The sequence below is a fragment of the Simiaoa sp. genome, from assembly GCF_051972595.1.
Lineage (GTDB): Bacteria > Bacillota > Clostridia > Lachnospirales > Lachnospiraceae > Acetatifactor > Acetatifactor hominis.
The window spans coordinates 1-57,671 of sequence record NZ_JBOKRY010000020.1 but is presented as its reverse complement, the minus strand read 5'-3'; the positions used below and the strand labels follow the sequence as shown (position 1 = coordinate 57,671).

The 57,671-nt window shown below is 48.1% G+C and carries 51 protein-coding genes and 8 tRNA genes (1 of these 59 running past the window's edge); 56 read left to right on the top strand and 3 right to left on the bottom strand.

Features of this window, described 5'->3' with window-relative positions; genetic code table 11:
* The 20 genes from ACTRDR_RS08915 to malQ all read left to right on the top strand — a co-directional run.
* Positions 1–1,172 carry the 3' portion of an MATE family efflux transporter gene (locus tag ACTRDR_RS08915; RefSeq protein ID WP_440527027.1) on the top strand. The gene continues 160 nt to the left of window position 1, outside the view, so 1,172 of the gene's 1,332 nt are visible here — the last part of the coding sequence; its start codon lies off the left edge, out of view; it ends in the stop codon at positions 1,170–1,172.
* A 205-nt stretch (positions 1,173–1,377) separates the two neighbouring features.
* Positions 1,378–3,771 (top strand): ribonucleoside triphosphate reductase, encoded by a 2,394-nt coding sequence (locus ACTRDR_RS08910; protein ID WP_440527026.1) that lies wholly within the window; start codon positions 1,378–1,380, stop codon positions 3,769–3,771.
* Positions 3,772–3,896: 125 nt separating this feature from the next.
* Positions 3,897–4,823, top strand: a complete 927-nt coding sequence (gene pyrF / locus ACTRDR_RS08905) for an orotidine-5'-phosphate decarboxylase (RefSeq protein WP_440527024.1) — start codon at positions 3,897–3,899, stop codon at positions 4,821–4,823.
* 110 nt (positions 4,824–4,933) lie between these two features.
* Entirely contained in the window at positions 4,934–5,224 is a 291-nt protein-coding gene (locus ACTRDR_RS08900; RefSeq protein ID WP_440527022.1) for a hypothetical protein, read from the top strand.
* A gap of 77 nt (positions 5,225–5,301) precedes the next feature.
* A tRNA-Arg gene (locus ACTRDR_RS08895) sits at positions 5,302–5,375 on the top strand.
* A 140-nt stretch (positions 5,376–5,515) separates the two neighbouring features.
* Positions 5,516–6,010: an HAAS signaling domain-containing protein gene (locus tag ACTRDR_RS08890; protein ID WP_176863627.1), complete on the top strand. Its 495-nt coding sequence runs from the start codon at positions 5,516–5,518 to the stop codon at positions 6,008–6,010.
* Between the two features lie 275 nt (positions 6,011–6,285).
* Positions 6,286–6,450: a hypothetical protein gene (locus ACTRDR_RS08885; RefSeq protein ID WP_176863625.1), complete on the top strand. Its 165-nt coding sequence runs from the start codon at positions 6,286–6,288 to the stop codon at positions 6,448–6,450.
* A gap of 106 nt (positions 6,451–6,556) precedes the next feature.
* The gene (locus ACTRDR_RS08880; protein ID WP_176863624.1) at positions 6,557–7,708 is read left to right on the top strand and encodes a THUMP domain-containing protein; all 1,152 of its coding nucleotides are present in this window, start codon (positions 6,557–6,559) and stop codon (positions 7,706–7,708) included.
* A gap of 6 nt (positions 7,709–7,714) precedes the next feature.
* Positions 7,715–8,785, top strand: coding sequence for an N-acetylmuramoyl-L-alanine amidase family protein (locus ACTRDR_RS08875; protein WP_440527020.1), 1,071 nt, complete (start codon positions 7,715–7,717; stop codon positions 8,783–8,785).
* A 22-nt stretch (positions 8,786–8,807) separates the two neighbouring features.
* Complete coding sequence (locus tag ACTRDR_RS08870; protein WP_440527019.1) at positions 8,808–9,419, top strand: XTP/dITP diphosphatase; 612 nt, start codon at positions 8,808–8,810, stop codon at positions 9,417–9,419.
* Positions 9,397–9,876: a metallophosphoesterase family protein gene (locus ACTRDR_RS08865; RefSeq protein WP_440527017.1), complete on the top strand. Its 480-nt coding sequence runs from the start codon at positions 9,397–9,399 to the stop codon at positions 9,874–9,876. The genes ACTRDR_RS08870 and ACTRDR_RS08865 overlap by 23 nt, the downstream gene beginning before the upstream one ends.
* A gap of 70 nt (positions 9,877–9,946) precedes the next feature.
* A tRNA-Pro gene (locus ACTRDR_RS08860) sits at positions 9,947–10,021 on the top strand.
* Between the two features lie 118 nt (positions 10,022–10,139).
* Positions 10,140–10,213 (top strand) — tRNA-Arg (locus tag ACTRDR_RS08855).
* Positions 10,214–10,254: 41 nt separating this feature from the next.
* Positions 10,255–10,328, top strand: a tRNA-His gene (locus tag ACTRDR_RS08850).
* 49 nt (positions 10,329–10,377) lie between these two features.
* A tRNA-Gln gene (locus ACTRDR_RS08845) sits at positions 10,378–10,449 on the top strand.
* Positions 10,450–10,458: 9 nt separating this feature from the next.
* Positions 10,459–10,531 (top strand) — tRNA-Lys (locus tag ACTRDR_RS08840).
* Positions 10,532–10,622: 91 nt separating this feature from the next.
* A complete protein-coding gene (locus ACTRDR_RS08835; RefSeq protein WP_440527015.1) occupies positions 10,623–11,993 on the top strand; it encodes an MATE family efflux transporter in 1,371 nt (456 codons plus the stop codon).
* 53 nt (positions 11,994–12,046) lie between these two features.
* Positions 12,047–12,126, top strand: a tRNA-Leu gene (locus ACTRDR_RS08830).
* 68 nt (positions 12,127–12,194) lie between these two features.
* Positions 12,195–12,268: transfer RNA gene (locus ACTRDR_RS08825), tRNA-Val, on the top strand.
* A gap of 77 nt (positions 12,269–12,345) precedes the next feature.
* Positions 12,346–13,842: a 4-alpha-glucanotransferase gene (malQ, locus tag ACTRDR_RS08820; protein ID WP_440527013.1), complete on the top strand. Its 1,497-nt coding sequence runs from the start codon at positions 12,346–12,348 to the stop codon at positions 13,840–13,842.
* 44 nt (positions 13,843–13,886) lie between these two features.
* Here malQ and ACTRDR_RS08815 read toward each other — a convergent pair whose 3' ends face one another.
* Positions 13,887–14,393: a CYTH domain-containing protein gene (locus ACTRDR_RS08815; RefSeq protein ID WP_176863598.1), complete on the bottom strand. Its 507-nt coding sequence runs from the start codon at positions 14,391–14,393 to the stop codon at positions 13,887–13,889.
* A 234-nt stretch (positions 14,394–14,627) separates the two neighbouring features.
* Here ACTRDR_RS08815 and ACTRDR_RS08810 point away from each other — a divergent pair, with 234 nt between their 5' ends.
* From ACTRDR_RS08810 to ACTRDR_RS08750, 13 genes are all read left to right on the top strand, one after another.
* Complete coding sequence (locus ACTRDR_RS08810; RefSeq protein ID WP_440527011.1) at positions 14,628–15,179, top strand: DJ-1 family glyoxalase III; 552 nt, start codon at positions 14,628–14,630, stop codon at positions 15,177–15,179.
* A gap of 23 nt (positions 15,180–15,202) precedes the next feature.
* Positions 15,203–16,252, top strand: a complete 1,050-nt coding sequence (gene gmd / locus ACTRDR_RS08805) for a GDP-mannose 4,6-dehydratase (protein WP_176863594.1) — start codon at positions 15,203–15,205, stop codon at positions 16,250–16,252.
* A gap of 23 nt (positions 16,253–16,275) precedes the next feature.
* The gene (locus ACTRDR_RS08800; RefSeq protein WP_440527009.1) at positions 16,276–17,217 is read left to right on the top strand and encodes a GDP-L-fucose synthase family protein; all 942 of its coding nucleotides are present in this window, start codon (positions 16,276–16,278) and stop codon (positions 17,215–17,217) included.
* 35 nt (positions 17,218–17,252) lie between these two features.
* Entirely contained in the window at positions 17,253–18,590 is a 1,338-nt protein-coding gene (locus tag ACTRDR_RS08795) for a M18 family aminopeptidase (RefSeq protein ID WP_440527008.1), read from the top strand.
* A 151-nt stretch (positions 18,591–18,741) separates the two neighbouring features.
* Positions 18,742–19,152 (top strand): bacteriohemerythrin, encoded by a 411-nt coding sequence (locus tag ACTRDR_RS08790; RefSeq protein ID WP_440527006.1) that lies wholly within the window; start codon positions 18,742–18,744, stop codon positions 19,150–19,152.
* Positions 19,153–19,242: 90 nt separating this feature from the next.
* The gene (locus tag ACTRDR_RS08785; protein ID WP_440527005.1) at positions 19,243–21,105 is read left to right on the top strand and encodes a S8 family peptidase; all 1,863 of its coding nucleotides are present in this window, start codon (positions 19,243–19,245) and stop codon (positions 21,103–21,105) included.
* 181 nt (positions 21,106–21,286) lie between these two features.
* Positions 21,287–22,303, top strand: a complete 1,017-nt coding sequence (locus ACTRDR_RS08780; protein WP_148448368.1) for a LacI family DNA-binding transcriptional regulator — start codon at positions 21,287–21,289, stop codon at positions 22,301–22,303.
* Positions 22,304–22,577: 274 nt separating this feature from the next.
* Positions 22,578–23,909, top strand: a complete 1,332-nt coding sequence (locus tag ACTRDR_RS08775; RefSeq protein WP_440527003.1) for an extracellular solute-binding protein — start codon at positions 22,578–22,580, stop codon at positions 23,907–23,909.
* A 265-nt stretch (positions 23,910–24,174) separates the two neighbouring features.
* Entirely contained in the window at positions 24,175–25,599 is a 1,425-nt protein-coding gene (locus ACTRDR_RS08770; RefSeq protein WP_118550438.1) for a carbohydrate ABC transporter permease, read from the top strand.
* Positions 25,599–26,441, top strand: a complete 843-nt coding sequence (locus ACTRDR_RS08765) for a sugar ABC transporter permease (protein ID WP_118550439.1) — start codon at positions 25,599–25,601, stop codon at positions 26,439–26,441. Before ACTRDR_RS08770 ends, ACTRDR_RS08765 begins: the two co-directional genes overlap by 1 nt.
* Before the next feature lie 83 nt (positions 26,442–26,524).
* Positions 26,525–27,634 carry a glycoside hydrolase family 53 protein gene (locus ACTRDR_RS08760; protein WP_440527001.1) on the top strand — a complete coding sequence of 370 codons (1,110 nt, stop codon included), beginning with the start codon at positions 26,525–26,527 and terminating at the stop codon, positions 27,632–27,634.
* A 33-nt stretch (positions 27,635–27,667) separates the two neighbouring features.
* Positions 27,668–29,506, top strand: coding sequence for a hypothetical protein (locus ACTRDR_RS08755; protein WP_440526999.1), 1,839 nt, complete (start codon positions 27,668–27,670; stop codon positions 29,504–29,506).
* Positions 29,479–29,697: a hypothetical protein gene (locus ACTRDR_RS08750; RefSeq protein WP_022153790.1), complete on the top strand. Its 219-nt coding sequence runs from the start codon at positions 29,479–29,481 to the stop codon at positions 29,695–29,697. Before ACTRDR_RS08755 ends, ACTRDR_RS08750 begins: the two co-directional genes overlap by 28 nt.
* A 62-nt stretch (positions 29,698–29,759) precedes the next feature.
* Here the strand turns inward: ACTRDR_RS08750 and ACTRDR_RS08745 are convergent, their stop codons facing one another.
* A complete protein-coding gene (locus ACTRDR_RS08745; RefSeq protein ID WP_440526997.1) occupies positions 29,760–30,164 on the bottom strand; it encodes a DUF2752 domain-containing protein in 405 nt (134 codons plus the stop codon).
* 90 nt (positions 30,165–30,254) lie between these two features.
* Positions 30,255–30,494, bottom strand: coding sequence for a TM2 domain-containing protein (locus ACTRDR_RS08740; protein WP_117465905.1), 240 nt, complete (start codon positions 30,492–30,494; stop codon positions 30,255–30,257).
* 565 nt (positions 30,495–31,059) lie between these two features.
* On the opposite strand from ACTRDR_RS08740, the gene ACTRDR_RS08735 reads away from it, so the two are divergent.
* The 23 genes from ACTRDR_RS08735 (at position 31,060) to coaW (ending at position 56,448) form a co-directional block, all read left to right on the top strand.
* The gene (locus ACTRDR_RS08735; RefSeq protein ID WP_440526995.1) at positions 31,060–31,338 is read left to right on the top strand and encodes a hypothetical protein; all 279 of its coding nucleotides are present in this window, start codon (positions 31,060–31,062) and stop codon (positions 31,336–31,338) included.
* Between the two features lie 148 nt (positions 31,339–31,486).
* A complete protein-coding gene (locus ACTRDR_RS08730) occupies positions 31,487–32,125 on the top strand; it encodes a TetR/AcrR family transcriptional regulator (protein WP_440526993.1) in 639 nt (212 codons plus the stop codon).
* 112 nt (positions 32,126–32,237) lie between these two features.
* Entirely contained in the window at positions 32,238–32,939 is a 702-nt protein-coding gene (locus ACTRDR_RS08725; RefSeq protein WP_440526991.1) for an ABC transporter ATP-binding protein, read from the top strand.
* Position 32,940: 1 nt separating this feature from the next.
* Entirely contained in the window at positions 32,941–36,318 is a 3,378-nt protein-coding gene (locus tag ACTRDR_RS08720; RefSeq protein WP_440526990.1) for an FtsX-like permease family protein, read from the top strand.
* A gap of 161 nt (positions 36,319–36,479) precedes the next feature.
* Positions 36,480–37,472 carry a transporter substrate-binding domain-containing protein gene (locus ACTRDR_RS08715; protein ID WP_440526988.1) on the top strand — a complete coding sequence of 331 codons (993 nt, stop codon included), beginning with the start codon at positions 36,480–36,482 and terminating at the stop codon, positions 37,470–37,472.
* Positions 37,473–37,501: 29 nt separating this feature from the next.
* Positions 37,502–38,263, top strand: a complete 762-nt coding sequence (locus tag ACTRDR_RS08710) for an ABC transporter permease subunit (RefSeq protein WP_176863559.1) — start codon at positions 37,502–37,504, stop codon at positions 38,261–38,263.
* Positions 38,263–39,021 (top strand): ATP-binding cassette domain-containing protein, encoded by a 759-nt coding sequence (locus ACTRDR_RS08705; protein WP_176863557.1) that lies wholly within the window; start codon positions 38,263–38,265, stop codon positions 39,019–39,021. Before ACTRDR_RS08710 ends, ACTRDR_RS08705 begins: the two co-directional genes overlap by 1 nt.
* A 36-nt stretch (positions 39,022–39,057) precedes the next feature.
* Positions 39,058–40,392, top strand: coding sequence for a lanthionine synthetase LanC family protein (locus ACTRDR_RS08700; RefSeq protein ID WP_440526987.1), 1,335 nt, complete (start codon positions 39,058–39,060; stop codon positions 40,390–40,392).
* Between the two features lie 6 nt (positions 40,393–40,398).
* Positions 40,399–41,661: an amidohydrolase family protein gene (locus ACTRDR_RS08695; protein WP_176863553.1), complete on the top strand. Its 1,263-nt coding sequence runs from the start codon at positions 40,399–40,401 to the stop codon at positions 41,659–41,661.
* 133 nt (positions 41,662–41,794) lie between these two features.
* On the top strand, positions 41,795–42,472 hold the full coding sequence (gene pyrE / locus ACTRDR_RS08690) for an orotate phosphoribosyltransferase (RefSeq protein ID WP_118547143.1): 678 nt from the start codon (positions 41,795–41,797) through the stop codon (positions 42,470–42,472).
* 32 nt (positions 42,473–42,504) lie between these two features.
* On the top strand, positions 42,505–42,657 hold the full coding sequence (locus ACTRDR_RS08685; RefSeq protein ID WP_176863551.1) for a hypothetical protein: 153 nt from the start codon (positions 42,505–42,507) through the stop codon (positions 42,655–42,657).
* 90 nt (positions 42,658–42,747) lie between these two features.
* Complete coding sequence (locus tag ACTRDR_RS08680; RefSeq protein ID WP_440526985.1) at positions 42,748–43,065, top strand: DUF6142 family protein; 318 nt, start codon at positions 42,748–42,750, stop codon at positions 43,063–43,065.
* A gap of 91 nt (positions 43,066–43,156) precedes the next feature.
* Positions 43,157–45,241: an aminopeptidase gene (locus ACTRDR_RS08675; protein ID WP_440526983.1), complete on the top strand. Its 2,085-nt coding sequence runs from the start codon at positions 43,157–43,159 to the stop codon at positions 45,239–45,241.
* Between the two features lie 100 nt (positions 45,242–45,341).
* A complete protein-coding gene (purE, locus tag ACTRDR_RS08670) occupies positions 45,342–45,878 on the top strand; it encodes a 5-(carboxyamino)imidazole ribonucleotide mutase (protein WP_440526981.1) in 537 nt (178 codons plus the stop codon).
* 87 nt (positions 45,879–45,965) lie between these two features.
* A complete protein-coding gene (purM, locus tag ACTRDR_RS08665) occupies positions 45,966–46,991 on the top strand; it encodes a phosphoribosylformylglycinamidine cyclo-ligase (RefSeq protein WP_440526979.1) in 1,026 nt (341 codons plus the stop codon).
* Positions 46,985–47,620 carry a phosphoribosylglycinamide formyltransferase gene (gene purN, locus ACTRDR_RS08660; RefSeq protein WP_440526977.1) on the top strand — a complete coding sequence of 212 codons (636 nt, stop codon included), beginning with the start codon at positions 46,985–46,987 and terminating at the stop codon, positions 47,618–47,620. The genes purM and purN overlap by 7 nt, the downstream gene beginning before the upstream one ends.
* A 20-nt stretch (positions 47,621–47,640) precedes the next feature.
* Positions 47,641–48,915: a phosphoribosylamine--glycine ligase gene (gene purD, locus ACTRDR_RS08655; protein WP_440527032.1), complete on the top strand. Its 1,275-nt coding sequence runs from the start codon at positions 47,641–47,643 to the stop codon at positions 48,913–48,915.
* A gap of 30 nt (positions 48,916–48,945) precedes the next feature.
* Positions 48,946–50,511 carry an SH3 domain-containing protein gene (locus tag ACTRDR_RS08650; RefSeq protein WP_440526976.1) on the top strand — a complete coding sequence of 522 codons (1,566 nt, stop codon included), beginning with the start codon at positions 48,946–48,948 and terminating at the stop codon, positions 50,509–50,511.
* A gap of 160 nt (positions 50,512–50,671) precedes the next feature.
* Positions 50,672–51,049, top strand: coding sequence for a GntR family transcriptional regulator (locus tag ACTRDR_RS08645; protein WP_022153773.1), 378 nt, complete (start codon positions 50,672–50,674; stop codon positions 51,047–51,049).
* Positions 51,049–53,493 (top strand): ATP-dependent Clp protease ATP-binding subunit, encoded by a 2,445-nt coding sequence (locus ACTRDR_RS08640; RefSeq protein WP_440526974.1) that lies wholly within the window; start codon positions 51,049–51,051, stop codon positions 53,491–53,493. The genes ACTRDR_RS08645 and ACTRDR_RS08640 overlap by 1 nt, the downstream gene beginning before the upstream one ends.
* 115 nt (positions 53,494–53,608) lie before the next feature.
* Complete coding sequence (locus tag ACTRDR_RS08635) at positions 53,609–54,022, top strand: endosialidase (RefSeq protein ID WP_176863535.1); 414 nt, start codon at positions 53,609–53,611, stop codon at positions 54,020–54,022.
* Positions 54,023–54,161: 139 nt separating this feature from the next.
* On the top strand, positions 54,162–55,544 hold the full coding sequence (radA, locus tag ACTRDR_RS08630; RefSeq protein WP_440526972.1) for a DNA repair protein RadA: 1,383 nt from the start codon (positions 54,162–54,164) through the stop codon (positions 55,542–55,544).
* A 70-nt stretch (positions 55,545–55,614) separates the two neighbouring features.
* Positions 55,615–56,448, top strand: coding sequence for a type II pantothenate kinase (coaW, locus tag ACTRDR_RS08625; RefSeq protein WP_440526971.1), 834 nt, complete (start codon positions 55,615–55,617; stop codon positions 56,446–56,448).
* Positions 56,449–57,671: the final 1,223 nt, after the last annotated feature.

The window sequence follows — 57,671 nt, the reverse complement described above, 5'->3', positions numbered from 1 at the left end:
TTTACCCTGCACAGAATCTGCTGACTGCTGTGGCGGTGGGCTTCGGGGTGGGGGTCAATGCCATGATCTCTTTTTATCTTGGAGCACAGAATCAGGAAAAAGCGGATAAGACGGCAACCCAGGGCATGGTGCTGGGAGTATTGCACGGTGCATTGCTCATGTTTTTTTTCCTAGGCGGAATGAAATTATTTCTGGGAATGTTTACGAAGAGTGATACGGTGCGGGCACTTGGCATGGAATATTCCAATGTGGTATTTTTGTTCTCCACTATTGTGACCGGAGGTATCACACTGGAAAAAATATTCCAGGCGGTAGGCAGGATGCGGGCTACCATGGTCAGCATGATCGCCGGATTTGTCACGAATATTGTATTGGATCCGCTGCTGATCTTCGGCATTGGACCTTTTCCCCGGATGGAGATCGCCGGAGCGGCGCTTGCCACCGGCATCGGACAGGTGATCACGTTACTGGTATATCTCATCTATTATGTGGCGGATCCTTTGCCGGTGAAGCTTCATAAAAAATATCTGCGTCCGGAAGGGGAAATCTGCGGCAAGACTTACGGTATCGGTATTCCGGCGACCCTGAATATGGCACTGCCTTCTCTGCTGATCTCCGCATTGAACAGCATTCTGGCAGCATATTCCCAGGGATATGTGCTGGTGCTGGGTGTTTATTATAAGTTACAGACCTTTATTTACCTGCCTTCCAACGGTATCATTCAGGGCATCCGCCCCTTGATCGGCTATAATTACGGTGCCGGTGAGAGAAAGCGTGTGGAGCAGATCTACCGTCTGACCTTGGAACTGACCGCAGGGATCATGGCTGCCGGTACGACGCTGTGCTGGCTGATCCCCGGAGGACTGATCGGGCTGTTTACCGAGAATCCGGAGACCATCACCATCGGTATCACGGCACTGCACATCATCAGCCTGGGCTTTATTCTGTCCGCTGTGTCGGTGACCAGCTCCGGAGCCCTGGAGGCACTGGGACAGGGGATGGCTTCCCTGGTGATCTCCGTGATGCGTTATGTGGCGGTGGTCATCCCTGCGGCATTTGTCTTAAGCCGCATCATCGGTGTCACCGGTGTATGGTGGGCGTTTGTCTGCACGGAGAGCGTGACCGCGGTGGTGGCGTATGTGCTGTACCACAGAGTGTGGAAGAGGGCGTAAAGCGGGCGCTCCCCTCGTCGATTTGCACAGAGCCGGCTCCTTACGCAAGCGTAAAGCCGTCTTGGCACAAATCGACGGGTGAACTGATGTATACACAATATCTAGTATCCTTTAATTGACTTCCCCCACAAAGTGTTGTAGAATGGATGGTGATAGGTTTTATGGGCGTAAGCCATGGGGACATGAGATTAAGGGGGTACACAAGATGTTTCAGGTAATCAAACGAGATGGTTCCAAAGCAGATTTTACACTGACGAAGATCAATGATGCCATTATGAAGGCTTTTACTGCGACGCAGATGAGCTATAATAACGACATCATTGATCTTCTTGCGTTACGGGTGACCGCGGATTTCCAGAAAAAGGTGGAAAATGATGAGATCCACGTAGAAGATATCCAGGACAGCGTGGAGCGTGTGTTGGGACAGGCGGGCTATGAAGAAGTAGCGAAGGCGTATATTCTGTATCGCAAGCAGCGGGAGAAGATGCGTGCCATGAAGTCCACAATCTTAGACTACAAGGATGTGGTCAACAGCTATGTCAAAGTCGAGGACTGGCGAGTGAAGGAGAACTCCACGGTGACTTATTCCGTAGGTGGTCTGATCTTAAGCAATTCCGGTGCGGTAACGGCGAACTACTGGCTGTCCGAAATCTACGACGAAGAGATTGCCGAGGCACACCGCAATGCGGATATCCATATCCATGATCTGTCCATGCTGACCGGTTACTGCGCGGGATGGTCCTTAAAGCAGCTGATCAAGGAAGGACTGGGCGGCATCACCGGCAAGATCACTTCTGCTCCGGCGAGACACTTATCTGTACTGTGCAACCAGATGGTGAACTTCTTAGGAATCATGCAGAACGAATGGGCAGGAGCACAGGCTTTTTCCTCTTTTGATACCTACCTTGCCCCTTTTGTAAAAGTAGATCATTTAAGTTATCCTGAAGTGAAAAAATGCATCGAAGCATTTATTTACGGTGTTAATACACCCAGCCGCTGGGGTACGCAGGCTCCTTTCTCCAATATTACACTGGACTGGACGGTGCCCGATGATCTGGCAGAGTTGCCGGCGCTGGTAGGCGGCGTGGAGATGGATTTCAAATACAAGGATTGTAAAAAGGAAATGGACATGGTAAACAAGGCATTCATCGAGACCATGATCGAGGGTGACTCCAATGGCCGCGGTTTCCAGTATCCGATTCCTACTTATTCCATCACGAAGGATTTTGACTGGTCCGATACCGAGAACAACAGACTGTTATTCGAAATGACCGCAAAATACGGTACGCCATATTTTTCCAACTATATCAATTCCGACATGCAGCCCAGCGATGTCCGCAGTATGTGCTGCAGACTGCGTCTGGACCTGCGGGAACTGCGTAAGAAGACCGGAGGATTCTTCGGCTCCGGTGAAAGCACCGGAAGCGTTGGCGTTGTCACCATCAATATGCCCAGGATCGCATACCTGTCTGCCAATAAGGACGAATTCTACGCAAGACTGAATCATATGATGGATATTGCTGCGAGATCCCTGAAGATCAAGCGTGGTGTCATTACAAAGCTGTTAAATGAGGGACTGTATCCTTATACAAAGAGGTATCTGGGCACTTTTGAGAATCATTTTTCCACCATTGGTCTGATCGGCATGAACGAGGTGGGCCTAAATGCCAACTGGCTGAGAGCGGATATGAGCGATCCGAGAACTCAGGAGTTTACCAAGGAAGTACTGAATCATATGAGAGAGCGCCTGTCGGATTATCAGGAGCAGTACGGAGACCTTTACAATCTGGAAGCGACTCCTGCGGAGAGTACCACATACCGTCTGGCCAAGCACGACAGAAAGCGCTGGCCCGGTATCAAGACGGCAGGAAAGCCCGGAGATACTCCTTACTATACGAACTCTTCCCATCTGCCGGTGGACTATACTGTGGATATTTTCGATGCACTGGATATTCAGGATGAATTGCAGACCCTGTATACTTCAGGTACGGTGTTCCATGCGTTCCTGGGAGAGAAGCTTCCCGATTGGAAAGCAGCGGCTTCCCTGGTGCGGACTATCGCTTCTAATTACAAGCTGCCATACTATACGCTGTCGCCGACCTATTCCATCTGTAAGGAACACGGTTATCTGGCTGGAGAGGTGAAGGTATGTCCTCATTGTGGGGCGAAGACCGAGGTGTACAGCCGCATCACCGGTTACTATCGTCCGGTGCAGAACTGGAATGATGGTAAGTTACAGGAATATGCCAACAGAACGGAGTATGACATTGTCCATTCTTCTTTAAAACGTCCCACCAGAAGTGTGGTAACGTTGTCCAATTTTGCAGAGGACGTGGAAGTGAAGGTGGAGCAGCCGCAGGATATCAAGTATCTGTTCACGACCAAGACCTGCCCGAACTGCAAGCTGGTGAAGGAATATTTGAAAAATGTGTCCTACGTGACCATCGATGCGGAGGAGAACATGGAACTGGCAAGACGTTATGGCGTAATGCAGGCACCGACACTGGTGGTAGTAAACGGCGACAGTCATAAAAAGTATGTAAATGCTTCAAATATCAAGAAGTACGTTGACCAACTGACATTAGTTGGGGTAGAATAGAAACAGGTCATGAGGCATCGCCCGAAGGCGGTGCCTTTTCTGCGGTCATTACAGATACACCGCAGAGGGTAATTTACACAATTGAGAATAAAATGCAACGAAAATGATTGCAGAATGGAGGAAATATGATCAACAAACTGATCGCTCGAATCAAAGAAACCAACGCACCGATCGTGGTAGGACTGGATCCTATGATGAAATTCGTGCCGGAATATATTAAAAAGGCGGCTTTCGCTGAGTATGGTGAGACCCTGGAAGGTGCCGCAGAAGCAATCTGGCAGTATAACAAGGGTATTGTGGATGCAATTTATGATCTGGTACCGGCTGTGAAGCCTCAGGTGGCAATGTATGAGCAGTTTGGCATTCCCGGTATGGTGGCATTTAAAAAGACTGTGGATTATTGTAAAGAAAAAGGTCTGATCGTCATCGGAGATATCAAGCGCGGTGATATCGGATCCACTTCCGAGGCATACGCAGTCGGACATCTGGGCAAAGTACAGGTAGGCAGCAAGAGCTATTACGGTTTTGATGAGGATTTCGTGACTGTAAACCCTTATCTGGGCTCCGACGGCGTGAATCCTTTTGTGAAGATCTGTAAGGAAGAGAAAAAGGGCATTTTCGTACTGGTGAAGACTTCCAATCCCAGCAGCGGCGAGTTCCAGGATCAGTTGGTGGGCGGCAGACCGCTGTATGAACTGGTGGGAGAAAAGGTAGCAGCCTGGGGAGCTGACTGCATGGGCGATTCTTACAGCTATGTAGGTGCTGTGGTAGGCGCAACCTATCCTGAGCAGGGCAAAGTGCTTCGTAAGGTAATGCCCAAGGCATTTATCCTGGTGCCCGGTTACGGTGCACAGGGCGGTAAGGGTGCAGATCTGGTACACTTCTTCAACGAAGACGGACTGGGTGCCATCATCAACTCCTCCCGTGGCATCATTGCCGCATATCAGCAGGAGAAGTATGCACAGTTCGGTGAGCAGAATTATGCAGATGCTTCCCGCGCGGCCGTACTGGATATGCGTGAGGATATCGCACAGGCACTGGCAGCACGCTAAAGACGCGCATGTCCACGTTTGACCGGCGCGTGGGGATAGGCTTATGTGTTTGACGGCATAATATACAAAGGTATGGGGTGTCCGCAAGCGGACAGATGGGAGAACGAAGGATGAGAGAAAAACTATATATTACCTTCCATTCGGAGGATGAAATCAGACATTTTGTGGATACCTGCAATGAATTCGATGATGCGATCGATATCCGTATTCAGAAGACCGCAATGGATGCGAAGTCTCTTTTGGGAATGCTTCTGATGAAGACGGAGGAACCGCTGGAGATTGAATACGCCTGCTACGATGATGAGGATAATTACGAAGAGTTCAAGCAGGCTATTCTGGAAAAGTATGATGCGAAAGTCGTACCTGCAGCAGAAAAACCGGCAGAAAATAAAATTGTTTGAAAAAATTAAAAAATTCTATTGACATTTTCACCTGCAGCAGTTAAAATACATACTGTTGCAGGCGAAAACCTGTAAATGTACGTGTAGCTCAGCTGGATAGAGCGTCTGGCTACGGACCAGAAGGTCGTGGGTTCGAATCCTGTCACGTACATCTAAGGCCCCGGAGATGATGTCTCCGGGGTTTTTGTATCTCATTTTAGAAAAGTTTTAGAAATACTTCCCAGTCCGTATATTTACGTAGTACTTATGTCATGCTAAAATGATGGTGCAAACGGAAGGAATCGAGCAAATATGAATAAACAGGAATTTGTGGATCGACTGCGGATGGCACTGAACGGACGAGTGTCCCCGGGGCTGGTCATGGACAATGTAAATTATTACGAAGATTATATAAATACGGAGATCCGTAAGGGGCGTACGGAAGAGGAAGTCTTAGAGAGCCTGGGAGATCCGCGGCTGATCGCCCGTACGATCATCCAGACCAATGGCGGAGACGAATATTCCGGATACCGGAACACCGTCTATGGCAACGGAGAGTATAGAGAGGCAGCAGGACCGAATCTACATCGCAGTTATACAGAGGATGGAAATGACGGTTCCCACCGGAATAAGGTGGCAGATGTACTTGTAAAGCTTCCTGCCTGGGTGTGGGTGATTCTTGGAATTCTGGTGGTAGTGCTGATCTTCAGTGCGGTATTTTCTGTATTGTCATTTTTGGCACCGGTATTGGTTCCTATTATGGTAGTGTTGTTTTTAGTGAAGTTGTTCCGCGACTGGCTCAACTAGTAACTATTTAACGGCTCTGAATAGAGTTAATTACCACGTAAAAGCCACCAGGGGGAAGCTGGTGGCTTTCTTGAGGGGAGTATAAATAATACATAAGGGTGCAAATAGAATCATGAAGGGGTTTCTATCTACGAATCTTATTATAGTACTAACGTCACAAAAAAGCAAGAGGAAATTTAGTTCTAAAGTACCAAAAAATAAAATAGCATAAATTTCTGCAAAAAAGACATACTACTCCTGTAACTTAAAATAATTCCGATCAGGAGGTCACAGATATGTCTAATAATTACGATCAGAACAACGAGAACAAGTACAGTAACGCTTATGGTGAGAATCAGAACTCTCAGAATAAGCAGAACAGTAAGAATCAGAGCAAGAATCAGAGTAAGAACCAGAACAAGGACCAGAGCGAGAATAAGGAGCAGAACAAGTACTGCTAGTTTTTTGTGCATAAGAAGTCAGGGGCGTTCGCAGGAACGCCCCTATTTACATATTTTTGGAATGCATATATAATGATTTTATGTCTGATGAGATACGGAGGAATGAATGAGACGTTTTGAATTGATCGCCCCCTGCCATTTCGGCATGGAATCGGTGCTTAAGAGAGAGATCACGGATCTCGGTTATGATATTACGGAAGTGGCGGACGGCAGGGTCACTTTTTACGGAGATGAAGAAGCTCTGTGCAGAGCCAATATTTTCCTGCGGACAGCAGAGCGTATTCTGATCAAGGTGGGAAGTTTTCATGCCGAGACTTTTGAAGAACTGTTCCAGGGAACCAAGAATCTTCCCTGGGAAGAGTATATTCCGAAGGACGGAAAGTTCTGGGTGGCGAAGGCCGCAAGTGTGAAGTCCAAGCTGTTCAGTCCCTCGGATATCCAGTCTATAATGAAAAAGGCAATGGTAGACCGCCTGAAAAGTCAGTATGATATTTCCTGGTTCCCGGAGGATGGCGCTTCTTTTCCTATCCGTGTATTTTTGATGAAGGATGAAGTGACGGTGGGACTGGACAGCACCGGAGAATCCCTGCACAAGAGAGGTTACCGGAAGCTTACGGCGAAGGCTCCCATTGCGGAGAATCTGGCAGCGTCCCTGATCCTGCTGACCCCCTGGAATGCCGGCAGGATTCTGGTGGATCCTTTTTGCGGAAGCGGAACATTCCCCATAGAGGCAGCTATGATGGCAGCCAACATGGCTCCCGGCAGGAACCGTAGTTTTACGGCGGAGGACTGGCCGCATATTGTGGGTAAAAAGGTGTGGTATGACGCTTCCGATGAAGCGGAAGAGATGGTGGATCTGTCGGTGGAGACAGATATTCAGGGATACGATATTGATGAGGATATGGTGAAGATTGCCAGAGAGAACGCGAGACTTGCGGGAGTGGATAAGCTGATCCATTTCCAACGCAGGGGCGTGGAGGAACTCCATCACCCGAAGAAATACGGTTTTATTATTACGAACCCGCCTTATGGAGAGCGTCTGCAGGATAAGAGCCAGATGCCGCAGTTGTACCGCACCATCGGTGAGAGATTCCGGGAACTGGATTCCTGGAGTATGTATCTGATCACCGCATACGAGCAGGCGGAGAAGGATATCGGAAGAAAAGCGGATAAAAACCGCAAGATTTATAATGGAATGATGAAGACCTATTATTATCAGTTCTTAGGACCGAAGCCGCCGAAGAGAAGAGAAGTATAGCCTTCCATGAAAAAACGACTGCAAATCAGAGATCAAAAACAAAATATGACACTGACACTGATCCTGTGGCTTGTGTTAGGTGCCGTGTCTATGGGGGGAATGTTGCATGTGGCAGCACATAAGACAGTGGTCATATCCGCCAGAGGACAGGAACAGGGAGAGATTGTCCCGGAATATCGTACCGGTGAAAACGGAGAGATGCAGCTGCCCATGATGACAGACCATGTGGCTGACAGGCAGATCTGTATTCCGTTAGAAGCAGGAACCAAGGCGGAGAATGTAGTAGTAGAGAACCATTATATGGAAAAGGAACTCTGGGTCTACATACAGACCGGCAGGAAGACCTTCTATAAGGAACATAAAATCACGGGAGATCTGACACTTGTGGAAAAAGGAATCTGCGAGTCCCGGAATGAAGGTGTATTGCTGCGGCTGACAATGAAGGATGTGTTGGAATATCACAGTACTCTGGAAGAGGGAGTGTTACGAATTGATTATGTGATGCCGAAGGAACTCTATGACAGGATCGTGGTACTGGATCCGGCAGGAGGTGGCAGCAACAGAGGTGTTACGGCTTCCGGCTGCCAGGAAAAGGACATCGCTCTTAAGGTGGCAAAACAGACGGCACAGCTGATGGAAGATCAGAAAGTAAAAGTGTATCTCACCCGCTCGGAGGATACGGAGGTATCCAAGGAAGCCCGGAGGATGTTCGCAGACTGGGTAGGAGCGGATCTCTATCTGGAGATCGGGCTGTCTGCGGATCCGGAGAATGAGGCTGTCTACGGAATCTGCGCGGAGTATAACGATGAATATTATATTCCGGAGTTCGGAAATCTTCAGTGGGCAGATTGTGTGGCAAGGCAGGTCACAGTGGCTGCCAGCAACCGGGCGGTGGGAGTTGTTCCCGCAGCCGATGGAGATGTATTGTGGGATCTGACGATCCCGGCGGCCAGAATTTCGCTCGGCTACGTAACGAACAGCAATGAGAGACAGCTGTTAGAGCAGGACAGTTACCAAAAAAAGCTGGTGGAAGGTATTGCGGAAGCCATCAACGAGGTTTATACTAATACGCAATGATAAATACGGTAAGGAGTATAAAATGCAGGGAAGAATCGTATTTGCAACCGGCAATGCCGGCAAAATCAAAGAGATCCGTATGATCATGGAAGATACCGGAATGGAAGTGGTATCCATGAAAGATGCGGGAATCCGGGTAGACATTGAGGAAAACGGACAGTCCTATGAGGAAAATGCGTTGATCAAAGCCCGTGCGGTGGCTGCCTTTACGAAAGATATCGTGATGGCGGACGATTCCGGACTGGAGATCGATTATCTGAACAAGGAGCCGGGCATCTATTCCGCCAGATATCTGGGGGAAGATACCCCGTATTCTGTGAAAAACGCGAATCTGATAAACAGGTTGGAAGGTGTGCCGGACGAAGAGCGTACCGCAAGATTTGTCTGTGCCATCGCGGCTGTATTGCCCGACGGGCGGGAACTGACCACGTTAGCCACCATAGAGGGAAGGATCGGCTATGAGGAAAAGGGAGCAAACGGCTTCGGCTATGATCCTATTTTCTATGTGCCCCGGTTTGATAAGACGACAGCAGAATTAACAGAAGAAGAGAAGAATCAGGTCAGCCATAGAGGCAAGGCATTGCAGCTGATGAAAGAGGAACTGAAGAAATATGAAGATATTGATCGTAAGTGATACCCATAAAAAGAATGAGAATTACTTTAAAGTGTTGGAAATGCATCACCCGGATATGGTGATCCACTGTGGGGATGCGGAAGGCAGCGAATATGCGCTGTCCTCCGCGGCAGAATGCCCGGTGTATATTGTCCTTGGGAATAACGATTTCTTCTCAAATCTTCCCAGAGAGATCACGCTGGATATCGGTCCTTATAAGGTCTGGGTGACTCACGGACACAACTATTATGTATCCATGGGCAATGAGACGATTAAAAAAGAAGCCATTGACCGCGGTGTGGATATCGTGCTGTATGGACATACCCATCGCCCGGTGATCGATATCGATGATGACATTATTGCCGTGAATCCCGGCAGCCTCTCTTATCCGAGACAGGAGGGGCGCCTGCCGTCCTATGCCATCATGGAGATCGACAGGCAGGAAAAAGTACATTTTACCATTGCCTATCTGCGATAATTCCTCTTGACAGAGAGAAAAATTCTAGGTTATAATAACTCCTGCGTTGCGGGAGTCCGCAACGCAGCCTCGGGGTGTGGCTCAGCTTGGCTAGAGCACCTGGTTTGGGACCAGGGGGTCGCAGGTTCGAATCCTGTCACCCCGATGCGTAACTTAGGTTTTGTGTTTATTTTTCAAAAAATTAGTACAAAACTGTTGACAAATGATGTCGGATAAGTTACAATATGCTTCGTCGGTTTGCTAATGCAGTTAACGACAGATATGTGTTCGTAGCTCAGCTGGATAGAGCAACGGCCTTCTAAGCCGTGGGTCGGGGGTTCGAATCCCTTCGAGCACATTTGAGATAAGGAAGACTTTTGGTCATCACTGTCTCGCATGGTGGGTATAGCGCAGTTGGTTAGCGCGCCAGATTGTGGCTCTGGAGGCCAAGGGTTCGAATCCCTTTATCCACCTTTTTTCATTAGTGAAGTGTCGTAATGGCACGCTTGGTGTCATATTTATAGGGCTATCGCCAAGCGGTAAGGCACAGCACTTTGACTGCTGCATTCGCTGGTTCGAATCCAGCTAGCCCTGTTTCATTATGGGGTATTAGCTCAGTCGGTAGAGCACTTGACTTTTAATCAAGTTGTCGGGGGTTCGAATCCCCCATGCCTCACTAAGTGTTGTGACATCCTGATAACATACATCATTTCCACATCCTTTAAAACCCCGCTTGGGGCTTTTTTTTATGCGAAAGGAGCACTTTTATGCAGACCAAAGAAAACAAAATGGGAGTTATGCCCATTGATAAATTACTGATCTCCATGTCCCTGCCTATGATGATCTCCATGCTGGTGCAGGCGCTGTACAATATCGTAGACAGCATCTTCGTCTCCAGAATCAACGAATATGCCCTGCGTGCGGTATCCCTGGCTTTCCCGGTCCAGAGCCTGATGATCGCCGTGGCAGTGGGAACGGCAGTAGGTATCAACGCCTTTTTGTCCAAAACACTGGGAGAGAAAAATTTTGAGAAAGCAAACATTATTGCCAGAAACGGCATTTTCATTGCTGTTGTAAGTTACGTGGCTTTTGCAGTGATCGGCGCAGTAGTTAGCAGACCGTTTTTTGCCAGCCAGACGGATGTCTTAGAAGTACGGGAGTATGGAGTGACATATCTGACCATCTGTTGTGTGGCGGGGATGGGGATTTTCCTGCAGACAACATTTGAAAGACTGTTACAGGCTACCGGCAAGACAATCTACACCATGATCACGCAGGGAATCGGTGCAATCATCAATATCATCCTGGATCCGATCCTGATCTTCGGATATTTCGGGCTGCCTCGGATGGGAATCGCCGGAGCAGCGGTGGCTACGGTTATCGGACAGATCATTGCGGCATCCATGGCACTTGTGTTTAATCTGAAATTCAATAAGGAACTGAATCTTTCCATGAAAGGCTTCCGTCCGAATGCGCATCTCATCGGACAGATCTACAAGGTAGGTGCGCCCTCTATTGTGGTACAGGCGATCGGTTCCCTTATGACTTACGGAATGAACCTGATCCTGGCGGCGTTTGGTTCTGCCCAGACAGTATTTGGTATCTATTTCAAGCTGCAGAGTTTTGTATTCATGCCGGTATTCGGTCTGAACAACGGCATGGTGCCCATCATCGCTTACAATTACGGTGCCGGACACAGAGACCGTGTCATTAAGACGATTAAGCACAGCGTGGCATATGGTGTGGGTATTATGTTCGTAGGATTACTTGCAATGCATATTTTCCCGGCACAGCTTATGCGTATGTTTGACGCGGAGGAAAGCCTGATTGCCATCGGCGTTCCGGCGTTAGAGACGATTTCCTTAAGCTTTGTGTTTGCCGGCTTCTGTATTGTGGTGGGAAGCGTATTCCAGGCGTTGGGCAACGGTGTTTACAGTATGATCGTATCTGTGGCAAGACAGATGTGTGTGCTGCTTCCCGTGGCGAAGCTTTTATCCTTAAGCGGTGATGTGACGCTGATCTGGTGGGCATTTCCCATTGCGGAACTTGTCAGTGTGCTGTTAACATCGTATTTCTTGGTGAGAATCTATCGGAAAGTCATCTGTCACATCGGAGAGACAGCCGTTCAGGATGCTTGACAAGCTTAAGGGTGGCAGAGTATAATTAGGCGTGTTCTTTTGTGGACACGTAAGCGGTTATGGCGGAATTGGCAGACGCGCTGGTTTTAGGTGCCAGTGGTTACCCGTGTGGGTTCAAATCCCACTAACCGCATTTGTTAGTACTTGCAATTCCAAATGCCGGTGCTATAATAAGGATGGCAGAAGAATACTGCAGTACCCGGAAGCATAGCTCAGCCGGGATGAGCGTTCGCCTCACACGCGAAAGGTCAGGGGTTCGAGCCCCCTTGCTTCCATTTTTAGTAACTATTCAGAGCGACGGCAAAGTACTGGATAGTTATTTTTTTAATCAAATCAAAGGAATACAAAAGCAATGAAAGAAAACGTAAGAAAACAGGGAATTTTACTGCCGATATCCAGTATCCCTTCTACGTACGGGATCGGAACCTTCGGCAAAGAAAGTTATCGTTTTGTGGACTTTCTGGAGAAGTCCGGCAACAGACTGTGGCAGATCCTGCCGTTAGGCCCTACCGGGTACGGAGACTCGCCCTATCAGTCGTTTTCCACTTTTGCGGGGAATCCTTACTATATCGATCTGGAGCTTCTGATCGAGGAAGAGCTTTTGACGAAGGAGATCTGTGACAGCTATGACTTCGGAGACAATGAACATTACGTGGACTATGAGAAGATCTACCTGTCCCGGTTCAAGGTTCTGAAGATTGCATTTGAGAATGCGAAAAAACAGGGACTTCTGGAAAGCCAGGAGTATCAGAAGTTCATCACGGACAATGCTTACTGGCTGGATGATTATACTCTGTATATGGCAGTGAAAAATGCTTTCGGCGGTGTCTGCTTTATGGAATGGGATGAGGACATCCGTCTCAGAAAAGCGGCAGCACTTCGCAAGTACCGCAAAAAGCTCTCAGATGAGATCACATTTTACTGCTTCCAGCAGTACCTGTTTGCCAAACAGTGGAAAGAACTGAAGGCTTATGCGAATAAAAAGGGCATCGAGATCGTAGGAGATATTCCTATCTATGTAGCTTTTGACAGTGCCGATACCTGGGCGAATCCCAAGCTGTTCCAGTTAGATAAGGAAGGACGTCCCATCGGTGTGGCAGGCTGCCCGCCGGACTGCTTCTCCGAGACCGGACAGTTGTGGGGCAATCCGCTCTATGATTGGAAATATCATAAGAAGACCGGTTACGAATGGTGGATGCAGCGTATTGCATATTGCTATCAGCTATACGATGTACTCCGTATCGACCATTTCCGGGGATTTGACGAGTACTGGTTTGTGCCTTACGGAGATCCTACGGCACAGAACGGTCACTGGGAGAAGGGACCGGGCTATGAACTGTTTGCTGTGATGAAGAAGAAACTGGGCAAAAAGAAGGTCATCGCAGAAGATCTTGGATTCCTGACCCCCAGTGTGATCCGACTGGTGAAGAAGACAGGCTACCCGGGAATGAAGATCTTACAGTTTGCTTTTGATGCGGGAAATGACAGTGAATATCTGCCCCATAACTATGATAAAAACTGCGTGGTCTATACCGGAACCCATGACAACGATACTACGGTAGGATTTATACAGAACATGCCGGAGAAGGATCGGAAGTTCGCGAAAAAGTATCTGGGACATAAGAATGACAAAAAGCTGTGCTTTGAGATCGTCCGGGCGGCATTGTCCAGCTGTGCGGATACGGCCATCATTCCTATGCAGGATTATCTGGAGCTGGACGGCAGTGCCAGGATCAATATTCCCTCCACGTTAGGATGCAACTGGAAATGGCGCATGGATAAGGATGCACTGGATCCGAAGCTTGCGAAGAAGATCTATAAAATGGCAAAATTATATGCACGATTATAAAAATACGGAAGGCGTTAAGCCTTCCGTATTGCGTTTTTAACATGCTATGCTTCCGGTGCGTGATGTAGTTCCAGTGCCAGATAGGAATTGTGGTATTCCTTGCAATAAGTCACATCCTTATCGAACCATGCGGGAGGAACAAACGCTTCTGCCGCTTCCTTGCTACCGAATTCGACCTCTGCCATGATCAGAGGGGCAAAGGGGGCATCGAAGACGTCCAGCTCGATAGTCAGGGAATAGTCCGCAGGCGGTGTGGGGAAGCCTTCCTTGAATCCGGGATGCTCTAGCGGGATCAGGTAGCGCCTCTTGGAGATCACGGTGCCGTCGGCTTTTTCCCTCAGGTGATAATAAGATTCTTCATTCAGTGGAAGATTGCTCTCATCTCTTGCCATCATACCGCTTCCTTTGTAGGTAAGATAATACTCATCATCCTGTTTTCTGGCGCGGATGACGGGGTTATAATTCAGATAGACCTGCTCGATGTGATGAGAGGGATAACTTTCCAGATTGTCAGGTAGGGATTTCAGGGTAAATTTACGCTCGATTTCCATGATGCAAATGCCTCGTTTCTGTATTTGGGACTTAAAAATACTGCCTTCTTTAGTATAGCATGATATTTCTCGAAAATACAATGTATTTGTAACAGTTTGCCCCTTTTACGCAAATATCTGACTGTGGGAATTGAATTACGCCTCCAAATTGTGTATACTAATCATAACTGTGCAAAGTCAGATGGTATGACTTGCAGACGAGGCAGGAAACGAAATGGAAAGTGAGGTAAAACCATGAGTAAGATAGCAATTTTTCTGGCAGACGGTTTTGAAGAAATAGAAGGCCTGACGGTGGTGGACATCTGCCGCAGATGCGGGCTGACCATCGATATGGTGTCCATTACTGAGAACAGACAAGTGATGGGCTCCCATAAGATCCCGGTGACGGCGGACATGACACTGCCTCAGGTGGATTTTGACGAATATGATTGTCTGGTGCTTCCCGGCGGCGGACAGGGTACGAAGAATCTGGAGGCATGCGAAGTACTGATGCAGCAGGTCGATGCTTTTTACAAAACGGGAAAATACATCGCGGCAATCTGTGCGGCACCCAGTATTTTCGGGCACAGAGGTATCTTACAGGGGAAGAGAGCCTGCTCCTATCCCTGCTTCGAAGACCATCTGGAAGGTGCGGCAGTGACTGCGGGACCGGTAGAAGTAGACGGCAATGTGATCACTTCCAGAGGCATGGGAACTTCCATTCCTTTTGGACTGGCAATCGCAGGCGTGTTCTGCGGACAGAATAAGGCGGACGCCTGCGCACACGGCATTGTATATCAGCCGTAAAAAGGTGTGAGAAAGGACAGAGAATGAAAAAAGCGTTAATTACAGGAATTACCGGACAGGACGGCTCCTATCTGGCAGAGTTCCTTTTGGAAAAAGGATATGAGGTGCACGGACTGATCCGCAGATCCTCCATCAGTAACACAGGACGTATCGATCATCTGATCCGGGAGAATAAAATTGTTCTTCACGGAGGGGACCTGTCGGATTCTTCCAGCCTGGTGCGGATCATCGGAGAAGTACGTCCGGATGAGATCTACAATCTGGGAGCACAGAGCCATGTGCAGGTGAGCTTCGAAGCACCGGAATATGCGGGTGATGTGGATGCACTGGGCGTGCTGCGTATCTTAGAGGCGGTACGTATCGCAGGACTGACCGAGACCTGCCGCATCTATCAGGCATCCACTTCCGAACTGTACGGAAGAGTGGAAGAGGTGCCGCAGAACGAGAATACACCTTTCCATCCATACAGTCCCTATGCAGTGGCAAAACAGTATGGCTTCTGGATCGTAAAGGAATACCGGGACGCATACAACATGTTCGCAGTGAACGGAATCCTGTTTAACCATGAATCTGAGCGCCGCGGAGAGAACTTTGTGACCCGTAAGATCACACTGGCAGCCGGCAGGATCGCCTGTGGTATTCAGGATAAGCTGTATCTTGGGAACCTGGACTCCAAGAGAGACTGGGGGTATGCGAAGGACTACGTGGAATGTATGTGGCTGATGCTGCAGCATGACAAGCCGGAGGATTTCGTCATTGCCACAGGAGTACAGCATACGGTAAGAGAGTTTACCACACTGGCATTCCATTATGCCGGAATCGAACTGGAATGGCAGGGCAGCGGTATTCATGAAAAAGGAATCAACAAGGCGGACGGTAAGGTCGTGGTAGAAGTCAGCGAGGCGTTCTATCGTCCTACTGATGTGGTAGATCTGTGGGGAGATCCGCAGAAGGCACGTACGGTGCTGGGATGGAATCCCCAGAAGACAAGCTATGAGGAACTGTGCCGTCTGATGGCGGAGCATGACCTGAAGTTAGCCAAAACGGAAGCAGCGCTGATGAAAGAAATCTAACGAAAGGAAGCGGATTGAATATTATGGAAAAAGACGCTAAAATATACGTAGCGGGACACAGAGGCATGGTAGGAAGTGCCATCTGCAGAGCACTGGAGAGAAACGGATATAAGAACATCATCACCCGCACCCATAAGGAACTGGATCTGTGCAGACAGAATGCGGTAGAGGAATTTTTCGCAAAGGAAAAGCCGGATTATGTATTTCTGGCAGCAGCGAAAGTAGGCGGCATCATGGCGAACAGCGAAGCTTTGGCGGATTTCATGTATGAAAACATGATCCTGGAGATGAATGTGATCCATGCCGCATGGCAGAACGACTGTAAGAAGCTGATGTTTCTTGGCAGTAGCTGCATTTATCCCCGTATGGCACCGCAGCCTATGAAGGAGAGCTGTCTGCTGACTTCTGAACTGGAGAAGACCAACGAGGCTTATGCACTGGCGAAGATTTCCGGATTGAAATACTGTGAGTTCTTGAACAGACAGTACGGAACCGACTATATCAGCGTTATGCCTACGAACCTGTACGGACCGAACGACAACTACCATCCGACTCATAGCCATGTGCTTCCGGCACTGATCCGCCGTTTCCATGAGGCGAAGGAATCCGGCGCGAAGGAAGTGGTCTGCTGGGGAACCGGAACACCTCTGCGGGAGTTCCTTTATGTGGATGACCTTGCGGATGCCTGCGTTTATCTGATGAATACTTACAGCGGCAATGAGACCGTGAATCTGGGCACCGGCAAGGAACTGACCATCCGGGAACTGACGGAGCTGGTGGCTAAGGTCGTAGGCTATACCGGAGAGATCAAATGGGATCCCAGCAAGCCGGACGGAACTCCCAGAAAGCTGTTGGATGTCAGCAAGTTAGAGAGCCTGGGCTACCATTATACGACGGAGCTGGAAGACGGTATCCGCCTGACCTATGAGGATTTCCTCAATAATCCCATGCGTGCGGAACGATAGGGAAAGGCGTCTGCCGGTAGCGGGCAGTGGAAGGAATGGAAATTATCATGAATGATTTTCACGAGACAGCAAAAGAAATGCTGGATTTTATAGAAAAAAGCCCCACCTGTTTTCACGCGATGGCGAATATCGGAGCGATGCTGGAAGAGGCAGGATATGTCAGGTTGCGGGAAAACGAGGAATGGAAGCTTAAAAAGGGTGGAAAATATTACACGGAGCGCAATGATTCTTCCGTGATCGCTTTTGCTGTTCCTGCGGGAACTGTGAAAGGGTTTCATATGGCAGCGGCACATAGCGATTCCCCCTGCTTTAAGGTGAAGGAAAAACCGGAGCTTACGGTAGAAGATCACTATATGCGCCTGAATACCGAGAAATACGGCGGCATGATCCTTTCCACCTGGCTGGACAGACCGCTTTCCGTAGCAGGCAGACTGGCGGTGCGCGGAACGGATGGTATCCGGAGCAGACTGGTCAATATTGACCGGGATCTCTGCGTGATCCCGAATGTGGCGATCCATATGAACCGGGAGATGAACAAAGGCGTGGAGTACAATCCTCAGGTAGATATGCTCCCACTGTTTGCGGATGTAGCATTTGATACCGATGCCGCAGGGGAACCTGAGACTGCAGACGGATCGCAGGAGAAGCCTACGCTGCTTGGACTTATAGCAGAGGCTTCCGGCGTGGATGTGGAAGCAATTCTCGGGGAAGACCTGTTCCTGTATACCAGACAGGAAGGAAGATTCTTAGGAGCAAAGGGTGAATTTGTCCTGGCTCCGAGACTGGATGATCTGCAGAGCGCCTTTGCGCTGACCAAAGCTTTTACGGAGAGTACACCTGCGGAATATATCAATATCTGCGCGGTATTTGATAATGAAGAGGTGGGAAGTGGTACCAGACAGGGTGCAGATTCCACGTTCCTTGCGGATGTGTTAGATAGAATTACGGAGGGCCTAGGTGCGGATCACAGCATGTATCTGCGCTGGATCGCGGATAGCTTCCTGATCTCTGCGGACAATGCCCATGCGGTACATCCCAACCATCCGGAGAAGGCGGATCCTACGAACAGACCTTACTTAAACGGTGGAATCGTCATCAAATTCCACGGAAGCCAGAAATATACTACAGATGGTATCTCAGCTGCAAAAATGAAGGATTACTGTGAACGGGCAAAGGTGCCTTACCAGACCTATGCCAACCGTTCGGATATCGCAGGAGGATCCACCCTCGGTAATATTTCCACGGCACATGTATCGGTGTCCAGCGTGGACATCGGACTGCCCCAGCTGGCCATGCATTCCGCGGTGGAGACTGCGGGCATGATGGATACAGAATATGCAGTGCGGGCGCTGAAGGAATTCTGGGGCGAATGATGAATTATCCCGGAAAATCATTAAAAAAGTATAAAAAGCATTGAAAGCTTTGGCCGAAAAGTGCATAGTTAGAATGAAAAAAAGATTCAAAGAAAGAATCAAGAAATGATCCAAAAAGGATCCGAAAAAAATACGAAAGAAGGTTGAAGTTATGTTTGAAATGAAACCGGAATACTATATCGGAATTGATATGATCGATCAGGAGCATAAGCAGCTGTTTGATTATGCCAATGAGGCTTACGAGCTGCTGCAGGAGGAGTTTACACCGGATAAGTATGACAAGATCGATGCAATTCTGGAAAAACTGCGTGATTATACCGTAAAACATTTTACAGATGAAGAAGCGTATATGGAATCCATCCAGTACAAAAAGATTTTTACCCAGAAGATCCAGCATCAGGAATTTATCAAGAAACTGGATGAATTTATAGATCAGCATGAGAAGGATGAAGGAGATCAGACGGAACAGGATGAACAGATCATGGATATTCTGAATTACCTGACGGACTGGCTGATCAACCATATCCTGCATGTGGACGGACAGATCCCGAAGGAATCGTAGAAGAGTGGAAGATTACTCCGGACTTTCGTGAATAGTTTTGTATCGCCTGCATACCATGTAGGAAATACAGGACCAAGGACGGAAAATCTGATGGACCAGAAGCTGGAGAACATTCTGAACCTTGCATTAGAAACCCCGGAGGAAGAACGGGAACAGACGGAGAGTCTGAATGTCGGTTACAGCGCGGAGACCCGAAGCTGGGAGCTGATCGTAAAATATCACGGCAGTCTGGACAGACTGCGGGAACAGAATATTGTGGTGGAGGAACTGATCGCCGGATATGCGATCCTTACGGTGCCGGAGGCACTGGTGGATATGGTATCGGATACCCCGGAGATCGAGTATGTGGAAAAACCCAAGCGGTTTTATTATGGACAGACGTTTCCTGCGGGGACTTCCTGCTTTCCACCGGTCACTATGAGAACGCCTTTTCTGAATGGAAGGGGCGTTCTTTTGGCTGTACTGGATTCTGGGATCACCTGGGATCTGGAGGTGTTCCGGAAGGCAGATGGCAGTACGAGGATACGGTATCTATGGGATCAGACAGTGTCGGAGGAAACAGCCAGTATGAGATACGGGAAAATGCCGGATGGATTTTCCCTCGGGACGGAATATACCGCGGAGGAAATAAATGCGGCATTGCAGATGCCTGCATTGGATCGCTACCGTCTGATCCCCAGTAGAGACCTGTCCGGACATGGAACTGCTGTGGCAGGGATCGCTGCCGGGAAAAGTGCGGATGGTCTCTATACCGGAGCAGCTCCCGAGGCGGAACTGATCGTGGTGAAGCTGGGATTGCCGGGAAATAGCGGGGGCGTGGAGGAAGGATTCCCCCGGACAACCGAAATCCTGCGTGGAGTGACCTATGCACTGCGGAAAGCCAGGCAGTTAAATATGCCACTTGTCATCAATCTAAGCTTTGGCAACAGCTATGGATCTCATGACGGAAGCTCTCTGCTGGAGCGTTTTTTAGACAATGCTTCCGAGATCGGCAAAACCGTGATCTGTGTGGGCAGTGGTAATGAAGGGGCGACAAGAGGGCATTTCGCCGGGAATATAACAAGGGACAGTCGTGTGGAACTGGCTGTGGGCAATTATGAGAGAAACCTGAATATACAGCTATGGAAAAATTACAGCGATGTGTTCCGGATAAGACTGCAGGCCCCGGGAGGTGAGGAAGCAGAATTGTCCACAAATATCCAGGGAGGAAAATACACGCTGGAATTGGAACAGACTAGAATACTGGTTTATCTGGGAGAGCCTCTGCCCTATGCGGTGGCACAGGAAATCTATCTGGACATGATCCCGGCAGAGGGAAGCTACATCAATGCAGGGATCTGGACAATCCTGCTGGAACCGGTAGTGACCGTGACAGGACAATATTATCTGTATCTCCCGGCAGGGAACGGAAGGGGAGACAGCACAGGGTTTTACCGTTCCACTCCACAGGTAACGCTGACAGTTCCCTCCACAGCAGCGAAGGTGATCACGGTAGGGGCTTACGACCCAGTCTATGATACCTATGCGGATTTCTCCGGCAGGGGCTATGCCGACAGCACCCGTACCATCGGCGTAGCGGCAGCAGGACTGACAAAACCGGATCTTGTGGCTCCGGGTGTAAACATTCAGGCTCCGGATGTATACGGCACGTTTACTCCCACCACCGGAACCTCTTTCGCAACACCTATTGTCAGCGGTGCGGCGGCGCTTCTGATGGAATGGGGGATTGTGCGGGGAAATGATCCCTTCCTCTACGGAGAAAAAATCAAGGCATATCTTAGAAAAGGTGCCAGACCATTAAGGGGAGAGATGGAATATCCCAACGACCGGGTGGGGTATGGCAGGCTGTGCGTGGCAGACAGTCTGCCGCAGACAGGAACAACAGAAGGAACGATATTAGTTGCTCATTGGAAACAGTTCCGGAACCGGAATGAAGAAAAACAGATGAAATAACATCAAGAATCCCACTGTTTTGTTACTATTGTATAGAAATGAATGGTCAATTTGTGTAAAAAGGCGCATTGAATGCCTTTTATGAAAATGATACTATGAGTATGAACAATCGCTTGCGCTTTATAATCTGTATCTCGAAGAAGTGAAAAAGATAAATTGCGCAGAGAATGGGGTGAATGAGATGAACAACAATTCCGGCAACGACAAGACGATGACGATCCATGATGTGGCGAGGGAGCTGGGGGTGTCTGCCAGCACCGTATCCAGGGCGATCTCAGGGAAAGGGCGCATCGGCGCGGCTACGAGGGACCGGATCCTTGCTTATATCGAAGAACACGGCTTTTATCCAAATGCGGCGGCACAGAGCCTGGCACAGTCCCGGACCAATAATATCGCGATCATCCTTCCGGAAGTGAATACTCTGGTGGATATGCCTTTCTTCCACACTTGTATGTATGGAGTGGAAGAGGTGGCACAGGCTAATGATTATGACATTATTGTGGTAACCACGAACGGAAACGATACCAAACCACTGGAACGTCTGATCAAAAACCGTAAAGTGGACGGAATGATCCTTACCAGGACTTATGAGAACGACAAATATGTAAAATTTCTGAAACAAAAGCAGATTCCCTTTGTAGCAGTGGGAAAATTTCCGGATGATGATGTGGTACAGGTGGACCATGATAATGTGGGAGCCTGTAAGGAACTGGTGACGGTTCTGTTCGCCAAAGGGATCCAGAATATTGCCTACCTGGGAAGCAATATGGACCAGATGGTAAACCGTTGCAGGTATCAGGGATATGAAGAAGCCTACCGCAAGGGAAAACGGAAGCTGAACCAGGACCTGGTCTACACGGATCTAAGCAGCAGGGCAATGGTGGAAAAAGCGGTGGAAGAGCTGAAAAACAGCGGCGTGGAGTGCATTCTGTGCCAGGATGACTACATCTGTGACGAAGTGGTCAGAAAGCTTGCACGCATGGGTGTGAGAATCCCGGATCAGATGAAGGTGGCGTCCTGCCATTACAGCCGTATTCTGGAGAATTATCCGATTACCATAACCTCACTGAAGTTCAATATCACAGAACTGGGCAGAAGATCCTGCCAGGTGCTGTTGGATATGATCCATGGCAAGACAGTACCGGACAAAACACTTTTGGACTATGAGATCATCCTGAAGGAGTCTACAAAAGGCTGAAATGGAGTGCGAAAATCACAATCTGGAAAAACGTTTTCCTCAATTTAACTCAAAAAAATTATAAAAAAAGCTTTTTTTCAAAAAACAGGATGTGCTAAAAAACCAGTAAAATCAAGGGTTTCAAAAGGCTGTTGTGCAAAATGCACAATTTTTGACTGTAATATCAGTCATTATTATAAATTGACAACATAAGGAAATGTTGCTAAACTATTATCGTAGACAAGCGGTTGCGCAATACGCACAAACTTGCAAAACAAAACAGGAGGATAACAAAATGAAAAAGTTAGTCGCTTTAGCAATGTCACTGACTATGGCATTCTCTCTGGTAGCTTGTGGAAACTCTGATGCTTCCAACACCAGCACTGATGCCGCTGCTACCACCGCAGCTTCTACCGAGGCTGCACAGACCGCTCCCGCTGAGAAGCAGGACGTTTCCCTGAGAATCTGGGGTGCTGAGGAAGATCAGACCATGTTACAGGGCATGATCGATTCCTTCAAGGAGCATTATGCAGATTATGCAAACTTCGATATCCAGCTTGGTACCGAATCCGAGTCCACAGCTAAGGATACTGTTTTAGCCGATATTGAGGCTGCTGCTGATGTGTATTCTTTCGCATCTGATCAGCTGATCGACCTGGTAAATGCAGGTGCTCTGCAGTCTGTTGATGAGATGGACGCAGCTCTGGAAGCTTACGCAGGTAAGAGCGTAGCTGATGTTAAGAGCGCAAATGCTCCCGGTTCTGTAGACGCAGCAACCAAGGACGGCACACTGTATGCATTCCCTATGAGCGCTGATAACGGTTACTTCTTATATTACAACTCCACTTTAGTAACTCCCGAAGATGCACAGAGCTGGGATACCTTACTTGCAGCAGCTGAGAAGGCTGGCAAGAAGGTTGGTATGACTCTTGCTTCCGGTTGGTACAATGCTTCCTTCTTCTATGGTGCAGGCTTTACTACCGCACTGAACGACGACGGCAGCACTGCTATGGACTGGAACGGCACCAGCGCTGATGGCGTTACTGGTGTACAGGTAGTACAGGCTATGCTGGGTATTGCCGGCAACAGCGCATTCCTTCCGATCGCTGATGGTGACGTATCTAACCAGATCGCTTCCGGTGATCTGTGTGCAGTAGTTTCCGGTACCTGGGATGCAACCGCAGCTCAGACCGCTTTTGGTGATGGCTACGCAGCTACCAAGCTTCCTACCTATACCTGTGGTGACAAGCAGATCCAGCAGGGCTCTGTAGCAGGCTTCAAGCTGGTAGGTGTTAACAAGTATTCTGCAAATGCAGGTTGGGCAACTCTGCTGGCTGACTGGATCACCAACGAAGACAACCAGGCAGTACGTTTCGCAGAGAGAGAGATCGGACCTTCCAATATCAACGTAGCAGGTTCCGAGGAAGTTTCTTCCAATACCGCTATTGCAGCTCTGGCTGAGCAGTCCGCTTATGGTGTAGTTCAGATCGTCGGTGGTAAGTACTGGGATCCCGCTGCTACCTTCGGTGAGAAAGTAGCTCAGGGTCAGCTGAAGGCTGATGATGAAGCTGGTATCCAGGCAGCACTGGATGAGCTGGTAGAAGGTGTTTCCGTACCCGCTGAATAAGTTTGGGAAGATAATCTGTTCCGGTTCTGTTACAAATGAATGATGAAAACGTTCTGGTGCAGAACGAATACAGAGAATAGAAAGGCGTCCTGAAGCTATGAACAATAATACGTAGTGGATGGATGCCTTTTTTACAGGAAACGTTTCCGGTAAGTGGGTTCGACTCCTGCCTGCCGGGTTATGTAACTAATCAGATGAGCGCGGGAAGGTGTTCGGAATAGTTACTAAAATTTTATATTAATATGAGGAAAGGAGAGGGCAGAGAATGAAGAAGAAAAAGAGCGGAATCGGCGGATTCTTCAAGGAGTTCGGTGAGGCAGTAGTAAAAGGAGATCTGTTCGTAAAATTATCCCTGGTCTGGATGGGAGCAGGATATATCCGCAGAAAACAAATTATCAAAGGTATTTTAATGACTCTGCTCGAAGTGGCAGTCATTGTATTTACCTTTGGCTTTGCCACAGAGTATGTACGTGATTTTGGAACTTTGGGAACTGTTCAGCAGGAGACGGTTTTCAATATTGTAACCATGCAGAATGAATTCAACGATTATGACAACTCGTTTATGATCCTGTTATTCTCCGTAGTTTCATTTGTTATCTGGTTCACGTTCCTGGTGATCTGGCTTAAGAATGAAGTGACTGTTTACCGACTTCAGAAAAAAGCACAGGCAGGAGAACATATCAATACGTTTGTAGAAGACTTGCAGCAGTTCAAGAATGACAAATTCTATATCACACTGCTGGCACTTCCTGTCATGGGTGTCGTTATTTTCACGATCATTCCTCTGCTGATCCTGATCGCTGTCGCATTTACGAACTATGATCAGGGACATATGCCTCCGTCCGCACTGTTTACATGGGTGGGATTTGCCAACTTCAAGAATCTGTTCTCCAACGGTGGAATGACCATTACCTTCGGTTATGCTTTCCGCAAGATTTTGATCTGGACACTGGTATGGGCACTGTTCGCAACTTTCACCACTTACCTGGGTGGTATCCTGTTGTCCTTGCTGATCAATAATAAGAGAACAAAGCTGCCGAAGCTGTGGAGAACTCTGTTCATTGTAACTATCGCAGTTCCCCAGTTCGTTTCCCTGCTTCTGGTACGTAACTTCTTCGCTAACAACGGTATCATGAACACGATCTGTGCCAATGCAGGAATTACCCAGTGGCTGAGAGATATCGGCGCGATCAGTACCAGTTACATTCCGTTTTTGTCCGCTCCCGGATGGGCACATGTAATGATCATCCTGATCAATATCTGGATCGGTGTTCCTTACCAGATGCTGATCGCTACCGGTGTGTTAATGAATATTCCTTCTGACCAGTTGGAGAGTGCGAAGATTGACGGAGCTACTCCGATGCAGAGCTTTATTCACATCACCATGCCGTATATGCTGTTCGTCACCGGACCTTCTCTGGTAACGGATTTTGTCAAGAATATTAATAACTTTAACGTAATCTATCTGTTGACCCAGGGTGTATATACCACCACCAATCAGGCCATGGCGAACTCCCAGGCGAAGGAAGTGGACCTGCTGATCACCTGGCTGTTCAACCTGACACAGAGTTATTACAACTACAAGATGGCATCCACCATCGGTATTATCGTGTTTATCCTTTGTGCGGTATTTACCCTCATTGCCTTCAGCAGATTCCTGAAGGGTGACAGAGAGGAGGCGTTCCGTTAATGAAGAGATTTATTAAGACTTTATTACATAACCTGTTACTGGCGTTTTTGGCATTTGTCTGGCTGGTGCCCATCGTATGGCTGGTGGTCACCTCCTTCAGTGCATACACCGGCATGAATACCAGCACTTTTTTCCCGAAGGAATGGAGCCTGGTCAATTATAAGAACCTGTTGTTTTCCGCAGACAGTGTGGCACAGTTCCCGAACTGGTTCAAGAACACCTTCATCATTGCATGTGTGGTATGTGTGATCTCCACTGCTTTTGTACTGATGGTGGCCTATGCGACCTCCTGCATGCGTTTCCCGGCACGTAAGCCGCTGATGAACGCTGCAGTTATCGTGAATCTGTTTCCCGGTGTATTGTCCATGATCGCAGTATATTTTATCCTGAAGACCCTGAACCTGACCAACACGCACCTCGGACTGATCCTGGTATATTCTGCCGGTTCCGGTCTGGGTTACCTGATCGCAAAGGGCTTCTTCGATACGATTCCGAACTCCCTGCGCGAGGCCGCTTATCTGGATGGAGCCAGTGAGGCTACGATCTTCTGGAAGGTTGTTATCCCCATGAGCCGTCCCATCATTGTGTATACCGTTATCAGCTCCTTCCTGTCCCCCTGGATGGATTTCGTATATGCAAAGCTGTTGTTAAATTCCGGTATTTCTTCGCAGTGGACCGTTGCCATCGGTCTGTACAATATGCTGGATAAGAGCCTGATCAACACTTACTTTGGTCAGTTCTGTGCAGGCGGTGTACTGGTATCCATTCCCATCTCTGTATTGTTTGTCATCATGCAGAAGTTCTATGTGGAAGGTATTACCGGTGGTGCCGTGAAAGGTTAAACTGCTTCGGCAGTTTAACCTGGGAGAATTCATGGAATGAATTCTTAGGATAAACGTATGACATGGAGACAAAGCGTTAATTTATGGATAAATTTATAAAAGGTATGGATGTATCGAGTCTGCCGGAGGAGACGGCGCTCGGTGCAAGGTTTTATGACGAAGGCAAAGAGGGCGATGCACTGGAGATCCTGAAAAAATACGGTGCCAACTCTCTGCGCATCCGTCTCTGGAATGATCCTTACAGTGAGGACGGCAAGCCTTACAGTGCCGGTACCAGTGATTTCACCAAGCTGGTAGCACTGGCTTCGGCCGGTAAAAAGCTGGGTTACAGCTATCTGCTGGATCTGCATTACAGTGATTTCTGGGCAGATCCCGGCAAACAGTTCCCTCCTAAGGAGTGGGCGTATGCCGATGCGGATACACTGGAGAAGAATGTGTATGACTACACAAAGGATGTGCTTTTGAAGTTAAAGCGTCTCGATCTGCTTCCGGAGATGGTACAGGTGGGAAATGAGATCACCAATGGTCTGATGTGGCCCTATGGAAAATGGGACAACGTTGACAATATTGCAAGATTCATCAGCGCGGGCATCCGTGCGGTGAGAGAAGTATCCCCGGACAGCAGAGTGATGCTTCATCTGGACTGCGGCGGCAACAATGCCCGCTGCAGAGAATGGTTTGATGCCTATGTACAGAGAGGAGAGGACTTCGATGTCATCGGACTGTCCTATTATCCCTTCTGGCACGGAACCATTGATGATCTGACCAATAATATGAATGATCTCTCACAGAGATATCAGAAGGATGTCATCGTAGCGGAGGTTTCCATGGGATTTACCATGGAAGACTATGCGGACAGAGAGAAGCTCGCACCCAAAGAGCGCAAGGGCATGGCGACCAAGCCCCACCTTGCGGAGGCGGTAGAGTATCCTATGACACCGGAAGGACAGGCTGCATTCATGCAGAAGGTCATGGAACGCATTGCGCAGGTTCCGGATGGCAGAGGAAAAGGCTTCTATTACTGGGAGCCGGCATGGATCCCGGTGCCCGGCTGTGGCTGGGCCAACGAGGAGTCCCTGAAGTATATTCAGGATCCCGGTCCCGGGGGAAACGAATGGGCCAATCAGGCACTGTTCGATTATGATGGAAATGCACTACCCGCATTGAAAGTGATCAGAGACTTTCAGAAGTAATATAAGATGCCTAACGGCGAGATGGAGGAAAAGATGGATAAGTTTATTGTGAATATCATTCACCGTCCGGAGATGGTTCCCGAGTATGCGGAAAAAGTAACCGGACACGGCAAAGAAGAGGATCTGGGCAGAAAAGCACTGTTAACAGAGTCTCTGGATATTTTCAAGTTTCAGCAGGAAACTGCGCACAAGAATGGTTTGAAGACCACCATTCAGATGACCTATGCTTCCCTGTTCAATGACGAAGCGGTAGCACTGGCTAAGGCAGATCATGAGAAGTACGGTGATGAGATCGCACTGTCTCTGTTGGGACTGCCCTGCACAGAGTTCCGTGAAAAGTACAAGACCAAGGATTTCTGTATCTGGATGTTTTCCATGGAAGACAAAAAGTCTATCGTGGATGATGTATTCGGCAAGTTCCATGAGAAGTTCGGATTTTATCCCGAATCCACCGGTTCTTACTACATGGATGCAGATCTGACCAATTATATCAAAGCAACCTATCCTACCGTAAAATGTGCGGTAGCAACCTGTTGGGAAGAAGGCCCCAAGGCATACCATACCTGCAACAACTCCTGGTATACCTTCATGGATGGCGGCCCCTGGGCACCCTGGATCCCTTCCAAGCAGAACACCCATGCACCTGCAGCCAATGAGGCAGAGGACAGCGGTATCGTAGCGATCCCCCATCTGTCCAGAGACCTGCTGGCATGCTATGACGGTAACGGCTCCAATTTCGGAACCCATCCCCAGAACGTACTGCGTGGTATGATCTATGACACCAAGACCTGGGAGTACCCTTACCTGTACAACCTGATCGACCAATATCGTTCCCTGGAGAAATACAACAACGGATACGCATACAACATGATGTTCGTAGGACCCGGCTGGCTGAACAAAATGGGTCGTTGGGAGCAGCCTTACGAACTGCTGAAGAAGAGCTATGAAGACGGTATGAAGTATTATGGCGACCTGAAAAAGGAAGGCAAACTTACCGATATGACCATGGCTGAGTTCGCTGATTATTATCGTCAGAAGAAGACATACACCGAGCCCGAGTGTGCTCTCTGGAGAGATATCCTGTATGGCTCCGATAAGCAGTTGTTCTGGTATTGTGATCCTTTCATGCGTGCCTGCGTAAATATGGATCAGGGTGGTGCTATCGTTGACCTGCGTCCTTACGCTGCCAAGCTGGAGTGGCCGGTAGGTATCGGTACCAAGCATGTGACCGATGCATCCTATCCTTTCCTGATCCAGGAGAAGTACCGTGCAGGTTACTTCACCCACTATGCAGGAGAAGGTACCGTAAGAAGTGCCAAGTTAAAACACAACGGTGAAGAAGTGGATCTGTGCCTGTGCCGTACCAAGGCTCATTTCTCTCAGGAAGGCAACACCAGAATCCTGACACTGGATCCCGTAGACATCGAGTTCTACGATCTGACCGTAAAATTACAGACTATCGTTTCCTTCGAGGAAGGCAGCTCTGCGATCAAGATCGAGCGTAAGATTCTGGAGATGAGCGATCCGAACGCTGAAGTAGAACTGAACGAGTATATCGTAGCCTGCTACGGTACCACAGAGTATTCCGAGGATATGCTGGGTATCACCTTAAGCACCAAGAAGGGTGACGAGGTAGAGACTCTGGATTACGAGTACAAGTGCCGTGAGATGGAGAAGGCAGACGCAGACGAAGTAAGAGCGGTGATCCCTCAGATCGAGACCGCAGTATCCATGAGCACCAATGCAGAAGGCGCTGTCGGATATGTGAAGGAAGGATACGCATTCTCCCCGATGCTTACACTGGGTTACAATTCCAAGATCAAGGATAAGGAGGTCGTTGCAACATGGCTCAAGCTGGAAAAGGCAAATTAAATTACAGATGTCCCTCTTGCTTCATGAGAGATATCGATATGGATATGTTCTATGATAAGGATAAGAAGGAGTACTACTGCCTGCGCTGTCAGTACAGAGGCTCCGAAGAAGATGTCCTTCAGAAGAATGAAATGGCAAGATTCCGTTATGGCGCTATGTATGAGCGTTACACCAAATTTGATTTTGATTGATCAAACGGATAAAGCGATTGGATAAGAAGATTGAAAAAAGGGGCTGTATTACAGCTCCTTTTTCATATATTCATATATGAAAAGAAATGAAAAACTCCTTTTGTAAAATCAATCTGTACAATGGGGGAATGTATTACATGCCTTATGATAAAGCAGAGCAAGAACAGAATTCCAATGACAAAAGCCCCATGATCGATCCATTTGTCTGATAAGTGAAGAAGCCGGAATTTCCAAAGAGGAAAAATAATAATAATTCCCAACACGATAGGCCACAGAGGATGAAAATAAAAGGATTTTGCAAGGTCACCCTCTAAGACACATAAAAACGCTCTGGTCATTCCGCAGAAAGGACAAGGAATGCCCAAAAAGAAACGCAGTGGACATTGATAGCCTGCAAGCAACAGGAATAACAGGAACAGTAGAATAAATAAACTAAAAAATAATATATGCTTTGTATTTTTTTTCATGATTTATATTTCATATCAAATTTATCGTCGATTATGATGAAATGAAAAAAGCTTCTGCCTGAAAAGACAAAAGCTTTTTTGATCATGTGATTATGCGGTATATTTTCCGTCTACAAATACAACTTCTTCGGAACCGGCATAAGCAGCACCGTATGCCTTGGTAAGAGCAATGATCCAGTCGACCAGGCTCCATACTCCACAGCCACCGGCAGTGAGAAGCTTCAAGATTCCGAGACCAACCTGACCTCTGACGAATCTGTCAACACCTAACTCACCAAGTAAAAAGCAGAAAACCCAGGCAAATACATGCTTATTAACTCGTTTTTCCATATAAAAGTCCCCTCCTTTGTTTTATAATAAAAATTATGCACCTTAAAGGGAAAAATGTCAATTAATAAACAAAAATTAATAAAATGTATCTTTATAAATATGTATTAGAGGAGCGTTTTAAAATAAAGCGGACATTATATCCGGACTCGTCACAGATCCCGCGTACGATCTCCTCGGCCGCATCCCGGACATTATCGTTGATACAGATAATACAGGACTCTTTTTTTCTGCTAAAGAAAGACGATTTCGGCCAACGGATATAATAGGAGATACGATTTTTTAAAAGAGCCCGTTCAATAAGCTGCTTACAATCAGGATCGGAAACTTCGCATAATTCAATTTCGTTGTTGACTTTTAAAGTAGTGTATAGCGGCTGCATGATGTCACCTCCAATGGTATTACATGGCGATTATAGCACACACTGTTTACAATGCGCAAGTAGTGCTTCTGCTTGACGCGGTATCGGGGAGAGGGTACAATATAACTGATCAAAACTATTTGGATGAGCGGGCGGCTGTGCAAAACAGTCACAAGCAGCCTTCTATGAGAGAAAGGAGATTATACCATGGATATTATAGAGAAGATCGGTGATACCATTAATGAAAAAGGAAAAGCAGCGGCAGATAAAGCAAAAGAACTGGCTGCAATAGCGAACCTGAAAAGTCAGATTTCCACCTGTGAGGAAGTGATGAAGAAAAATTATCTGGAGATTGGCAAAATCTATTTTGAGCAGTACAGTGATATGCCGGAACCTCCTTTTGAGAAGCAGTGCGAGACTATTAAGAACAGCCAGCGCGCCATTGCGGACTTACAGGAAAAGATCGAGCAGTTAAAGACAAAGTAAAACAAAAATTTGAGAATAATGAACTGAGAATAGTGAAAATAAAAACAGGGTTGACAGCAATCCTGTTTTTATTTATAATGCAAACGTAACAATGTTATGTGAATAATTGAACAGCTATGAAAATGATGTAAATAAACGGAGACAGAAAATGCCACGAAGACAGGAAAAACAAAATGAGAATAAAGAGACCAGACAACACCTGCTGGACTGCGCCAAAAAAGAATTCCTGGAAAAGGGATATATGAAAGCATCCTTGCGGAATATCTGTAAGGAAGCGGGCGTGACCACCGGAGCCTTGTATTTCTTTTTTAAGGACAAGGAAGACCTTTTCGGGGCACTGGTGGAAGATCCGCTGAAAAAACTCTATGCAGCCATGGAAGAACACTACGCTACGGAGATGCGTAACGGAGAACAAGTGGCGCAGCTGGCACTGGAAGATGATAGGGATCTGGAAACATCCAGACAGATTATCCGGCAGATGTATGCGAACCGGGATGCCTTTTTACTGCTCCTGACAAAGTCCCAGGGATCCCGATTTGAGAATTGCCTGGATGAGGTTGTGGATATCTCGGAGCAGCAGTACAGAAGACTGTGCGATACTGTGACCTGTGCTACTAAAAAACCGAGAATTGATGATTATATGACGCATTGGATGGCACATATTATGGTTGATACATTTGTTCATTTGTTTTTGCATGAGACGGAAGAAAGCGTTGCACTGAAACATGTGGATGCCCTGACCATGTATCTGATCCGGGGATGGATGGGCATGATGACAGAATCATAGAAACACCGAGCACCCTGATGGAGTAGAAGACTTCTAAGGGTGCAATTTCATACCATTAACATAACAGTGTTGTGTTAATGAAAATCATTATCAATAAGCGAGGAGGCAGGATATGTATCTGGAAGTAAAGGATCTGAAGAAAAGCTATGGAGAAGGCGGCGGCTATGTACAGGTATTAAAAGGGATTACCGCAGGTGTGGAAAAAGGTGAAATGTGTGTCATTCAGGGTACCAGCGGCTCCGGTAAATCTACGTTACTCAATTGTATCGGAGGCTTGGATACGGTAGATTCCGGATCGATTGTCGTAGACGGGATGGAAGTGGCAGGACTTGGAAGCAAGGCATTGTCCGATTATCGGAGAGATAAACTGGGATTTATTTTTCAGTTTTATAATCTGGTGCCGAACCTGACGGTAAAGGAGAACATACAGGTCTGTCAGTACCTGACGAAGAATCCCTTAGAACTGGAGGAATTATTGCAGGTACTTGGTCTCACGGAGCATCAGAATAAGTTCCCGGCACAGCTCTCCGGAGGTCAGCAGCAGCGTTGCGCCATTGCCAGAGCACTCATCAAGAACCCCAGCCTTTTGTTGTGCGATGAGCCTACGGGGGCTTTGGATTCCAAAACATCCAGAGATATTCTGATGCTGTTGGAGGATATTAACAGACAGTATGGTACTACTATGTTGATCGTTACGCATAATAATTCCATTAAAAATATGGTGCATCAGGTCATCATGATCAAGGATGGACAGATCAGCAAGAATTACCGGAATGAGAAGCGGATTCCGGCGGCAGAACTGGAGGATTTGTAGGATGCAGAGGATATTGAGCAAACGGGTACTCCGGGATATCAGGGAAAATCTCCTGCGATATCTGGCACTGTTTTTCCTGGTGGCACTGGTCATGTATATGGTAGTGGCAATCGTGGGAGCAGCAGAGACGATCATGCAGGGAACAAAAGAGAGTGGCAGGATTCATCATAGGGAGGATGGACAGTTTGGCGTATTTGTCCCACTGACAGACGATGAGATCGCTCAGATTACGGAGAAGGGTGTGACATTACAGAGAGATTTTTCCCTGGATTTTCATCTGGGACAGTCTACGCTCCGTGTCTATCAGGCGAGAGACACCGTAGATCTGTTCGCCCCGTCTCAGGGCAGCGAGATACCGGCGCAGGGCGAAATCCTGCTGGAACAGCACTATGCGGAAAAACATGAACTGGGTTTAGGAGATACCCTTACCGTAGGCGGAAGAGATTTCACCGTTTCGGGAATCGGCAGTACACCGGATTACGATGCAGTCTATGAGAAAACATCGGATACCACCGTGGACAGCAATCTGTTCGGAGTCGGATTCGTCACGGCACAAGATTACGAAGCACTAAAGGCGGGCGGAGAGAATTTCCGGACAGAGGATTATACGTATACCTATCTGCTGAATGATGCCATGACAGATCAGGAACTGAAGGAACTGTTACAGTCCTTTGAACTGGACCGGAGCAAAGTGACGGATACCTATTTCCTGGAAATGTTAGCAGATGCGGAAGAGACAAAGAATGATATCCAGGATGGCATCCGGGAACTCTTAGACGGTGTGAATGAACTGGCAGATGGCGTGGATGAACTGGCAGAGCATAACGCGGAGCTGACGGATGCTGCAGATACGCTGTTCGATGCCATGCTGGAGCAGGTAAATGACAGCCTGAAGGATGCCGGCGTGGAAGTAACGCTGACTTCGTCAAATTACGAACAGCAGCTGAGTACCATGATTGCTAATCCGCATGCTTATACTGCATCTATAAGGCAGGATCTGCAGGAGGCAAAAAAATCTCTGGAGGCACTGCAGGAGTATAAGGATGGCATCAAAGCGTATACGGATGGTGTCAATGCGGCTTCCGACGGCAGTGGCAAACTGGTCGTGGGAATGGGACAGATTACTGCAAACAGTGATGCGCTGAATCAGGGAGCAGATGCTATTTTCAATGCCATTCTTGGAATGGTAAATGAACAGCTGCAGGCACAGTTTAGCACTTCCGGTTTTCCTTTTTCCGGACTGACGGCGGATGGATACGGCAAGGAACTGGATCAGATGGCGGCAATGTTCACACAGCTGGGAGCCTCTCAGGTGGCAGCACAGCTATTCACCGTGAAGAGCCAGTTGGACACGGTAGCGCAGTTTCGGGATGGTGTGAAGGCATATACGAAAGGAGTCGGGGAAGCCTCCATCGGCAACCAGCAGCTGTTCTGTGGACTGAGCACCCTCTATACCGCCAGTGAAACCGTAGTGGATGGCATGGATGCTGTGGTGGATGCACTGATCGATATGGTGGAAGCACAGCTTAAAGAAAGTGATATCACCGTAGACCTGACCTCCGATAATTATAAGGAAGAGCTGGACCGTCTGATGGCAGAGGGCAGTAGTGTCGATGTCAAGCTGAAGGATTCCCTGAACGATGCGAAGGATACCCTGGCGGATCTGGAGGATTTCCGGGAAGGGATCATAGATTACACGGATGCCGTAGATGAGATCGCCGACGGCAGCAGAGAACTGCGGGATGGGGTACAGGAGCTGCAGGATGAAACAGACGACATGATCGAGGAGTATTTTGCTTTTGACATTGATAATCTGACACAGTTTCTCATAGCAGCTGACAATCCAAGAATTGATGCAGCTGCGGGGGATGTGGTCATCAATAGGTTTGCCGGTATCCTGGCCGGAATTATTCTCATGGTCCTGTTTACTTATGTGATTTCTGTATTTGTGATACATAATATTGAAAAGGAAAGCAGCGTCATTGGGGCATTATATGCCTTGGGTGTGACCAGGGGGCAATTGCTGTTCCACTATCTGTTAAATCCCCTGCTGATCTCTTTCCTGGGCGGAGTTGTCGGATGTATCTTGGGATTTTCCGAATACGGAACAGGCTGGCAGATGGGTGATAGTATCGCATATTATTCTCTGCCGCCTATGCGGATCGTAACGCCCGGATATCTGCTTTTTTACAGTCTGATCATGCCGCCTGTGACGGCAGCAGTGGTAAATTATCTGGTGATCAATAAAAAGTTAAAATGCACGGCTCTGTCACTGCTTCGTAACGAGCAGACGGCAGGAAAAGCCGGTAGAATACAGAATATGAATCTGGGGAATATGAAATTTCTGCTCAGATTCCAGATCAGACAGATGCTGCGGGAAATACGTTCTGCATTTGCTGTTGTGATCGGTATGTTCATCTGCCTGCTGATCCTGATGATGTCCATAGACTGTGCGGTACTGTGTATCAATTTTGGAAACGCCTGTCTGGAAGAAACAAAATATGCTTATATGTATACCTATAAATATCCTACGGAGGATGTCCCGGAGGGAGGAATACCGGCGTATGTCGAGAATCTGAAAAAGGAAGCTTATGGGTATAATCTGGATGTGACAGTGCTGGGGATTGATGATGACAATCCGTATTTCCCCATAGTGACCGCCGACAAGAAAAATGAAATCGTGATATCCAGTGCTGCGGCACAGAAATTCGGTGTGAAGGTGGGCGACAAGCTGGTGCTTTCCGATGAGGTGAATGAGAGAGATTATGCTTTTACTGTGAAAAATATTGTGAATTTTACATCCGGCGTCTATGTTTTCCTGGATAGGGATGTCATGCAGGAATTGTTTGATCAGGAGAACGATTATTATAATGTAGTGTTTGCGGATCATGCACTGGATATTGATAATGGCAGATTATATGCCACAGTATCCAAAGAAAATGTGGAGGAAAGTTCACAGATTTTTACAGATATGATGGGACCGATGGTGGTAATGCTCGTGGCAATATCTGCGCTGATTTTTATGATCGTCATGTACCTGATGATGAAAGTGATGATCGATCGTTCCGCCTTTTCCATTTCACTGATGAAAGTATTCGGTTACCGTAGAAGGGAGATCCGAAGACTCTATCTGGATGGGAATTTCTATGTGATTCTGCTGGGGGCGCTGATCTGTGTTCCACTGGCAAAATGGAGCATGGATCTGGTGTATCCGTATTGTATTGCAAATGTTGCTATCGGCATGGACATAAAGTTTACGCCGCAGATATATATCATGATTTATGGTGGAATTTGGTTATGCTACATAGTGATCAATTTCTTATTGGTAGGCAGATTGAATAAGCTGGTACCCGCAGAGGTATTAAAGAACAGAGAGTAGATTTACAAAGCCTCTCATCCAAATGGGTGAGAGGTATTTTTTTGCCTTTTTTGTAATTATATGTTGACAGAATGGACGTAGAATGATATAACAATACTAATCCTATCGGACAAATAGGAATAATATGAATAGTAGGAAATGGATGCAGGAGGAGACAAGTTATGAAAAACAACATCTTAAAAAAGACAGTAGCAGTATTGGCAGTAGGAACAATGGCGGTATCTCTTGCTGCATGTGGTAATGCGGATCAGAGCGCAGGCGGGGCACAGACCGGCGTCCAGGGCAGTACAACACAGGAGAGTGCAGCACAGAGCGATGCAGCCCAGGGCAGTGCAACTTCAGACAATACGGAGAAGACCAAAATTGTCGTAGCCACCACGGGAACCGGTCCCAGCCCCTTTATTTTTCAGGGAGACGATGGCAATCTGGACGGTTATGATATCGCGGTGATCAAGGAGATATTCTCCAGACTTCCACAGTATGAGCTGGAGTTCCAGACGACAGAATTCGCATCTATTTTCACCGGAATCGATGCAGGATATTATCAGATGGGCGTGAATAACATTTCTTATAATAAAGAGAGAGGCGAAAAGTACTTGTTCTCGGATGTGTACAGTGTAAGTACCTACGGTATTCTGGTAAGAGATGATAATACCGATATTCAGACACTGGATGATCTGCCGGGACATACCACAGAGACCTCTCCGACCAGCTATAATGCTTCCATGTATCAGTCCTACAATGAGGCACATCCCGATGCACAGATCGAGGTATCTTATATCGAGGATTCCAATAATACACCGTTGAGTGTATCCGACGGCAAGATTGATTTTGAACTGTTTTCCAAAACCACATTGCAGTCCCAGGTAGCGGAATACGGACTGACCAATGTCAAGATCATTGACGTGCCCATTGAAGATTCCACTGCATTCATGGATAAATTAAGCGGTAACTTCTTCGTGGTATCGAAAGAGTATCCTCAATTGGTGGAAGACATCAACACTGCATTTGAAGCAGCGCTGGAGGAAGGCAGGATTTTGGAGATATCCAAACAGTATCTGGGTGACGATGCTGACAACAATACGATTCTGAATAGAGAATATATCGAATTTGCAAAAGAGTACATTGCAAACGATCAGGCTGCAACCAACTAAACTAACATAAGGCAAAGGGGCATAAGGTTATGCTGAATATATTTGATCCATCAGTAGTAATTGACGATATCGGTGTTTTGATCGGTTATATTCCCATTACGCTGGGACTGACTGCAGCGGCGGGAATCGTGGGACTGATCTTAGGATTTCTGTTGGCAATAATCCGGACCCGCAGGGTTGTGGTGTTACATCAGATCGCGGGAGTATTTATCTCACTGATGCGCGGAACTCCTATTCTGGTACAGTTATATGTGACCTATTTTGGTATTCCCATTTTAATTAAATACATCAACTACTATCAGAACAAAAATATTCAGATAGCCGAGATCCCGGCGATTCTTTACGCTATCGTAGCGCTGGCACTGAACAACGCGGCATTCTGCTCGGTCATCATCCAGTCCTCCTTAGAAGCGGTGGATAAGGGTGAGATCGAGGCGGCAATTGCACTGGGCATGACAGGACCCCAGAGAATGTTCCGGATCATTCTGCCGGAAGCAGCGGAGATCGCTCTACCCTCGTTGGGCAATCAGATCATAGGTCTGGTCAAGGGAACTTCCTTAGCATTTACCTGTGGCGTCGTGGAGATGACTGCAGAGGGTAAATTGCTGGGAGCCAGAGGTTACCGATACTTTGAGGCATATGTTGCACTGGCGATTCTGTACTGGGTGATCACCATTGTGCTGGAACAGATCATCCGTCTGGTGATGAACAGGGTACGGGTACCCGATGTGGTCGGCAAAGAAGGCAAGACGGCAGAGAAAAACCAGAAAAACAAAGGGGGTGTCCTGTAATGATCAGACTGGAAAACATAAGGAAATCCTTTGGAGATAATACAGTCCTCGACGGCATCAGCTTTGATATAGAAAAGGGCGATGTGGTGGCAATCATCGGACCCTCCGGCACCGGAAAATCCACACTGTTACGCTGCATCAATATGTTGGAGACCCCGGATGAAGGGAAAATTGCCATCGATGATTTTGAACTGGATTATCAGAAAGTGAACCGCAAGGATCTTCTGGCGCTCCGCAAGAAGACTACCATGGTATTCCAAAGTTTTAACCTGTTCCGTAAGAAGACAGCACTGCAGAATGTCATGGAAGGACTGACCCAGGTGCAGAAGCTGTCCCACGCGGAGGCGGAAGAGATCGCACTGAAACAGCTGGAAAAAGTAAAGATGCTGGAGCGTAAGGATTATTATCCGAAGCATCTGTCCGGCGGACAACAGCAACGCGTCGCCATCGCAAGAGCCATCGCCATGCAGCCGGAGTTGCTTCTCTTCGACGAACCCACCAGTGCCCTGGATCCGGAACTGGTAGGAGAAGTGCTGGAGACGATCCGGGAGATCGCCAAGGCAGGCAATACGATGTTAATTGTCTCCCATGAGATGAATTTCGTAAAAAATGTAGCAACCAAGGTGATCTTCATGGAGGGCGGCAAGATCGTGGAGATGGGTACCCCACAGCAGATCTTTGCCAATCCGAAAAATGAAAGGACGAGAGACTTTTTGATTAAAAACAGTATTGTGATTCCGCCGGAGTTTTCAATCTGATGATTTTATACAAGCGACGGATCCCGGGAGAGAGATATGGAATATAAATATAACGCAGTGGAGACCGCAAAGGCGGCTATGAGATTTATTAATACGAGGAAAAGACAGGCACCGGAAGGTATCTATTTTTCCTTAGAGGATGGAGAGACGGGACATGCTTCCTACTACGATGAGATCTGTCTGTATGCGGGAGCATCCGGAATCCTTTGTTTTCTGCTGGGGCTCTACGATGCCACTGCGGACCGGGAGTACCTGGAGGAGGCAAAAGAAGTTGCCAGATACCTGCAATACCGCTGGAATCACCAGAGAACCTTAAAGAGAAACTTCTCTCAGTATGCTTTTTCCAGTGGCTGGAGCGGCGCCGGATTCGCATTGTTGCAACTGTATCAGGTGACCGGGGAGCAGACTTATGCGGACACGGTGAATTCCATCGTGGAACAGGCAATCCGGGATGCCAGACCGGCCGCATCCGGCGAGGGCAATGAGTGGTCTACTTTTCAGGGAATCGTTGGCAATGCGGGAACCGTACTTTTTCTGTTGAAAGTGGCGGAAGTCCTGAAAAACAAGAAATTCCGGGATTTTGCACTGGATGCCGGACAGACCTTTTTACATCAGGGAAGAAAAATGGGTGACGGCAAAATTGTCTACCAGGGAGTGGATCCTACGTATTTTGGTGCCGGGAAGGATTATATTGATCCGAATTTCCCCATGGGAACCGGAGGAATTGCCTTTGCTCTGCTGAAACTGTATGAAGCAAGCGGCGACAAGCGTTTTTTAGATGCAGTGGCGGGTGTGACAGAATATATGGATACGGCGGCGGTGAAAATGAAAGCCGGAAAATTATTGCCCCACGGATTGCCGGACAGAGGAGACCTGTTCTATGCGGGCTATTGTCACGGACCGGCGGGAACCAACCGTTTCTTTTATCAGCTGTATCACATGACCGGGGATGAAAAATATAAAAAAGAGATTGAAGATCTGACAGACGGCATGGAATCGCTGGGAGTTCCGGCGAAACAGAGTGCCGGCTACTGGAATGTACTCAATATCTGCTGCGGTACCGCGGGCATTCTCAATATGTATCTGGGGCTCTGGGCAGCTTTTGGAGAAGACAGATATTATGAAAAGGCACAAGAATGCAAAAAGATCCTGTTAGACCGGGCAATCTACGAAGAGACAGAAGCAGGTCTGACTGCAAAATGGCAGTTCGCATTAGACCGTGTGGCAGCGGATGTACTGACCACTCCCATCGGATTCTTAGACGGCGCTGCGGGCATCGGTGCGATGCTGTTGCAGATGCATGGTGCCGAGAACGGTAATTTCAAAGCGATGAGGGCAATTGACGATCCATTTCCCGCGAAAAGGAGATAAAGATACATGGAACGAAAGTTGATCAAAAATGCCACGGTGTTTGACGGAAAAAGCAGTAGATTACAGAAACATGCAAATATCGTCATCGAAGGAAGCCTGGTAAAAGAAATCTATACGGGAGAGATCTCGGAAGAGGGATTTGCTGAGATCTATGATGCGAAAGATCATTTCGTAATGCCGGGACTGACGGATGCCCATGTGCATGTCTCTCATAATGTGCCCATCGGAAGTGAGGAGCAGCGGATCGATGACATGGCGGTACGCAGTGTGCGCTATGCATACGATATGCTGATGCGTGGATTTACCACCCTGCGGGATGCCGGCGGTGTCACAGTGGGATTGAAGCGTAATATTGATAACGGCTACCTGGATGGCCCTAGAATTTTTCCTTCCAATGCTTATATTTCTCAGACCTGCGGACACGGTGACTGCAGAAAAAGCCGTGCGGAGATCAGACTGCCGGACGGTAATTTCCTAAACGCCACCTTACAGTACCGCGCAAATTATATTGCAGATGGTCCTGCGGAGATGCTGCGGGCGGTGAGAGAGCAGCTGTTTCTAGGTGCATCCCAGATCAAGCTGATGGCGGGCGGCGGCATCAGCAGCAGATATGATCCTTTGGATACGGTGCAGTTTACTTATGAAGAGATGAAGGCAGCCGTAGATGCAGCGGAAGATTACGGAACCTATGTCATGGCGCATCTCTATACCCCGAAAGCCATGCAGCGTGCAGCAAAAGCGGGAATCAAAAGCTTCGAGCATGCAACTATGATGGATGACGAGACCGGACGTATCATCAAAGACCTTGGAATCTGGGTGATGCCGGGACCCCAGTCCCAACGTCCCGTGACATCCCACGGGCCACAGCCGGATCATGTGATCCGCAAGGCAGAACGTGTGAAAGCGGGTTGCGAGATTGCAACAGAGGTGATCAACAAGTACGATCTGCCTATCGTGTTCGGCACGGATTCCTTCGGTGATCCACATTTTGCGGAGGAACATCAGCTGGAGGATTTCCGGTATTTTAAGAGACGTTTCGGAAGCTTCAAAGGTCTCGTGGCAGCTACCGGAAACGCCCATGAACTCTTCAAACTTTCCACCTACCAGAATCCGTACCCGGAGGGGAAGATCGGTGTGTTGGAGACAGGTTCTTTTGCCGATATCCTGATCGTAAATGGTAATCCCATAGAAGATCTGGATGTATTGTCAGTACAAGACAATATGTTGTTTATTATGAAGAATGCGAAAGTATATAAAAACAGGCTATAACGGATTATGAAAGGAAGCGGCGGCAGGGATGCCGCTGCTTTTGGCGCAATTCACAGATTGAATCTTAAAAAAAAGTATGGTATGATATAGGGCAGAACTGAAAAACGCGGAAATTACGGAGGTTTTGCATAGAATGGAACAGTACAAGCAGGAATTTATTGAGTTCATGGTGGATTGTAAGGCATTGAAATTCGGAGAGTTTACCTTAAAGAGCGGTAGAAAGTCTCCTTTCTTTATGAACGCGGGTGCGTATGTCACCGGTTCTCAGCTGATGAAGCTGGGTGAGAGCTATGCCAAAGCAATTCATGATACGTATGGTGATGATTTTGACGTACTGTTCGGACCGGCATATAAGGGAATTCCCATCAGTGTGGTAACTGCAGTGGCTTACAGCAAATTATACGGCAAAGAGGTTCGTTACTGTTCCGATCGTAAGGAAGAGAAGGATCACGGCGCAGACAAGGGAAGCTTCTTAGGTAGTTCCTTAAAAGACGGCGACAGAGTTATCATGATCGAGGACGTTACCACTTCCGGTAAATCCATGGAAGAGACAGTTCCCAAGGTAAGAGGAGCTGCCAACGTAGAGATCGTTGGCCTGATGGTATCCCTGAACCGTATGGAGAAGGGATTGGGCGGTAAAGTCAGCGCACTGGAAGAGATCAAGGAAAAGTACGGCTTCGATGCACATGCCATCGTGACCATGCAGGATGTTATCGATCATCTGTACAACAGACCTTACAAGGGAGAAGTATACATCGACGACACCCTGAAGAAGGCAATTGATGAATATTACGCCGTATACGGTGCTTAAGTAAGTAGGAAGTAAGAAGACAGGAGGATTCCATGGAAGAGAAAATCTATAAGATCATGCGTGGAGCAGGTGCATTGAATATCGTATTGGGAGTGATCTCCCTGGTAGTCGGAATTGCGGCAGGAGTACTGCTGATCATCAGCGGCGGCAAGCTTATCTCCGGCAAATCCCGCATCCTGTTTTGAGGACAAAAGAGAAGAAAGGCGCCGTTTGGGCGCGCAGATTGGGCATTTCCACATAGGAAGTGCCCTTTTCGGGTTCCATAGGAGATGAGTATGCGGAAAAAGAATTATATTTTTACAAATAAAAAGCGTTCTGATAAAGCAATCATGTCAACGATCCTGGGGATGATCAGCCTGGTGTCCCTGGGGATTGTGACCTATCTGTCTTACAGCCGGGGCGGTGTCATGCACGGCGGCTATGGTGTCACAGGAGTGCTTGCAACGATCTATTCCCTGATCGGACTGATCCTTGGCGTTCTGACACTGCGGGACAAGGATATTTACCGTTTTTTTCCTGTGCTGGGGACGATATTGAATGTGATTTCCCTTGGTGGCATCAGCTTTTTACTGTATCTGGGGAGCCGGCTGTAAAATCGGGTGTCCGGCAAAAGATCATAGCATCAAAGTCGGGGCTATTGCCCCGGGAATCATATTAGAGCGATAAAAAAGGAGAAATGAATATATGGAAGAGCGAGAACTCTTACTGGAACGTCTGGAACTGGCGCTTCTCCGGATCCGGGAGATTCCCGGTGAAGATTTCCAGGGAGCGGAGTTACTACCCTGGAAAGAATATTTTACAACAGTAGCGAAGTTTTTACAGCTGATCGAGGATACCAGACAGTTTCTGGAGCAGGGGAAACAGGTCACTGCCACATTGGAAGAATTACAACAGCGCAATCATGCCCTGTATGAAGATATTTTACCGGAAAACTACGAGAACAGTTTTGCCAATCCGGCTTATGCTGTGAAGATGCTGGGAGAGGAATTCGGAGCACTGGCGGCATTTCTGTATACAGAGATGCGCAGCCTGATCGGCTTTACCTACGAAGGGCGGCTGGAAGAACTGGTGATCCGGATGGAGTTGTTCTCCGAGGTGTATGCGGCATTTGTATATGAACAGCAGGAAAACCATAAGCTTCCCACATATGCATCCATCCGTGAGATCCTCTACTGGTTTGTCAGCGATTATGCGGATGTAGCGGCGGAAGAGCGGGTACGTGAAATGGTATGCCCGGAAAATAATTTTGCGGCGAATATTATCCGGACGGTGGATCTGAATGATCTGCGTTATCTATATGCTTACGGTGAGTATGTGGGTGATAACGAGTTGAAAATGGCGGAATTCATGAATTCTCTGCCGGAGGAGACTATCCATACCATGGCGGATACTTACACGGAAGGGTATCGTATCGGCTTTGAAGTAACCGGCAAGGATCTGTCGAAGAAAGCAGTCGTGGATGTCCGTTATCAGCTGGGCTTTGAACGCATGATGAGAAGAGCACTGGAGAATTTTGAAAAAATGGGACTGCAGCCGGTGATCTACCGTGCAGCCTCCAGCATTTTGTACAATCCATCCATTTACAAGAATGGTTTTTACAGCGTCAGCCCCAACAGACAGTATGAGTTCGATCATAAGGACGACAGAGCCCTGTTTTTGGATAAAATGTACTGCAGCCGGAAGCAGGAAGTCATGCATACCGCGTTTGAAAAATATAAAAAGGAGGCACGCGGTTATGCCGGCCCCGCGGTGGTAGAGACCTTTGGTGAGTGTGATTTTGAGCCGGTGAACAAGCCGGAAAGCCTGAAAATGACGGATGAGCAGAGTGCTTTACTGGTAGAGAACCGCACCCAGATGGGACAGCTGCAGAGACAGTATATCATAGAAGAAGAGCGAAGCTTTACGATCATCGCCTTCCCGATTCCTGAGGTGGGTGACTGCTTTGAAGAACTGTTCCGGGAGACGATACGGATCAATACGCTGGATTATAAAAAATACCAGCGAATCCAGCAGACCATCATTGATGCCCTGGATCAGGCGGATCACTGTGAGATCAAAGGCGGTAACGGCAATCGCACAGCCCTTACGGTAAATCTTTGGAAGTTACAGGATCCTGCGAAGGAGACTATTTTTGAAAACTGTGTGGCAGATGTGAACATCCCCGTGGGTGAGGTATTTACCTCTCCGGTACTGGAAGGGACGAACGGAGTGCTGCACGTGACCCGGGTATTCTTAAACGGACTGGAATATAAGGATCTGGAGATCACTTTTGAAAACGGTAAGATCAAGGACTACCACTGCGGGAATTTTGCCACAGAGGAAGAGAACAGTGCATTTATAAAAGAAAACATCCTGTTCCGGCACAAGACGCTGCCCTTAGGAGAATTTGCCATCGGCACCAATACCACAGCGTATGCAGCAGCAAAACGTCTGGGGGTGGAAGCCAAGATGCCGATTCTGATCGCAGAGAAGATGGGACCTCATTTTGCCGTGGGGGATACCTGCTATTCCCATGCGGAGGATGTGAAAGTATATAACCCTGACGGCAAGGAGATCGTGGCAAGAGACAACGAGGTGGCGGCGCTTCGCAGTGTGAATCCGTCCAAGGCATATTTTAACTGTCACACAGATATTACTATCCCTTATGATGAACTGGCGGAACTGACCGCGGTGAAAAAGGATGGCGGGCGGATCGCTATCATAGAAAACGGGAAATTCGTCCTGCCGGGTACGGAAGAACTGAACGAACCGCTGCAGGAGCTTTCCTAAAACATAAGATTTTATAAAACCATTGCATCATTGACAAGATTTTAGTAAGATAAAAATATATGGATAAACATCGGTACAACCGATACATGAGGAGGACATTATGGCAAATACAGAGAATTGCCCTAAGGTTGGCATTGTAATGGGTAGTGATTCCGATATGCCTGTGATGGCGAAGGCAGCAGACATTCTGGAAGAATTGGGCATCCCTTATGAGATGACCGTGATCAGCGCTCACAGAGAGCCGGATGTATTTTTTGAGTATGCAAAAAGTGCGGAGGAAAAAGGCTTCAAGGTAATCATTGCCGGAGCCGGTATGGCAGCCCATCTGCCCGGTATGTGTGCCGCTATTTTCCCGATGCCCGTCATCGGTATTCCGATGCACACCACTTCCCTGGGAGGCAGAGATTCTCTGTATTCCATCGTACAGATGCCCTCCGGCATCCCCGTTGCCACGGTAGCCATTAACGGCGGCGCCAATGCAGGACTTCTGGCAGCCAAGATCCTGGCAACCTCCGACGCAGAACTTCTTGGAAAACTGAAAGCATACAGCGTAAAATTAAAAGAACAGGTAGAAGCCAAAGATGCAAAACTGCAGGAGATCGGCTATAAAGCATACCTGGAAGGCATGAAAAAATAAGAAGATAAGACAGAGAATCCGGGACCTCTTAAGAGGCTGCCCCACTAAATAAAACGAAAGAGCCCCTGCGGCGGAAATGAGGAGAAAATGGATTACAAGAAAGCTGGAGTAGATATCGAGGCAGGTTACAAATCAGTAGAACTGATGAAAAAGTACGTGAAGGAGACCATGCGTCCCGAAGTAATGGGCGGCATTGGAGGTTTCTCCGGAGCATTTTCCTTAAGTGCCATCAAAGATATGGAGGATCCCGTACTCCTGTCCGGAACCGATGGCGTAGGCACCAAGCTGAAGCTGGCATTTTTAATGGACAAACATGATACCATCGGTATCGATTGTGTAGCCATGTGTGTGAACGATGTGGCATGTGCAGGCGGCGAACCTTTATTTTTCCTGGATTATATCGCATGCGGACGCAATATCCCCGAGAAGATCGCTACCATCGTAAAGGGTGTGGCAGAGGGCTGTAAGCAGTCTGACGCAGCACTGGTAGGCGGTGAGACCGCAGAGCATCCCGGACTGATGCCTGAGGATGAGTATGATCTGGCAGGATTTGCAGTAGGCGTGGTAGAACGTAAGGATCTGATCACCGGTGAGAATATCAAGCCTGGTGATGTACTGGTGGGCATCGCTTCCTCCGGTGTACATTCCAATGGTTTTTCTCTGGTGAGAAAAGTATTCGATATGACAAAAGAGAGCCTGGATACCTATTATGACGAGCTGGGTAAGACTCTTGGTGAGGCACTGCTTGCTCCCACCAGAATCTACGTGAAGGCTATGAAGTCTATGAAGAACGCAGGCGTTAAGGTAAAGGGCTGCAGCCATATCACCGGTGGTGGTTTCTATGAGAACATCCCCAGAATGCTTCCCGACGGCATCCGTGCAGTCGTGAAGAAAGACAGCTACGAAGTGCCTGCTATTTTCCGCCTGATGCAGAAGAAAGGCAATATCACAGACGAGATGATGTATAATACTTACAACATGGGTCTGGGCATGGTACTGGCACTGGATCCCGCAGATGTGGATAAGACTCTGGAAGCTCTGAAGGCAGCAGGCGAGACTGCTTATGTGGTAGGTACCTGCGAAGCCGGTGAAAAGGGTGTGACCATATGTTAAGAGTAGTCGTACTGGTATCCGGCGGCGGCACGAATTTACAGGCAATCATTGATGCCATTGCAGCAGGTAAGGTTAAAAACGCACAGATCGTGGGTGTCATCAGCAATAACAAGACGGTGAAGAGCTTAGAGAGAGCACGCAATGCGGGAATCCCTGCGGTCTGTGTGTCTCCGAAGGATTATGAGAGCAGAGAGGTATTTAATGAGGCACTGCTTGCAAAGGTGAAGGAGTTCGCTCCGGATTTAATCGTACTGGCAGGTTTCCTGGTGAAGATCCCGGAGGCAATGGTACACGAATACAGCAACCGGATCATCAATATCCACCCGTCCCTGATCCCTTCTTTTTGCGGCGTGGGATACTACGGACTGCATGTGCATGAAAAGGCACTGGAGCGCGGTGTGAAAGTCACCGGAGCTACGGTACATTTTGTGAATGAAGGCATGGACGAGGGTCCCATCATTGCACAGAAGGCAGTGGCGGTGGAAGATGATGATACCCCGGAGATCTTACAGAGACGTGTCATGGAGCAGGCAGAGTGGCTGCTTCTGCCGAAGGCGATAGATGATATTGCCAACGGACGGATCTGCGTGGCAGACGGCAAAGTAAAGCATACAAACAGCAAAAAATAAGGAAGGCAGAAGATATGGGTATGAAAGTATTGATCGTAGGCGGTGGTGGCAGAGAGCATGCTATTGCAGCCTGTGTGGCAAAAAGTCCTAAAGTGGATAAGATCTATTGTGCTCCGGGCAATGCCGGAATCGGTCAGATCGCAGAGTGTGTTCCCATCGGAGCCATGGAATTCGACAAGATCGTGGCATTTGCGAAGGAACAGGCAATTGACCTGACCATCGTAGGTATGGATGATCCCCTGGTCGGCGGACTGGTGGATGCACTGGAGGCAGAGGGCCTGCGTGCTTTCGGACCCCGTAAAAATGCAGCCATCCTGGAAGGAAGCAAAGCATTTTCCAAGGATCTGATGAAGAAATACAACATTCCCACTGCGGCTTATGAGAATTTCGATAACGCGGAGGATGCTGTTAAATACCTGAAGGAGCAGGCAAGCTTCCCCATCGTGCTGAAGGCGGACGGTCTGGCACTGGGCAAGGGCGTATTGATCTGCAATACTTTAGAAGAAGCATTGGCAGGCGTGGATGAGATCATGCTGGATAAAAAGTTTGGCGCAGCCGGCAACCGTATGGTCATCGAAGAGTTCATGACCGGCAGAGAAGTCAGTGTACTTTCTTTTGTAGATGGCAAGACTATCCGCATCATGACTTCCGCGCAGGATCATAAGAGAGCGAAGGACGGAGATCAGGGCCTGAACACCGGTGGTATGGGAACCTTTTCTCCCAGCCCCTTCTATACCGAGGAAGTGGATGCATTCTGTAAGAAATACATCTACCAGGCTACCGTGGATGCCATGGCAGCGGAAGGCAGACCTTTCAAGGGAGTCATCTTCTTCGGACTGATGCTGACAAAAAACGGTCCCAAGGTACTGGAATACAATGCCAGATTCGGCGACCCGGAGGCGCAGGTGGTACTGCCCCGTATGAAGAACGATATCATCGAAGTGATGGAGGCCTGTGTGGATGGCACACTAGATCAGATCGACCTTCAGTTTGAAGACAATGCTGCGGTATGTGTGGTCCTGGCAAGCGACGGCTATCCCGTATCCTATGAGAAGGGATTCGTGATAAACGGTCTGGAGAACTTCGACGGAAAAGACGGTTATTATTGTTTCCATGCCGGAACGAAGCTTACGGACAGGGGAATCGTCACAAACGGGGGTCGTGTTCTAGGAGTGACAGCCAAGGGAGCTACCCTGAAGGAGGCACGTGCCAATGCCTATGCGGCAACGGAATGGATCTCTTTCGAGAATAAATACATGCGTCATGACATTGGCAAGGCAATCGATGAAGCGTAAGGCAAGGTCAGGATACAAAAGGAGTTGCAGATGAAAAAGACAGTACAGAGAATAAGTAAATGTAAAGCTTTCTGGGGAATGCTTGCGCTGGTACTTGTGTTGGGAGCAGGACTTTTTGCCGGGGATCTGGCAATCGTCAGTCATGCGGAGAGTGCGGCCAAGGTAACGGCATCCAGTGCCAAGATCCGTAAGAGTGCGGACTCTTCCAGTGAAGTCATCGGAAGTGCGGCCAAGGATAAGACGATCTCCATCAAGAGTCAGACCAAGGGTGCAGACGGTTATACCTGGTATGAAGTGTATGTGGATGCGAATACGCTGGGATATATTCGTTCCGATCTGGTAAGCATTACCGACGGATCTACCCCGTCGTCTTCTTCAGGTACAACAACGACAACAACGACTACGACCACAGCGACACCGGCGCCTGCCGTGAATGAGACCCCTGTGGAGGTTACAGCAGTGGAGCCTCTGAGTGCTACCGTAACCGGCGGACAGTCCGTACGTGTGCGCAGCAATGCTTCTACTACCAGCCAGATTGTGACTACTGCGGAGAACGGAATGGCGCTGACCGTCACCGGTCAGGCTACCGGTACCGATGGCAAGACATGGTATCAGATAACCTTTATATCCAACAGTGTTGAGGTGACCGGATTTATCCGTTCCGATTATGTGGCATTGTCCGGAGAATTGCAGGCACCTGTGGAAGAACAGCCCGCAGAGGAACAGCCTGTGGAAGAACAGCCCGAGGATACCCAGACGACATCAAAGGATTGGGATACCCAGTTACAGGGAGATGCCTGGTATCTGTTAGATATGGCAGGACAGAAGCAGTACAAGATCGAAGACCTGTTCAATTCCATAGATCAGATCACGGAGATCAACGCACAGTTTGACACAGATCAGAAGAAATTAAAGAGCCAGAAGGCGGTCATCATTGTACTGGTGATTCTGTTAGTATTTCTGGCAGCGGCAGTAACACTGCTGATCTTCAAGATCAAGGATATGATGGATGCGGCTGACTTCTCTGATGCGGAGGAAAGCGTCCGCAGAAGAAGAGTGGACAGACCGAAAACCGGTAGACCTCAGGGAGGCAGACCGGCGGGACAGAGTAGCAGACCCCAGGGCTCACAGAAGGTAATGCATGAAGTAGGTGCAGAGAGAAGACCCACGGGACAGGGACAGAGATCCGTAACAGGGCAGCAGACAAGACCCACAGGACAGGGAGCAAGACCTATGGCAGGGCAGCAGGCAAGACCCGCAGGGCAGGGAGCAAGACCCGCAGGACAGGGCGCAAGACCTGCAGGGCAGCAGGCAAGACCCGCAGGACAGGGCGCAAGACCTGCAGGGCAGCAGGTAAGACCCGCAGGACAGGGCGCAAGACCTGTGGCAGATCAGCAGGCAAGACCCGCAGGACAGGGAGCAAGACCCGTAGCACCCCAGAGCCAGCGTCCCGTGGCGCCCCGGGTAGACCGACCGACCAGACCTGTACAGAAGGAAGGCAATCAGGATCCCGGCTGGAAGTCCAAGAACTTCATGTCCGATGATGACGAGTTTGAATTCGAATTCCTTAACTGGGACGGTGACGAAGAACAATAAAAATCTGAGTAATCATAAAAGAGAACGGTATCTTACGAAAGTGGGATGCCGCTTTCTTTTTAAAATTTTGATAAACTTTCCGGGTCTACGGTTGACAGTATCGTCTTCACTGTTATAATAAACGTATAACAATCGGTGACATGGGAAGGGAGTGATTTTGATGATAATAGAGATAGATTTCAACAGTGATGAAGCGCTCTATATGCAACTGCGCAATCAGATCATCATGGGAATTGCCACGTCACAATTTCATGAAGGAGATTCCCTGCCAAGTGTAAGGCAGCTGGCGGATACCATCGGGATCAATATGCATACTGTAAATAAGGCATACACGGTCCTGAAGCAGGAAGGCTATGTCAAGGTAGACAGACGAAAGGGCGCAGTGATCGCTCTGGATGTGGACCGGATGCGTGCAGTGGATGAATTACGGAAGGAACTGCAGGTAATACTGGCTAAGAGCAGCTGTAAAAATATTTCCAGGCAGGAAGTGCATGAGCTGATTGATGAAATATATGAAGAATATGGAGGACTGAATTGATGCAGTCACAGTTTACGGATAAAGCGCAGAACGCGCTTGCCCAGGCAGGCAGATGTGCCAGAAGCCTGAAACAGGGCTATATCGGAACCGAACACATTCTGGTGGGACTTTTAAAGGAAGAGTCCGGTGTAGCAGCCAAAGTATTAATGGATAATGGTGTGCAAATAGACCAGGTCATGGAAATGATCCGGGATCTGATCGCTTTTGAAAACGGTGTGGCAGTGAAGGACAGAGAAGGGTATTCTCCCAGAGCGGCGAGAATCCTGGAGGAAGCACACCGTCAGGCAGCCCGTTTCGGACAGAAACAGACCGGCACAGAGCATCTGCTGCTGGCACTGATCAAAGAAGGCGAGAATGTTGCTGTACGTCTGTTGAACACGTTGGGGGCCAATGTACAGAAAATATATGTGGATACCCTGATCGCCATCGGACAGGATGGCAATTTGTATAAGGAAGATCTGGGGAAAAAGGGCGACCGCAAGGCAAAGCAGTCTACTCTGGAACAATACAGCAGAGATCTGACGGCTTTGGCAAGAGAGGGCAGGCTGGATCCTGTCGTGGGCAGAGAAGAAGAGATCCGCAGAGTCGTACAGATCTTAAGCCGCCGCACGAAGAACAATCCCTGTCTCGTCGGAGAACCCGGTGTAGGTAAGACCGCTGTGGTAGAAGGGCTGGCAGCCCGGATCGTAGCGGGAGATGTGCCTTTTACCGTACAGAATAAGAGAGTACTGACCTTGGACCTGTCGGGAATGGTAGCGGGTAGTAAATATCGCGGTGAGTTCGAGGAACGGATCAAGAAAGTATTAAAAGAAGTAACGGAGGACGGGAATATCATTTTATTCCTGGATGAACTGCATACGATCATCGGAGCCGGAGGGGCAGAGGGTGCCATTGATGCTTCCAATATCATGAAACCTTCCCTGGCGAGAGGTGAAATCCAGTTAATCGGTGCAACCACCATTGCAGAATATCGCAAATACATTGAGAAGGATGCAGCGCTGGAGCGTAGATTCCAGCCGGTGACTGTCGAAGAACCCACGGAGGAAGAGGCTGTCCGCATTCTGGAAGGCATCAAGGGAAAATATGAAGATCACCATCATGTGGAGATTACCCCGGAAGCCATCGAAGCTGCTGTCAGACTGTCCAGCCGCTATATTAACGATCGTAATCTGCCGGATAAGGCCATCGATCTGATCGATGAGGCGGCAGCCAGTGCCAGACTGCATGCGTTGGACGTGCCGGATAAGGCGAAGGAGATCTCCGACCGGATCCATGAGATGGATCAGGAGATGGAGAGAGCTATCCGCATGGAAGCTTTTGACCAGATGGCAGAGATCAAAAAGAAGCAGGATGCTCTGGTGAAAAAGCAGGAGCGCCTGATGAAGAAACGGGAAAAACAGGAAGCAGGCAGCACTTTAAGTATCGGAGAGAACGAGATTGCCGAGGTTGTTGCCCAGTGGACGAAGATTCCCGTACAGAAGCTGGCGGAAAAAGAGAGTGAGCGGCTGTTAAAGCTGGAGAAGACCCTGCACAAGCGTGTCATCGGCCAGGAAGAAGCAGTGAGTGCAGTGGCTAAGGCAATGCGCAGAGGCCGTGTGGGCCTGAAGGATCCCAACCGTCCCATTGGTTCTTTCCTGTTCTTAGGACCTACCGGTGTGGGTAAGACAGAGCTGTCCAAAGCACTGGCAGAGGCAATGTTCGGTTCCGAGGATGCCATGATCCGTGTCGATATGTCCGAATATATGGAAGGACATTCAGTCTCCAAGATGATCGGGTCACCGCCCGGATATGTGGGATTCGAAGAAGGCGGACAATTAAGCGAGAAGGTACGCCGCAATCCCTACTCTGTCGTGCTGTTCGATGAGATCGAGAAGGCTCATCCCGATGTATTTAACGTACTTTTACAGGTGCTGGATGACGGTCATATCACGGACTCCAAGGGACGTAAGGTCAGCTTCAAAAATACCGTACTGATCATGACTTCCAACGCGGGTGCACAGCGTATCGTGGATCCCAAGAATCTGGGCTTTGCCACAGAGAAGAGTGAGACCAAAGATTACGAGAAGATGAAAGCGGGTGTCATGGAAGAGGTAAAGCACAGCTTTAAGCCGGAATTCATCAACCGTATTGATGATATTATCGTGTTCCATCAGCTGAATAATGAGAACATGAAGGAGATCGTGAATCTGCTGGCAGCCAATCTCTATAAGAGATGTGAGAACCAGCTTGGAATTCATCTGACTATCACCGCGGCGCTGAAGGAACATCTGGTATCCAAATATGCGGATAACAAGATGGGGGCAAGACCTTTAAAGCGTGCGATCCAGTCGGTGGTAGAGGATGCTCTGGCAGAGGAAATCCTGCAGAAAAAGGTGGTACCGGGAGATAAAGTATCCGCCGGATTCAAGGACGGAAAAGTGGTATTTACGGTTAAAAATAAATAAAATTTTTTGTAGAAAAACAGTGTGAGATATATTATACTGTAACTATTCAAAACCCCATTCGCAAAGGACAAAAGAAAAAGATAGCGGATGCAGTTACTTTCAGGAGGACAGACAGATGGCAGTAGTGGAAGAAATACTTCGCAGTGAAGCAGACGGATCTATCAGCTTTGGTAATCACAAGCTGGCCAAGAAGGCAAAGGTAGAAGATTATGAGCATGCAGGAGATCTGCTGAAGGTTAAGACCTACAATGAGATGACAAAGTTAGAGAAGAACGGCATGTTTTTATATGAATCTGTTCCCGGAACCAGTGTGCTGGAGTTTAAGGAATCTGACAACAGCGTGGAGTTCATCGTAGAGGGTGATGAGGATTCCCAGATCACCGTAGGTCTGAAGGATGATACCGAGTACGAAGTATTGATCGACGGCAAGAACGTAGGAACCATGAAGACCGGACTTGGCGGCAAGCTGAGCTTAAGCGTAGAACTGGAAGCAGCAGGTGAAGTACCTGTTAAGATCGTAGAGGCGTAAGGACGCACTGCAAAGGAGTCCAGGCACGGAGGATATTGTAGTACTTCGTGACTGGGCTCTTTTTTAAATATTCAGGGTCTGTCAGAGGCGGTGTTGCAAAGGGGCCCGGAATAGCTATTACGTCTATTGAGGAGATAGCATGGCAAAAGGAAAGACAGCCACCGTTTTTTTCTGTCAGAACTGTGGCTATGAATCCACGAAATGGCTGGGACAATGCCCCGGCTGCAGAGAGTGGAATACTTTCGTGGAAGAGACGATAGATAAAACAGAATTAAAGAATACCGGAAACGGTGCGAAGAGAGACAGAAGAGAGGCATCAGAACCCTGTGTACTGTCCGAGATCGCCATCCGGGAGGAGAATAAGACCCTCACCGGGATCAAAGAACTGGACCGGGTGCTGGGAGGCGGTATCGTACAGGGATCCCTGACACTGGTAGGCGGAGACCCCGGAATCGGTAAGTCCACACTGTTATTGCAGGTCTGTCATAATCTGTCTGCGGCGGGACATAAGGTACTGTATATCTCCGGAGAGGAATCCAAGGTACAGATCAAGATGCGGGCGGATCGCCTGGGCACTTTTTCGGAGCATATGTTCCTACTGTGCGAGACGAATCTGGACATTATCGGTGAAGTGATCCGCAGGAGTAAACCGGAGGTCGTGATCATTGACTCTATTCAGACCATGTACAACGAAAATGTGTCGGCGGCACCGGGAAGCGTATCCCAGGTGAGGGAATCCACAGGCATCCTGTTGCAGCTGGCGAAAGGACTGGGAATCTCGATCTTCATTGTAGGTCATGTGACCAAGGAAGGTACGGTGGCAGGTCCCAGAGTGCTGGAACATATGGTAGACACGGTACTTTATTTTGAAGGGGACAGACATGCGTCCTATCGTATCCTGCGGGGCGTGAAGAACCGTTTTGGATCCACGAATGAGATCGGTGTCTTCGAGATGCGGGAGACGGGGCTGGCAGAGGTCAAGAATCCTTCGGAATATATGTTGAACGGTCGACCGGAGAATGCCAGCGGTTCTGTGGTGGCATGTACCATGGAGGGCACCAGACCGCTTCTGATCGAGCTACAGGCGCTGGTGTGCCACAGTAATTTCGGCATTCCCAGAAGACAGACTACCGGTACGGATTTTAATCGCGTAAATCTCCTGATGGCAGTATTGGAGAAGCGTTCGGGAGTACAGTTATCCTCCTGTGATGCCTATGTGAATATCACCGGCGGTATTAAGATCCAGGAGCCGGCGATTGACTTAGGGATCGTGCTGGCGATTCTGTCCAGCTTCCGGAATAAGGCATTGAACCCGAAGATGGTTGCCTTCGGAGAAGTGGGCTTAAGCGGTGAAGTCCGTGCAGTCAGCATGGCAAAACAACGTGTGGCAGAGGCCGAGAAGCTGGGCTTCGAGGAATGCGTGGTGCCTTACGTGTCACTGGAAGAGTGCAAAAAGGGAAGTAAGATCCGGGTCATCGGCGTAAGCTCCGTGCAGGATGCGGTCGATAAAGTATTTGGCTGATGATCCTAAACTGTGAAATGCATTTGAAAAAGAGACCAGCAATGGTCAAAAGATATGAGGAGGGCAAAACATGCCTGTAAAAATAGGAATTGATATCGGCAGCAGCACAACGAAGATCGTTGCTTTTGAAGGGAAACATATGCTTCCACCCATGGCGGTCAAGGCTGACAGCCAGGTGGCATCTCTCTATGGCGCATTCGGCAGATACCTGTATGAGAACAACCTGGAACTACCGGATGTAGAAGGTGTCTACATCACCGGCGTTGGAAGCAAATATGTGGAGAAAGCGGTATATGATCGTCCTACCTATAAGGTAGACGAATTCATAGCCACCGGAACCGGCGGTTATTACCTCACGGATAAAAAGGAAGTCATCGTCATCAGCATGGGCACCGGAAGCTTCTTCGTCAAAGTCACTGAAAATGAGATGAAGCATTTAGGCGGTGTCGGCTTGGGCGGCGGAACCATCTGCGGACTGTCCTCGATCATGCTGAACACCGGAGACATCCATGAGATCGTTCCCCTGTCCCGCAAGGGTGATGTGACGAAGATCGATCTGCGGATCGGTGATCTCGCCAAGGAAAAGCTCCCGGGTCTGAACCTGGATGTGACTGCATCCAACTTCGGCAAGGCAGATGCCCAGTCCAAACCCGAAGACATTGCAGCCGGTATTGTACATATGGTCATCGAGAATATATGTCAGGCTGGAATCTTAGCCTCCGTGAACACCGGTATCAAGGATTACATTCTCATCGGCGGTCTGACCAAATTCTTCGAGTGCCGCCAGATCATCGAGGACTTCAAGAGCCTGTGGGACGTGAAGATCAGTATTCCGGAGTACTCCGATTACGCTACCGCGATCGGATCCGTGATCGCGCCGGATTCGGATAAAGAGGAGATCTGATAATATAGCTGCAAAGACAACACCCCGGCATGGCGCGGGTCTATAAATCGCGTCGTGCCGGGGTGAAATTGTATCTAATAGTATCCAAAACAGAAACAAAAAAGCCGATAACATCGACTTTTTAAAGCAGGGGAAGCTTTTTAACAGGTATATTACCTACTGGTAATGTAATTGTTAAGGGGCTTGTTTATTTATGCCCGAAAATATGAGAAGGAGCAGATTAAGCCATGTAAGGAATATTAGGAAATAAATGATAGTAAGTGTGTCAAAAAAGAAATCTACATTTCATTAGAAGAACGGGAGGAGCGAAGAGGATGTTCGGAACGGTAACAAGATATGACAACCAAAAAGGTTATGGATTTATCCGAAAAAAAAGAGGGATTGATTTCTCAACCCCTCATGGTGTATAATCTACTTAGAAAGGTTGTCGGAGGTGAAAATTCCGATTTGCCCTCAGTTAGACTAGAAAAGAAATAGCATTCACTTTGGACGGAGGATGCTATTTCTTTTTGTTATTATCGTCACCATGTCTGTCGATGTATGATAGAGCTGCAAAGACAACTAACAACAGAGTAAGTACTTCCATTGTATTCATGGGCATCCCCTCCTTTGTATTACTAGAGGGCATCTAACAATCGGAAAATCGCATCCGCTTTCGTTTCGATTAACACAATGATATTATAACATGAATCGAACAAATGTTCAATTAAAAAAGAGGTAAATCTTCTATATGATATGGGAAGAAAACCTCGTATTTTTATGCCTGTTTTTTGTGGATATTGTCTATCGCTTTCTCCAATTCTGCCGTGTGCCAACGATCACGGACAATCTGCCTACTGCTTTTTCAAACTGTAATCCTTTTTCAACTGCTGTTGTCTTCATAGGCACCTGCTTTCTGACAATATCTGAAATATTCAGACTATTTCAAAATCGTCTATTTTCCTCTTGTGCCTATAAATATTTTAACGTGTCTGCATCAAGAGGTTGTGGTTTTAAGGTAATGAGTACAAGCATTAACAAACGTCTATGAGGCTGTTTTTCAAACACCAAGATATAGAAAATATAAAATATTTTTGAAAGGAAACTATTATGGAAAACAAATCACAGACATTAGTTTGGATGTAGTATTTTTTATCAACATGTGTTAGACTTCTGTTATACAAATCGTAATTTACAGAACTACAAAGAAAGGATACATATTATGGAAGGAAGATTAATAGCAT

What these genes read in the sequence shown, in the direction of transcription:
- ACTRDR_RS08910 (WP_440527026.1), top strand. Translation starts at nt 1,378, where the DNA reads ATGTTTCAGGTAATCAAACGAGATGGTTCCAAAGCAGATTTTACACTG.
- pyrF (WP_440527024.1), top strand. Translation starts at nt 3,897, where the DNA reads ATGATCAACAAACTGATCGCTCGAATCAAAGAAACCAACGCACCGATC.
- ACTRDR_RS08900 (WP_440527022.1), top strand. Translation starts at nt 4,934, where the DNA reads ATGAGAGAAAAACTATATATTACCTTCCATTCGGAGGATGAAATCAGA.
- ACTRDR_RS08890 (WP_176863627.1), top strand. Translation starts at nt 5,516, where the DNA reads ATGAATAAACAGGAATTTGTGGATCGACTGCGGATGGCACTGAACGGA.
- ACTRDR_RS08885 (WP_176863625.1), top strand. Translation starts at nt 6,286, where the DNA reads ATGTCTAATAATTACGATCAGAACAACGAGAACAAGTACAGTAACGCT.
- ACTRDR_RS08880 (WP_176863624.1), top strand. Translation starts at nt 6,557, where the DNA reads ATGAGACGTTTTGAATTGATCGCCCCCTGCCATTTCGGCATGGAATCG.
- ACTRDR_RS08875 (WP_440527020.1), top strand. Translation starts at nt 7,715, where the DNA reads ATGAAAAAACGACTGCAAATCAGAGATCAAAAACAAAATATGACACTG.
- ACTRDR_RS08870 (WP_440527019.1), top strand. Translation starts at nt 8,808, where the DNA reads ATGCAGGGAAGAATCGTATTTGCAACCGGCAATGCCGGCAAAATCAAA.
- ACTRDR_RS08865 (WP_440527017.1), top strand. Translation starts at nt 9,397, where the DNA reads ATGAAGATATTGATCGTAAGTGATACCCATAAAAAGAATGAGAATTAC.
- ACTRDR_RS08835 (WP_440527015.1), top strand. Translation starts at nt 10,623, where the DNA reads ATGCAGACCAAAGAAAACAAAATGGGAGTTATGCCCATTGATAAATTA.
- malQ (WP_440527013.1), top strand. Translation starts at nt 12,346, where the DNA reads ATGAAAGAAAACGTAAGAAAACAGGGAATTTTACTGCCGATATCCAGT.
- ACTRDR_RS08815 (WP_176863598.1), bottom strand. Translation starts at nt 14,393, where the DNA reads ATGGAAATCGAGCGTAAATTTACCCTGAAATCCCTACCTGACAATCTG.
- ACTRDR_RS08810 (WP_440527011.1), top strand. Translation starts at nt 14,628, where the DNA reads ATGAGTAAGATAGCAATTTTTCTGGCAGACGGTTTTGAAGAAATAGAA.
- gmd (WP_176863594.1), top strand. Translation starts at nt 15,203, where the DNA reads ATGAAAAAAGCGTTAATTACAGGAATTACCGGACAGGACGGCTCCTAT.
- ACTRDR_RS08800 (WP_440527009.1), top strand. Translation starts at nt 16,276, where the DNA reads ATGGAAAAAGACGCTAAAATATACGTAGCGGGACACAGAGGCATGGTA.
- ACTRDR_RS08795 (WP_440527008.1), top strand. Translation starts at nt 17,253, where the DNA reads ATGGAAATTATCATGAATGATTTTCACGAGACAGCAAAAGAAATGCTG.
- ACTRDR_RS08790 (WP_440527006.1), top strand. Translation starts at nt 18,742, where the DNA reads ATGTTTGAAATGAAACCGGAATACTATATCGGAATTGATATGATCGAT.
- ACTRDR_RS08785 (WP_440527005.1), top strand. Translation starts at nt 19,243, where the DNA reads ATGGACCAGAAGCTGGAGAACATTCTGAACCTTGCATTAGAAACCCCG.
- ACTRDR_RS08780 (WP_148448368.1), top strand. Translation starts at nt 21,287, where the DNA reads ATGAACAACAATTCCGGCAACGACAAGACGATGACGATCCATGATGTG.
- ACTRDR_RS08775 (WP_440527003.1), top strand. Translation starts at nt 22,578, where the DNA reads ATGAAAAAGTTAGTCGCTTTAGCAATGTCACTGACTATGGCATTCTCT.
- ACTRDR_RS08770 (WP_118550438.1), top strand. Translation starts at nt 24,175, where the DNA reads ATGAAGAAGAAAAAGAGCGGAATCGGCGGATTCTTCAAGGAGTTCGGT.
- ACTRDR_RS08765 (WP_118550439.1), top strand. Translation starts at nt 25,599, where the DNA reads ATGAAGAGATTTATTAAGACTTTATTACATAACCTGTTACTGGCGTTT.
- ACTRDR_RS08760 (WP_440527001.1), top strand. Translation starts at nt 26,525, where the DNA reads ATGGATAAATTTATAAAAGGTATGGATGTATCGAGTCTGCCGGAGGAG.
- ACTRDR_RS08755 (WP_440526999.1), top strand. Translation starts at nt 27,668, where the DNA reads ATGGATAAGTTTATTGTGAATATCATTCACCGTCCGGAGATGGTTCCC.
- ACTRDR_RS08750 (WP_022153790.1), top strand. Translation starts at nt 29,479, where the DNA reads ATGGCTCAAGCTGGAAAAGGCAAATTAAATTACAGATGTCCCTCTTGC.
- ACTRDR_RS08745 (WP_440526997.1), bottom strand. Translation starts at nt 30,164, where the DNA reads ATGAAAAAAAATACAAAGCATATATTATTTTTTAGTTTATTTATTCTA.
- ACTRDR_RS08740 (WP_117465905.1), bottom strand. Translation starts at nt 30,494, where the DNA reads ATGGAAAAACGAGTTAATAAGCATGTATTTGCCTGGGTTTTCTGCTTT.
- ACTRDR_RS08735 (WP_440526995.1), top strand. Translation starts at nt 31,060, where the DNA reads ATGGATATTATAGAGAAGATCGGTGATACCATTAATGAAAAAGGAAAA.
- ACTRDR_RS08730 (WP_440526993.1), top strand. Translation starts at nt 31,487, where the DNA reads ATGCCACGAAGACAGGAAAAACAAAATGAGAATAAAGAGACCAGACAA.
- ACTRDR_RS08725 (WP_440526991.1), top strand. Translation starts at nt 32,238, where the DNA reads ATGTATCTGGAAGTAAAGGATCTGAAGAAAAGCTATGGAGAAGGCGGC.
- ACTRDR_RS08720 (WP_440526990.1), top strand. Translation starts at nt 32,941, where the DNA reads ATGCAGAGGATATTGAGCAAACGGGTACTCCGGGATATCAGGGAAAAT.
- ACTRDR_RS08715 (WP_440526988.1), top strand. Translation starts at nt 36,480, where the DNA reads ATGAAAAACAACATCTTAAAAAAGACAGTAGCAGTATTGGCAGTAGGA.
- ACTRDR_RS08710 (WP_176863559.1), top strand. Translation starts at nt 37,502, where the DNA reads ATGCTGAATATATTTGATCCATCAGTAGTAATTGACGATATCGGTGTT.
- ACTRDR_RS08705 (WP_176863557.1), top strand. Translation starts at nt 38,263, where the DNA reads ATGATCAGACTGGAAAACATAAGGAAATCCTTTGGAGATAATACAGTC.
- ACTRDR_RS08700 (WP_440526987.1), top strand. Translation starts at nt 39,058, where the DNA reads ATGGAATATAAATATAACGCAGTGGAGACCGCAAAGGCGGCTATGAGA.
- ACTRDR_RS08695 (WP_176863553.1), top strand. Translation starts at nt 40,399, where the DNA reads ATGGAACGAAAGTTGATCAAAAATGCCACGGTGTTTGACGGAAAAAGC.
- pyrE (WP_118547143.1), top strand. Translation starts at nt 41,795, where the DNA reads ATGGAACAGTACAAGCAGGAATTTATTGAGTTCATGGTGGATTGTAAG.
- ACTRDR_RS08685 (WP_176863551.1), top strand. Translation starts at nt 42,505, where the DNA reads ATGGAAGAGAAAATCTATAAGATCATGCGTGGAGCAGGTGCATTGAAT.
- ACTRDR_RS08680 (WP_440526985.1), top strand. Translation starts at nt 42,748, where the DNA reads ATGCGGAAAAAGAATTATATTTTTACAAATAAAAAGCGTTCTGATAAA.
- ACTRDR_RS08675 (WP_440526983.1), top strand. Translation starts at nt 43,157, where the DNA reads ATGGAAGAGCGAGAACTCTTACTGGAACGTCTGGAACTGGCGCTTCTC.
- purE (WP_440526981.1), top strand. Translation starts at nt 45,342, where the DNA reads ATGGCAAATACAGAGAATTGCCCTAAGGTTGGCATTGTAATGGGTAGT.
- purM (WP_440526979.1), top strand. Translation starts at nt 45,966, where the DNA reads ATGGATTACAAGAAAGCTGGAGTAGATATCGAGGCAGGTTACAAATCA.
- purN (WP_440526977.1), top strand. Translation starts at nt 46,985, where the DNA reads ATGTTAAGAGTAGTCGTACTGGTATCCGGCGGCGGCACGAATTTACAG.
- purD (WP_440527032.1), top strand. Translation starts at nt 47,641, where the DNA reads ATGAAAGTATTGATCGTAGGCGGTGGTGGCAGAGAGCATGCTATTGCA.
- ACTRDR_RS08650 (WP_440526976.1), top strand. Translation starts at nt 48,946, where the DNA reads ATGAAAAAGACAGTACAGAGAATAAGTAAATGTAAAGCTTTCTGGGGA.
- ACTRDR_RS08645 (WP_022153773.1), top strand. Translation starts at nt 50,672, where the DNA reads ATGATAATAGAGATAGATTTCAACAGTGATGAAGCGCTCTATATGCAA.
- ACTRDR_RS08640 (WP_440526974.1), top strand. Translation starts at nt 51,049, where the DNA reads ATGCAGTCACAGTTTACGGATAAAGCGCAGAACGCGCTTGCCCAGGCA.
- ACTRDR_RS08635 (WP_176863535.1), top strand. Translation starts at nt 53,609, where the DNA reads ATGGCAGTAGTGGAAGAAATACTTCGCAGTGAAGCAGACGGATCTATC.
- radA (WP_440526972.1), top strand. Translation starts at nt 54,162, where the DNA reads ATGGCAAAAGGAAAGACAGCCACCGTTTTTTTCTGTCAGAACTGTGGC.
- coaW (WP_440526971.1), top strand. Translation starts at nt 55,615, where the DNA reads ATGCCTGTAAAAATAGGAATTGATATCGGCAGCAGCACAACGAAGATC.